At 66.4% G+C, this 56,242-nt stretch carries 56 protein-coding genes and 2 tRNA genes (2 of these 58 running past the window's edge); 21 read left to right on the top strand and 37 right to left on the bottom strand.

What is annotated here, in order from left to right; genetic code table 11:
* From QSK35_RS21235 to QSK35_RS21220, 4 genes are all read left to right on the top strand, one after another.
* On the top strand, positions 1-47 hold the 3' portion of the coding sequence (locus tag QSK35_RS21235; RefSeq protein WP_285748810.1) for a hypothetical protein. It extends 85 nt beyond the left edge of the window; only the last 47 of its 132 coding nucleotides appear in the window; its start codon lies beyond the left edge, outside the window; it ends in the stop codon at positions 45-47.
* Between the two features lie 65 nt (positions 48-112).
* A complete protein-coding gene (locus tag QSK35_RS21230) occupies positions 113-595 on the top strand; it encodes a PH domain-containing protein (RefSeq protein WP_285748942.1) in 483 nt (160 codons plus the stop codon).
* Positions 592-2,076, top strand: a complete 1,485-nt coding sequence (locus QSK35_RS21225) for a PH domain-containing protein (protein ID WP_352244131.1) — start codon at positions 592-594, stop codon at positions 2,074-2,076. Before QSK35_RS21230 ends, QSK35_RS21225 begins: the two co-directional genes overlap by 4 nt.
* A 25-nt stretch (positions 2,077-2,101) precedes the next feature.
* Positions 2,102-4,411: an ATP-binding protein gene (locus QSK35_RS21220; RefSeq protein WP_285748808.1), complete on the top strand. Its 2,310-nt coding sequence runs from the start codon at positions 2,102-2,104 to the stop codon at positions 4,409-4,411.
* 48 nt (positions 4,412-4,459) lie between these two features.
* Here the strand turns inward: QSK35_RS21220 and QSK35_RS21215 are convergent, their stop codons facing one another.
* Positions 4,460-5,398, bottom strand: a complete 939-nt coding sequence (locus QSK35_RS21215; RefSeq protein ID WP_285748806.1) for a GlxA family transcriptional regulator — start codon at positions 5,396-5,398, stop codon at positions 4,460-4,462.
* Positions 5,399-5,469: 71 nt separating this feature from the next.
* Between QSK35_RS21215 and QSK35_RS21210 the strand changes: the two genes are divergently transcribed.
* The gene (locus QSK35_RS21210) at positions 5,470-6,744 is read left to right on the top strand and encodes an MFS transporter (protein WP_502881693.1); all 1,275 of its coding nucleotides are present in this window, start codon (positions 5,470-5,472) and stop codon (positions 6,742-6,744) included.
* Here QSK35_RS21210 and QSK35_RS21205 read toward each other — a convergent pair.
* Entirely contained in the window at positions 6,670-8,181 is a 1,512-nt protein-coding gene (locus QSK35_RS21205) for a helicase HerA-like domain-containing protein (RefSeq protein WP_285748804.1), read from the bottom strand. The two genes, QSK35_RS21210 and QSK35_RS21205, sit on opposite strands and share 75 nt — an antisense overlap.
* A gap of 72 nt (positions 8,182-8,253) precedes the next feature.
* On the opposite strand from QSK35_RS21205, the gene orn reads away from it, so the two are divergent.
* From orn to QSK35_RS21190, 3 genes are all read left to right on the top strand, one after another.
* The gene (gene orn, locus QSK35_RS21200; protein ID WP_285748802.1) at positions 8,254-8,859 is read left to right on the top strand and encodes an oligoribonuclease; all 606 of its coding nucleotides are present in this window, start codon (positions 8,254-8,256) and stop codon (positions 8,857-8,859) included.
* Between the two features lie 67 nt (positions 8,860-8,926).
* Positions 8,927-8,999 (top strand) — tRNA-His (locus QSK35_RS21195).
* 56 nt (positions 9,000-9,055) lie between these two features.
* Positions 9,056-10,675 carry an ABC-F family ATP-binding cassette domain-containing protein gene (locus tag QSK35_RS21190; RefSeq protein ID WP_285748800.1) on the top strand — a complete coding sequence of 540 codons (1,620 nt, stop codon included), beginning with the start codon at positions 9,056-9,058 and terminating at the stop codon, positions 10,673-10,675.
* Here QSK35_RS21190 and QSK35_RS21185 read toward each other — a convergent pair.
* Together QSK35_RS21185 and QSK35_RS21180 are read right to left on the bottom strand one after the other, a co-directional pair.
* A complete protein-coding gene (locus QSK35_RS21185) occupies positions 10,672-12,666 on the bottom strand; it encodes a PQQ-dependent sugar dehydrogenase (protein ID WP_285748798.1) in 1,995 nt (664 codons plus the stop codon). The two genes, QSK35_RS21190 and QSK35_RS21185, sit on opposite strands and share 4 nt — an antisense overlap.
* Positions 12,667-12,769: 103 nt before the next feature.
* Positions 12,770-13,891, bottom strand: coding sequence for a L,D-transpeptidase (locus QSK35_RS21180; RefSeq protein ID WP_285748796.1), 1,122 nt, complete (start codon positions 13,889-13,891; stop codon positions 12,770-12,772).
* 293 nt (positions 13,892-14,184) lie between these two features.
* Between QSK35_RS21180 and QSK35_RS21175 the strand changes: the two genes are divergently transcribed.
* Positions 14,185-14,258, top strand: a tRNA-Lys gene (locus QSK35_RS21175).
* Here QSK35_RS21175 and QSK35_RS42760 read toward each other — a convergent pair.
* From QSK35_RS42760 to QSK35_RS21145, 6 genes are all read right to left on the bottom strand, one after another.
* Positions 14,220-15,890 (bottom strand): tyrosine-type recombinase/integrase, encoded by a 1,671-nt coding sequence (locus QSK35_RS42760; RefSeq protein ID WP_352244134.1) that lies wholly within the window; start codon positions 15,888-15,890, stop codon positions 14,220-14,222. The genes QSK35_RS21175 and QSK35_RS42760 overlap by 39 nt on opposite strands.
* Positions 15,891-15,989: 99 nt before the next feature.
* Entirely contained in the window at positions 15,990-16,244 is a 255-nt protein-coding gene (locus QSK35_RS42880; RefSeq protein ID WP_285748936.1) for a helix-turn-helix domain-containing protein, read from the bottom strand.
* Between the two features lie 29 nt (positions 16,245-16,273).
* Positions 16,274-17,110: a DNA-methyltransferase gene (locus QSK35_RS21160; RefSeq protein ID WP_285748791.1), complete on the bottom strand. Its 837-nt coding sequence runs from the start codon at positions 17,108-17,110 to the stop codon at positions 16,274-16,276.
* Positions 17,107-17,610, bottom strand: coding sequence for a DNA methyltransferase (locus tag QSK35_RS21155; RefSeq protein WP_285748789.1), 504 nt, complete (start codon positions 17,608-17,610; stop codon positions 17,107-17,109). Before QSK35_RS21155 ends, QSK35_RS21160 begins: the two co-directional genes overlap by 4 nt.
* 56 nt (positions 17,611-17,666) lie before the next feature.
* Positions 17,667-18,476: a DNA methyltransferase gene (locus QSK35_RS21150; RefSeq protein WP_285748763.1), complete on the bottom strand. Its 810-nt coding sequence runs from the start codon at positions 18,474-18,476 to the stop codon at positions 17,667-17,669.
* Positions 18,473-19,090: a hypothetical protein gene (locus QSK35_RS21145; protein ID WP_285748761.1), complete on the bottom strand. Its 618-nt coding sequence runs from the start codon at positions 19,088-19,090 to the stop codon at positions 18,473-18,475. Before QSK35_RS21145 ends, QSK35_RS21150 begins: the two co-directional genes overlap by 4 nt.
* Positions 19,091-19,602: 512 nt before the next feature.
* Here QSK35_RS21145 and QSK35_RS21140 point away from each other — a divergent pair.
* Genes QSK35_RS21140 through QSK35_RS21100 form a run of 9 tightly spaced genes read left to right on the top strand, consistent with a single transcriptional unit; the run spans position 19,603 to position 30,627 of the window.
* The gene (locus tag QSK35_RS21140) at positions 19,603-20,463 is read left to right on the top strand and encodes a hypothetical protein (RefSeq protein ID WP_285748759.1); all 861 of its coding nucleotides are present in this window, start codon (positions 19,603-19,605) and stop codon (positions 20,461-20,463) included.
* Positions 20,454-20,822, top strand: coding sequence for a pilin (locus QSK35_RS21135; protein ID WP_285748758.1), 369 nt, complete (start codon positions 20,454-20,456; stop codon positions 20,820-20,822). Before QSK35_RS21140 ends, QSK35_RS21135 begins: the two co-directional genes overlap by 10 nt.
* Positions 20,823-20,825: 3 nt before the next feature.
* On the top strand, positions 20,826-22,556 hold the full coding sequence (locus QSK35_RS21130) for a TrbL/VirB6 family protein (protein ID WP_285748756.1): 1,731 nt from the start codon (positions 20,826-20,828) through the stop codon (positions 22,554-22,556).
* On the top strand, positions 22,553-23,536 hold the full coding sequence (locus QSK35_RS21125; RefSeq protein ID WP_285748754.1) for a PrgI family protein: 984 nt from the start codon (positions 22,553-22,555) through the stop codon (positions 23,534-23,536). The genes QSK35_RS21130 and QSK35_RS21125 overlap by 4 nt, the downstream gene beginning before the upstream one ends.
* On the top strand, positions 23,536-25,347 hold the full coding sequence (locus QSK35_RS21120; RefSeq protein ID WP_285748753.1) for a VirB4 family type IV secretion system protein: 1,812 nt from the start codon (positions 23,536-23,538) through the stop codon (positions 25,345-25,347). Before QSK35_RS21125 ends, QSK35_RS21120 begins: the two co-directional genes overlap by 1 nt.
* A gap of 10 nt (positions 25,348-25,357) precedes the next feature.
* Positions 25,358-26,116 (top strand): GP88 family protein, encoded by a 759-nt coding sequence (locus QSK35_RS21115; protein ID WP_502881692.1) that lies wholly within the window; start codon positions 25,358-25,360, stop codon positions 26,114-26,116.
* Positions 26,117-26,125: 9 nt separating this feature from the next.
* Positions 26,126-28,609 (top strand): helicase HerA domain-containing protein, encoded by a 2,484-nt coding sequence (locus tag QSK35_RS21110; protein ID WP_285748749.1) that lies wholly within the window; start codon positions 26,126-26,128, stop codon positions 28,607-28,609.
* A gap of 14 nt (positions 28,610-28,623) precedes the next feature.
* Positions 28,624-29,655 carry a replication-relaxation family protein gene (locus QSK35_RS21105; protein ID WP_502881691.1) on the top strand — a complete coding sequence of 344 codons (1,032 nt, stop codon included), beginning with the start codon at positions 28,624-28,626 and terminating at the stop codon, positions 29,653-29,655.
* A gap of 3 nt (positions 29,656-29,658) precedes the next feature.
* Positions 29,659-30,627 (top strand): C40 family peptidase, encoded by a 969-nt coding sequence (locus tag QSK35_RS21100; RefSeq protein WP_285748745.1) that lies wholly within the window; start codon positions 29,659-29,661, stop codon positions 30,625-30,627.
* 90 nt (positions 30,628-30,717) lie between these two features.
* Here the strand turns inward: QSK35_RS21100 and QSK35_RS21095 are convergent, their stop codons facing one another.
* From QSK35_RS21095 to QSK35_RS20980, 25 genes are all read right to left on the bottom strand, one after another.
* The gene (locus QSK35_RS21095; RefSeq protein ID WP_285748743.1) at positions 30,718-32,592 is read right to left on the bottom strand and encodes a hypothetical protein; all 1,875 of its coding nucleotides are present in this window, start codon (positions 32,590-32,592) and stop codon (positions 30,718-30,720) included.
* Between the two features lie 231 nt (positions 32,593-32,823).
* Positions 32,824-33,636 carry a hypothetical protein gene (locus QSK35_RS21090; RefSeq protein ID WP_285748741.1) on the bottom strand — a complete coding sequence of 271 codons (813 nt, stop codon included), beginning with the start codon at positions 33,634-33,636 and terminating at the stop codon, positions 32,824-32,826.
* Between the two features lie 82 nt (positions 33,637-33,718).
* Entirely contained in the window at positions 33,719-34,633 is a 915-nt protein-coding gene (locus tag QSK35_RS21085) for an N-6 DNA methylase (RefSeq protein ID WP_285748739.1), read from the bottom strand.
* A gap of 249 nt (positions 34,634-34,882) precedes the next feature.
* The gene (locus tag QSK35_RS21080) at positions 34,883-35,332 is read right to left on the bottom strand and encodes a hypothetical protein (RefSeq protein WP_285748737.1); all 450 of its coding nucleotides are present in this window, start codon (positions 35,330-35,332) and stop codon (positions 34,883-34,885) included.
* A gap of 56 nt (positions 35,333-35,388) precedes the next feature.
* Entirely contained in the window at positions 35,389-35,979 is a 591-nt protein-coding gene (locus tag QSK35_RS21075) for a hypothetical protein (RefSeq protein WP_285748735.1), read from the bottom strand.
* Positions 35,980-36,654: 675 nt separating this feature from the next.
* Positions 36,655-36,981, bottom strand: coding sequence for a DUF6355 family natural product biosynthesis protein (locus QSK35_RS42755; RefSeq protein WP_352244133.1), 327 nt, complete (start codon positions 36,979-36,981; stop codon positions 36,655-36,657).
* A 99-nt stretch (positions 36,982-37,080) separates the two neighbouring features.
* On the bottom strand, positions 37,081-39,657 hold the full coding sequence (locus QSK35_RS21070) for an AfsR/SARP family transcriptional regulator (RefSeq protein WP_285748733.1): 2,577 nt from the start codon (positions 39,655-39,657) through the stop codon (positions 37,081-37,083).
* A 41-nt stretch (positions 39,658-39,698) separates the two neighbouring features.
* On the bottom strand, positions 39,699-40,103 hold the full coding sequence (locus QSK35_RS21065) for a hypothetical protein (protein WP_285748731.1): 405 nt from the start codon (positions 40,101-40,103) through the stop codon (positions 39,699-39,701).
* Positions 40,104-40,121: 18 nt separating this feature from the next.
* A complete protein-coding gene (locus tag QSK35_RS21060) occupies positions 40,122-40,541 on the bottom strand; it encodes a hypothetical protein (RefSeq protein WP_285748729.1) in 420 nt (139 codons plus the stop codon).
* Positions 40,538-40,966 (bottom strand): TadE/TadG family type IV pilus assembly protein, encoded by a 429-nt coding sequence (locus QSK35_RS21055; protein WP_285748727.1) that lies wholly within the window; start codon positions 40,964-40,966, stop codon positions 40,538-40,540. Before QSK35_RS21055 ends, QSK35_RS21060 begins: the two co-directional genes overlap by 4 nt.
* Positions 40,963-41,367: a TadE/TadG family type IV pilus assembly protein gene (locus QSK35_RS21050; protein ID WP_285748725.1), complete on the bottom strand. Its 405-nt coding sequence runs from the start codon at positions 41,365-41,367 to the stop codon at positions 40,963-40,965. Before QSK35_RS21050 ends, QSK35_RS21055 begins: the two co-directional genes overlap by 4 nt.
* A 5-nt stretch (positions 41,368-41,372) precedes the next feature.
* Positions 41,373-41,561, bottom strand: a complete 189-nt coding sequence (locus QSK35_RS21045; protein ID WP_285748724.1) for a hypothetical protein — start codon at positions 41,559-41,561, stop codon at positions 41,373-41,375.
* Between the two features lie 39 nt (positions 41,562-41,600).
* Positions 41,601-42,485, bottom strand: coding sequence for a type II secretion system F family protein (locus QSK35_RS21040; RefSeq protein ID WP_285748934.1), 885 nt, complete (start codon positions 42,483-42,485; stop codon positions 41,601-41,603).
* A gap of 5 nt (positions 42,486-42,490) precedes the next feature.
* Positions 42,491-43,360 (bottom strand): type II secretion system F family protein, encoded by an 870-nt coding sequence (locus QSK35_RS21035; RefSeq protein ID WP_285748722.1) that lies wholly within the window; start codon positions 43,358-43,360, stop codon positions 42,491-42,493.
* The gene (locus QSK35_RS21030) at positions 43,357-44,586 is read right to left on the bottom strand and encodes a TadA family conjugal transfer-associated ATPase (protein WP_352244130.1); all 1,230 of its coding nucleotides are present in this window, start codon (positions 44,584-44,586) and stop codon (positions 43,357-43,359) included. Before QSK35_RS21030 ends, QSK35_RS21035 begins: the two co-directional genes overlap by 4 nt.
* Before the next feature lie 149 nt (positions 44,587-44,735).
* A complete protein-coding gene (locus QSK35_RS21025; RefSeq protein WP_285748719.1) occupies positions 44,736-45,521 on the bottom strand; it encodes a CpaE/TadZ family protein in 786 nt (261 codons plus the stop codon).
* Positions 45,521-45,910, bottom strand: coding sequence for a hypothetical protein (locus tag QSK35_RS21020; protein ID WP_502881690.1), 390 nt, complete (start codon positions 45,908-45,910; stop codon positions 45,521-45,523). Before QSK35_RS21020 ends, QSK35_RS21025 begins: the two co-directional genes overlap by 1 nt.
* Positions 45,911-46,289: 379 nt before the next feature.
* On the bottom strand, positions 46,290-47,132 hold the full coding sequence (locus tag QSK35_RS21015; RefSeq protein ID WP_285748717.1) for a hypothetical protein: 843 nt from the start codon (positions 47,130-47,132) through the stop codon (positions 46,290-46,292).
* A gap of 3 nt (positions 47,133-47,135) precedes the next feature.
* Entirely contained in the window at positions 47,136-47,510 is a 375-nt protein-coding gene (locus QSK35_RS21010; protein WP_285748715.1) for a hypothetical protein, read from the bottom strand.
* Between the two features lie 387 nt (positions 47,511-47,897).
* Positions 47,898-48,539 (bottom strand): A24 family peptidase, encoded by a 642-nt coding sequence (locus QSK35_RS21005; protein ID WP_285748713.1) that lies wholly within the window; start codon positions 48,537-48,539, stop codon positions 47,898-47,900.
* Between the two features lie 248 nt (positions 48,540-48,787).
* Positions 48,788-49,621: an SDR family NAD(P)-dependent oxidoreductase gene (locus QSK35_RS21000; RefSeq protein ID WP_285748711.1), complete on the bottom strand. Its 834-nt coding sequence runs from the start codon at positions 49,619-49,621 to the stop codon at positions 48,788-48,790.
* Positions 49,622-49,670: 49 nt separating this feature from the next.
* The gene (locus QSK35_RS20995; protein ID WP_285748709.1) at positions 49,671-50,684 is read right to left on the bottom strand and encodes a GAF domain-containing protein; all 1,014 of its coding nucleotides are present in this window, start codon (positions 50,682-50,684) and stop codon (positions 49,671-49,673) included.
* A gap of 145 nt (positions 50,685-50,829) precedes the next feature.
* Complete coding sequence (locus QSK35_RS20990; protein ID WP_285748707.1) at positions 50,830-51,477, bottom strand: hypothetical protein; 648 nt, start codon at positions 51,475-51,477, stop codon at positions 50,830-50,832.
* A 137-nt stretch (positions 51,478-51,614) separates the two neighbouring features.
* A complete protein-coding gene (locus QSK35_RS20985; protein WP_285748705.1) occupies positions 51,615-52,346 on the bottom strand; it encodes a 5-formyltetrahydrofolate cyclo-ligase in 732 nt (243 codons plus the stop codon).
* A gap of 11 nt (positions 52,347-52,357) precedes the next feature.
* On the bottom strand, positions 52,358-53,527 hold the full coding sequence (locus QSK35_RS20980; RefSeq protein WP_285748702.1) for a helix-turn-helix transcriptional regulator: 1,170 nt from the start codon (positions 53,525-53,527) through the stop codon (positions 52,358-52,360).
* 263 nt (positions 53,528-53,790) lie between these two features.
* Between QSK35_RS20980 and QSK35_RS20975 the strand changes: the two genes are divergently transcribed.
* From QSK35_RS20975 to QSK35_RS20965, 3 genes are read left to right on the top strand one after another with little or no spacing between them, the layout of a single operon-like run.
* Positions 53,791-54,162 carry an HC3 family zinc finger protein gene (locus QSK35_RS20975; protein WP_285748701.1) on the top strand — a complete coding sequence of 124 codons (372 nt, stop codon included), beginning with the start codon at positions 53,791-53,793 and terminating at the stop codon, positions 54,160-54,162.
* A gap of 45 nt (positions 54,163-54,207) precedes the next feature.
* Positions 54,208-54,618 carry a hypothetical protein gene (locus tag QSK35_RS20970; protein ID WP_285748699.1) on the top strand — a complete coding sequence of 137 codons (411 nt, stop codon included), beginning with the start codon at positions 54,208-54,210 and terminating at the stop codon, positions 54,616-54,618.
* On the top strand, positions 54,599-55,561 hold the full coding sequence (locus QSK35_RS20965; RefSeq protein WP_285748697.1) for a Scr1 family TA system antitoxin-like transcriptional regulator: 963 nt from the start codon (positions 54,599-54,601) through the stop codon (positions 55,559-55,561). The genes QSK35_RS20970 and QSK35_RS20965 overlap by 20 nt, the downstream gene beginning before the upstream one ends.
* On the opposite strand, the gene QSK35_RS20960 is transcribed toward QSK35_RS20965, so the two are convergent.
* Together QSK35_RS20960 and QSK35_RS20955 are read right to left on the bottom strand one after the other, a co-directional pair.
* A complete protein-coding gene (locus QSK35_RS20960) occupies positions 55,536-56,027 on the bottom strand; it encodes an NUDIX hydrolase (RefSeq protein WP_285748695.1) in 492 nt (163 codons plus the stop codon). The two genes, QSK35_RS20965 and QSK35_RS20960, sit on opposite strands and share 26 nt — an antisense overlap.
* Before the next feature lie 61 nt (positions 56,028-56,088).
* On the bottom strand, positions 56,089-56,242 hold the end of the coding sequence (locus QSK35_RS20955; RefSeq protein ID WP_285748693.1) for an endonuclease/exonuclease/phosphatase family protein. The gene runs 689 nt beyond the window's last position; only the last 154 of its 843 coding nucleotides appear in the window; its start codon lies beyond the right edge, outside the window; it ends in the stop codon at positions 56,089-56,091.

The raw sequence follows: 56,242 nt of genomic DNA, 5'->3' as shown, positions 1-56,242 counted from the left end.
CCGACCCCCAAGAGGTCTTCACCCCGCCCTACGTCGTCGCCCCCTGACCCGACACTCCTGTGCCCCACGTACGCACTGACGGGCGTACGTGGGGCACAGTGGTGTGGTGACACTGCAACTGCGCGCGCCCCGCCACCAGGTGAGCCGCAAGTCGATCGTCCTGTGGACGCTGAACGCAGCCATCGGCTGGGCGGTCGTCCTGGTCCCGCAGCTGATCGTGCTGCTCTTCACCGCCGACGCGCCCGGCTGGCAGCTCGCGCTGGCGCTCACGACCGCCGTGCTGGCCATCGCACACACCGTGGTGATGCCGTCGTGGCGCTACCGCGTGCACCGCTGGGAGAGCACGCCGGACGCGGTCTACACGCTCAGCGGCTGGTTCAACCAGGAATGGCGGATCGCGCCGGTGTCACGGATCCAGACCGTGGACACCAAGCGCGGGCCGTTGCAGCAGATGCTCGGCCTGGCGACGGTGACCGTGACGACCGCGTCCGCCGCGGGTCCGGTCGAGATCGAGGGCCTCGACCTCGACACCGCCGCACGGCTCGTCGACGAGCTGACCACGACCACCCAGGCAACGCCCGGTGATGCGACATGATGCCGTCCCTACCGCAGGCTCCCGAGGTCGTGGACGCGCCCCAGGAGTGGCACCGGCTGCACATCAAGATGCTCATCGTCCGTCCGCTCAACGAGACCCTGGCGTTGCTGCCGGTGATCCTGATCTGGGTGATCGTCGGCAACGGCGACCCGTGGCGCATCGGCAGCGGCGCGTTCGCGGTGCTGGTGATCGTCGGCCTGGGATTCCTGCACTGGCGCACGACGAAGTACCGGATCACGCCGGAACAGGTCGAGCTGCACACGGGTTTGGTCGTGCGCAAGCGTTTGGCGGTGCCCCGCGAGCGCATCCGGACGGTCGACCTGACCGCGAAGCTCGGCCACCGGATCTTCGGGCTGTCCGCCGTGCGGGTCGGGACGGGCCAGCGGTCGACCGACGCCAACGACGGCGGGCTGACGCTCGACGCGGTCACGTCCGAGGAAGCCGAGCGGCTGCGCCAGGTGCTGCTCGAGAAGCCGGTCTCCGAACCTGTTCACCCCACTGAACAACCGAAGGGGCAACTGCTCGCCGAGCTGGACCAGAAGTGGCTGCGGTTCGCGCCGCTGTCGCTGTCCGGTCTGGTCGCGGTGGGCGCCGTGTTCGGCTTCGTCATGAACTACGCCGACGACCTCAACCTGCACGTCGTCGACACCGCGACGAACTGGGTGATGGAGTCGCACAGCGTGCTGACGGTCGCGAAGATCGCCGGCGTCGTGATCGTGCTGACGTTCCTCGCGTCGCTCGTCGTGTACGTGTTGCAGTACTGGAACTACCGCCTCACCCGCGAACCGGACCAGACCGTGCGCGTGCAGCGCGGTTTACTCACCACGCGGTCCGTGTCGGTGTCCGAGCAGCGGTTGCGCGGCGTCGAGGTGCAGCAACCGTTGCTGCTGCGCCTGGGGCGTGGCGCGAAGGCCGCCGCGGTGACGACCGGGCTCGGCGCGAAGGGCGAGAGCAGCCTGCTGCTGCCGCCCGCGCCGACGGCCGAGGCGCACCGCGTCGGCGCCGAGGTACTACGCGTGCCGGTCGCGCCGACACTCACCCCGTTGGCACGGCACCCGATCGCGGCGCTGCGGCGGCGGTTGGTGCGTTCGGTCGTACCCGTTGTGGTGCTTGCGGTGGGACTAGCGGTGTACGCGCCATCGTGGGCCTGGCCGATCGCGGTCGCACTGCTGCCGTTCGCGGTCTTCGTGGGCTGGGACCGGTATCGGGCGCTGGGACACGCCCTGGACGACCGCTATCTGGTTACGCGCAGCGGGTCGCTCGCCAGGGAAACCGTTGCGCTGCAACGAACCGGCATCATCGGCTGGCGCGTGCACCAGTCGTTCTTCCAGCGGCGCGCGGGACTCGTCACGGTCTCCGCGACCACCGCCGCCGGTGATGGGGTCTACCACGTGCTGGACGTCGGAACGCCGGAGGGACTGGCGCTGGCGGACGAGGCGGTGCCAGGGTTGCTGAGCCCTTTTTTATGGGCCCATTCCTGACGTCTGACTGAAGGTGGTGCCGCGGATGGCGGCAGAGTCCGGTTCGTTCGGTGCGGCGCTGCGTGAGCATCGGGCGCGGCGCGGACTGACCCAGCAGGCGGTCGCGGAGCTGGCCGACGTGAGCGTGCGGACGGTGCGCGCGCTCGAACAGGGCCACACGCGTGAGCCGGAACCCCAGACGGCCGTCCGGCTCGCGGGCGCGGTGCGCATGCTGTGGCCACCGTTCGAGCTGCCGAAGCTGGTTCGTCCACCGGCGCAGCTGCCGATGGACGCGCGCGGATTCGTTGGCCGGCAAGGACAACTGTCCGCGTTGGACGATGCATCGGGCGGCCCGGTGGTCATCACCGGAACGGCAGGCGTCGGCAAGACCTCGCTGGCGGTGCGCTGGGCGCATCGCGTGCGGTCGCGGTTCCCGGACGGCCAGCTGTACGCGGACCTGCGCGGCTACACCTGGGGCCGGCCGTTGCGGGCGACCGAGGTCGCGGCCCGGTTCCTGCGCGCGTTCGGCCTGCCGCCCGAGCAGGTTCCGCCGTCACCCGAACAGGCCGTCGTGCTGTACCAGGCGTTGCTGGCGGACCGGAAGATGCTGGTGCTGCTGGACAACGTCGCCGACGTCGAACAGGTGCGCGACCTGGTTCCGGACCACCCGACCTCGCTTGCGGTGATCACCAGCCGCGACCAGCTGCACGACCTCAGCGCGGCCCGGCTCGACCTGGACGTGATGAGCTCCGGCGAGGCCGGGGAGCTGCTGAGCAGCACGCTCGGCGAGTCCCGCGTCGATGCGGAACCCGTTGCGGCGCAGGAACTCGTGTCGCTGTGCGGATCGCTGCCGCTGGCGTTGCGGGTGGCCGCCGCGCACCTGGCCGACCAGCCGGGCCAGCCGCTGTCGGCACACGTGGAGTCGTTGCGCTCGGGCAACCTGCTGACCCACCTCGCCGTGGACGACGACCCGCACGCGGCGGTGCGCGCTGCGTTCGACCTCTCCTATCACCGGCTGTCCACTGCGGACAAACATCTGTTCCGCATGCTCGGACTCGTGCCCGGCGAGGACTTCACCGCCGACCTGGCGTCGTTCCTCACGGGGTCCTCCGCTGCCGACGGGTTGCACCGGCTGGTGTCCGCCCATCTGGTGCAGGAACGCGCGCCGGGCCGGTACGGCTTCCACGACCTGTTGCGGCTCTACGCGGCCGAGCTCGCGGAGAGCGAGGACCCGTCCGCGCTGTACGACTGGTATCTCGCGCACGCCGACGCGGTCGTGCGGACGCACTCGCCGGAGGCGCTCCGCCTGCCGGTGCCGCCGTTGCCTCCGGTGCAGGCCGGTCCGGACTGGCTGGATCCCGAGCTGGGCAACCTGACGTCGGCGGTGACGGACTGCCGATCTTCGGACATGCACGAACGGGCCTGGCTGATCGCGGACACGCTGCGCACGCACTACTGGATGTCCGGCAACGGACTCATGTGGACGGCCGCGGCGTCGGCGGCCCTGCGGTTCGCCGCGGAGGCGGGTGATCTGAGAGCGCAGGCCGCCGCACACTTCAGCCTGTCCGGCGCGTACACGCGGCTGAACTCCTACGCGCTGGCGCTCGAGCACGGCTCTGCGGCCGTCGGGCTGGGACAACGCACCGGCTGGCAGGAACTGGAAGCGGCGTCACTGGGGATGATGACCGCGTTGTGGTACGAGGTCGGGCAGCTCTCCTCCGCGGAGGAGTGCGGACGCCGGGCCGTCGCCCTCGGCGAATCGGTCGGTGCGCGCAACATCGTCGCCAACAGCCTGGTGAACCTGGGCAACGTCTTCCTCGACAGTGGTGACCCCGAACAGGCTCTGGTGCACTACCGCCGAGCCCACGAACTGGCGTCGTCGATGGGCGTCGCCTACGTGGCGGCGCTGGCGCTGGCCGCTGTCGGCACCGCCCACCGCGAGGCGGGGCGCCCTGCGGAGGCCCACCGCTGCCTCACGTCCGCGATGGACACGATGCGCGAGCTGGGCGACACCGCGTACGGCGGCCGCGGGCTGTTCCACTTCGCCGAGGTCCAGCTCGACCTGGGCGACCTGGACGGTGCGTTGGCGTCGGCCCGGCAGGCCGTCGAGCTGGCACCGCTCGGTGGCGACCACACCGCGGAGGCCGACGCGCACCGCGTGCTCGGGACCGTGCTGGCCGCGCTCGGCGACGATGCGGGTTCCGCCGAGCACTTCAAGCGGGCGCTGGTGCTGGCTGGCGGATCGCGGTCGCGGTTCTGCGAGGCGAAGGCGTTGATCGGCCTGGGCAGGTACGCAGAGGCCTTGGAAATCGCCCAAGCCCACGGCTTCCACGGCCTCATCGCTCAGTGCCGTTAAGGCCACCTTTACGGCACTGAGCGCTGTAAAGGTGGCCTTAACGGCACTTCAGGCTGAGCGGAAGGTTTGGCGGTAGGTGGTGGGTGAGACGCCCAGCGAGGCCGCTAGCTGTTGGCGTAGAGCCGCGCCCGTCCCGAAGCCGGAGTGCTGCGCCACCTGGTCGACCGGCAGGTCCGTGGTCTCCAGCAGGTGCCGCGCCCGCTCCACCCGTTGCAACGTGATCCACTTGCCCGGCGACATTCCGGTCTCCTCCCGGAACCGCCGCGTGAACGTCCGCACGGACATCCGCGCCTGCTCGGCCAGCGCCGAGAGCTCCAGCGGCGAGTCCAGCCGGTTCAACGCCCATGCGCGCGCCGGCGCGGTGGACGAGTCGCCGATCGACGGCACCGGACGTGAGATGAACTGCGACTGGCCGCCCTGCCGGTGCGGCGGCACGACGCAGTACCGGGCCACGCGGGACGCCACCTCGCTGCCGTGGTCCGACCGGATCACGTGCAGGCAGAGGTCGATCCCGGCGGCGACACCGGCCGAGGTGAGCACGTCGCCGTCGTCGACGAACAGCACGTCCGGGTTCAGCCGGACCCGCGGATACAGCGCTCGGAACTGCTCGGTGGCGCTCCAGTGCGTGGTCGCGGGACGGCCGTCGAGCAGACCGGCCGCGGCCAGCACGAAGGCGCCCGTACAGATCGACATGATCCGCGGCGCCCGCGTCCCCAGCAGCGCCTCCCGTACGGCCGGTTCCAACGAGCCGCGGCGCGCGGGTTCGTAGCGCGTGCCGGGCACGAGGACCGTGTCGGCGTCGCGCAGCACGTCCAGGTCGTACGACGGCGTGATGTCGTAGCCGCCGGACGTGGCGATCGGGCGGCGGCCCGGCGAGCAGACCAGCACCTCGTAGCGGTCCGGGAGCTGGGCGAACATGTGCGTCGAGCTGCCGATGTCGAAGGCGATCGACACCTCCAGCGCGAGCACTGCGATCCGATGCGGCATGGCCGGATTCTTTCACATGTTGGCTGTCAGGCCACTGGTTGTCACGTCCTCTATCGCTGAGGCTGATCGGCGTGAGAGTTCACTGGGCCTGGGTGGTCGCTGGGGTGTCGTTCGTCGCGCTGGTCGGCGCGGCGTCTTTTCGCGCGGCGCCGGGGGCGTTGATCGCGCCGTTGCAGCACGAGTTCGGGTGGACGACCGGCACGATCTCGCTCGCCGTGTCGATCAACCTGTTGCTGTACGGGCTGACCGCGCCGTTCGCGGCGGCGTTGATGGATCGCTTCGGGGTACGGCGGGTGGTCGCGAGTGCGTTGACGCTCGTCGCGATCGGCAGCGGGCTGACCGTCTTCATGACGCAGAGCTGGCAGCTGGTGCTGCTGTGGGGTGTCGTCGTCGGGCTTGGCACGGGGTCGATGGCGCTGGCGTTCGTCGCGACGATCACCGGGCGCTGGTTCGTGAAGCACCGCGGCCTCGTCACGGGTGTGCTGACGGCCGGCGGTGCGGCGGGACAGCTGGTGTTCCTGCCGACCGTGGCGTGGCTCGCGGACGACTACGGCTGGCGGCCCGCGTCGCTGGTGATCTGCGTGGCGGCGCTGGCCGTCGTGCCGCTGGCGGTGTTCTTCCTGCGCGAGTACCCGATCGACATCGGCCTGCGGCCGTACGGCGGCGCCGAGGACGTGCCGCGGCCCGAACACACCGGTGGCGCGGCGCAACGTGCGATCGGCGCACTGAGGACCGCGTCGAGGACGCGGGCGTTCTGGTTGCTGGCGGGCGGTTTCGCGATCTGCGGCGCGACGACGAACGGGCTCGTCGGCACGCATTTCATCCCCGCCGCGCACGACCACGGCATGCCGTCGACGACCGCGGCCGGGCTGCTGGCGCTCGTCGGGATCTTCGACATCGCGGGCACGATCGTGTCCGGCTGGCTGACCGACCGCGTCGACTCCCGGCTGCTGCTCGCGATGTACTACGCGCTGCGCGGACTGTCGTTGCTGGTGCTGCCCCAGCTGTTCGCCGAGTCGGCCCACCCGTCGATGCTCGTGTTCATCATCTTCTACGGCCTCGACTGGGTCGCGACCGTGCCGCCCACGGTCGCGTTGTGCCGCCAGTACTTCGGCATGTCCGGGCCGGTCGTGTTCGGCTGGGTGTTCGCGTCGCACCAGTTCGGCGCGGCGTTCGCGGCCACCGCGGCCGGGCTCACCCGCGACCACTTCGGCGCGTACGACCTCGCCTGGTACGTCGCGGGCGCCCTGTCGATCGGCGCCGCCCTGCTGTCAGCGTCGCTTGCGAGAAGTACCGAAGATGCCGCGGGTGATCTCCCTCGCGAGAGCGCTACCAGCCGAGCGTAGGAACGACTTCACCGCCGAGTTGCCGAGCACCTTCTCCACGAGCCCCGGTTCCTCCTTCGCCGGAGGGGCCGGGGCTTCCTGTTGCTGCTGTTCGGGTGCCGCGACTTTGGCCATCAGCTGCTCGTAGGCCGACTCGCGGTCCACGGTCTCGCCGTACTTGCCGTGCAGCTCGGACGACGACGCGGCCTGCTTGATCGCGTCCGTCCCGATGGTGTCCATCAACGAACGCGGCGCCCGCAGCCGCGTCCACGCGACCGGCGTCGGCGCACCCTTCTCGCTCAGCACGGTCACGATCGCCTCGCCGGTGCCGAGCGACGTGAGCGCCTTCTCCAGGTCGTAGTGCGGTGTCGTCGGGTACGTCTTCACCGTGCGCGCCAACGCTTTCTGGTCGTCCGGCGTGAACGCCCGCAGCGCGTGCTGGATGCGGGCGCCGAGCTGCGACAGCACCTCGTTCGGCACGTCGGTCGGCAGCTGCGTGCAGAAGAAGACGCCGACGCCCTTGGACCGGATCAGCTTCACGGTCTGCGTGATCTTCTCCAGGAACGCCTTCGACGCCTCCGCGAACAGCAGGTGCGCCTCGTCGAAGAAGAACACGAGCTTCGGCTTGTCGAGGTCGCCCTCCTCGGGCAGGTCCTCGAACAGTTCGGCCAGCAGCCACATCAGGAAGGTGGAGAACAGCACCGGGTTCGACTGCAGGTCACCGACCTCCAGGAGGCTGACGACCCCCTTGCCGTCGTTGACCCGCATGAGGTCGTTCGGGTCGAGCTCGGGCTCGCCGAAGAACCGGTCGCCGCCCTGCGCCTCCAGGTTCACCAGCGCGCGCAGGATCACGCCCGCGGTCGCGGACGAGACACCGCCGATGCCCTTGAGGTCCTCCTTGCCCTCGTCGCTGGTCAGGTGGGTGATGACCGCGCGCAGGTCCTTGGTGTCCAGCAACGGCAGGCCGCGGCTGTCGGCCCAGTGGAAGATCAGCCCGAGCGTCGACTCCTGGGTGTCGTTGAGGCCCAGCACCTTCGACAGCAGGATCGGGCCGAAGCTCGTGACCGTCGCCCGCAACGGGACGCCGAGCCCGCCGGTGCCGATCGACAGGAACTGCACGGGATGGCTCTGCGGCTGCCAGTCGTCGCCGGTGTCGGCGGAGCGGGCCGTGATCCGGTCGCTGCTGGAACCCTGCTGGGACAGCCCGGAGAGGTCGCCCTTGACGTCCGCCATTACCACCGGAACGCCGTTCGCGGACAGCTGTTCCGCGACGAGCTGCAGGGTCTTCGTCTTGCCGGTGCCGGTCGCGCCGGCCACCAGACCGTGCCGGTTCACCATCGACAGCGGGATGCGCACGTGTGCGGAGGGGTCGACCTTGTCGTCGACGAGCACGGCACCGAGTTCGATGGCCGCACCTTCAAGGGCATAACCAGCAGCGATCTCAGACTGAGCCGTCATATGCGACGAGCGTAATCAGGTTGGCTCCATGCGCCACTCGAAGTTGAAGTGTTGACCACTAGGCTTCATGGGGTGATGGAACGTCTGGTGTGGATCGACTGTGAGATGACCGGACTCGATTTGGGCAAGGACGCCCTGATCGAGATCGCGGCCCTGGTCACCGACGCGGAGCTGAACGTGCTCGGCGAAGGCGTGGACGTGGTGATCCACGCCGACGACGAGGTGCTCGACTCGATGCCGGAAGTCGTCATGCAGATGCACGCCAAGTCCGGCCTCACCGAAGAGGTCCGCGAGTCGAAGGTGACCCTCGAAGAGGCCGAGGCGATGGTCCTCGCCTACATCAAGGAATGGGTGCCGGACCCGCGCACGGCGCCGCTCGCCGGCAACTCGATCGCGACCGACCGCGGGTTCATCGCCCGCGACATGCAGACCCTGGACGCGCACCTGCACTACCGCATGGTCGACGTGTCGTCGATCAAGGAGCTGTGCCGGCGCTGGTACCCGCGCATCTACTACGCGCAGCCGGGCAAGGGCCTCGCGCACCGGGCGCTGGCGGACATCAAGGAGTCGATCCGCGAGCTGGCCTACTACCGGCGCACCGCGTTCGTGCCGCAGCCGGGGCCGACGTCCGAACAGGCCCAGGCGGTGGCCGCTGAGCTGCTGAAGAACGCCGACTGACCCCCGATTTCAATATCGGTAGGTACGCACGCTATGCTTTCTGCGCCGGTCGAGAGACCGGCCAATGGTGGGTGTAGCTCAGCCGGTAGAGCACTGGGTTGTGATCCCAGGTGTCGCGGGTTCAAGTCCCGTCACTCACCCTTTGTCGAAAGGCCCTCGCGAATAGCGGGGGCCTTTCTTCACGTCTGGGAGTGTCATGAGCGCCACGCTGGTCGCAAAGGATCTCGCCGCGGGCCACGGCGACCGGGTCCTGTTCTCCGGCCTCGACCTCGTCGTCGCACCCGATGACGTCGTCGGTCTCGTCGGGGTGAACGGCGCGGGCAAGTCGACGTTGCTCCGGACCCTGGCCGGCCTCCTGCCGTGCGAGGAAGGCCGTGTCTCGCTGAGCCCGCCTTCGGCGAACATCGGCTACCTGCCACAGGAACCGGATCGCATCCCCGGCGAGACCGTGCGGGCGTTCCTGCACCGGCGCACGGGTGTCGCGGCGGCCCAGGCTGTTCTGGACGCGGAGACCGAGGCGCTGGCGACCGGTGGTGGCGAGGGCTATGCCGACGCGCTGGACCGCTGGCTCGCGCTCGGCGGCGCCGACCTGGACGAACGGGCCGACGCGCTGGACCTGCCGTTCAGCCTCGACCTGGCGATGACGTCGTTGTCCGGCGGCCAGGCGGCGCGCGCGGGCCTGGCGTCGTTGCTGCTCAGCCGCTACGACGTCTTCCTGCTCGACGAGCCGACCAACGACCTCGACCTGGACGGCCTGGAGAAGCTGGAGAAGTTCGTCTCCCAGCTGCGCGCGGGCACCGTGCTCGTGTCGCACGACCGTGAGTTCCTCGCTCGCACGGTGACGAAGGTGCTGGAGCTCGACCTGCACCAGCAACAGGTGAACCTGTACGGCGGCGGCTACGAGGCGTACCTGGAGGAACGCGACGTGGCGCGCCGGCACGCCCGCGAGGACTACGAGGAGTACGCGGACAAGCGCTCCGACCTGGAGGCCCGCGCGCGGATGCAGCGTTCGTGGATGGAGAAGGGCGTCAAGAACGCCCGGCGCAAGGCGTCCGCCGACAACGACAAGGTGGGCCGCAAGTTCCGGTCCGAGTCGACCGAGAAGCAGGCCGCGAAGGCCCGGCAGACCCAGCGCATGATCGAACGCCTGGACGTCGTCGAGGAGCCGCGCAAGGAGTGGGAACTGCGGATGGAGATCGCCGCCGCGCCTCGCTCGGGCGCGGTGGTGGCGTCGCTGCGCGGTGCCGTGGTGACGCGCGGGTCGTTCACGCTCGGGCCGGTCGACCTGCAGATCGACTGGGCGGACCGGGTGGCGATCACCGGCGCCAACGGCGCGGGCAAGTCGACGCTGCTGGCGGCCTTGCTGGGGCGGGTTCCGCTGTCGTCCGGGTATGCGTCTCTGGGGTCCGGGGTGGTCGTCGGCGAGGTCGACCAGGCGCGCGGGTTGTTCCTCGGGGACTCCCCGCTGGTGGACGCGTTCGAGGCGACCGTTCCGGAGCTGACGCCCGCGGACGTGCGCACGCTGCTGGCCAAGTTCGGGCTGAAGGCCGCGCACGTGCTGCGGCCCGCCGGTTCGCTGTCGCCGGGTGAGCGCACCCGTGCGGCGCTGGCGTTGCTACAGGCACGCGGGGTGAACCTGCTCGTGCTGGACGAGCCGACCAACCACCTGGACCTGGCCGCGATCGAACAGCTCGAGTCGGCGCTCGACTCCTACGACGGCACGCTGCTGCTGGTGACGCACGACCGCCGCATGCTCGACGCGGTGCACGTGAACCGTCGCCTGGCCGTCGCGGACGGCCAGGCGACCGAGCTCTAACGCAGGTTCACGTGCATCAGCTGCGTGGTGCTGTTGTGTGGGATGGAGTCCTTGTCACCGTTGGACGTCGTGAGCCACAACCCGCCGTCGGGTGACCGCTCGACCGTGCGCAACCGTCCGAAGTGGCCTTCGAAGTAGGACGTCGCCTCGCCGAGCTGACGGCCGCGGATCGGGATCCGGTACAGCTTCTGGCCGCGCAGTGCCGCGAGGTACACCACGTCGTCGACGATCGTGAGACCGCTGGGCGAGGCCGCGGACACGGGCGAGGTCCACATCGGTTTGTGGAACGTCGGCTCGTCGCACAGGTTCGCGGTGCCCTCGCACGCGGGCCAGCCGTAGTTGCCGCCCGGCCTGATCAGGTTGATCTCGTCCATGATCGAGTTGCCGAACTCGGCCTCCCACAGGCGTCCGCGCGAGTCGAACGCGAGGCCCTGCACGTTGCGGTGCCCGTAGCTGTACACGTACTTGCCGGGGAACGGGTTGTCCCTGGGCACGCTGCCGTCGGGGTTCACCCGCAACACCTTGCCGCCCAACGAGTTCAGGTCCTGCGCGTTCTGCGGCACCTGGCCGTCGCCGGTCGCGATGTACAGCTTGCCGTCCGGGCCGAACCGCAGCCGCCCGCCGTTGTGGAACTTGTTGCGCGGCGCGCCGGTGAGCAGGACCTCGTGGTTCGTGAGCTTGCCGTCCACCAGCTTCATCCGCACAAGCCGGTTGTCGGTCGGGCTGGTGTGGTAGAGGTAGATCCAGTCGCCCTGGCGTTCGACGCCGAGCAGGCCGCCCTCGCCGTCGGTGCTGACGACGTTGGGCACGTGTCCTGCAACGGTTTTCTCGCCCTTGGGCGTGATCCGGACGACGTCGGCGGCGTCGCGTTCCGCGTAGAGCGCCGAGCCGTCGGGCAGGAACTCCAGGCCCCACGGGACATCCGTGTCGTCCGCGATCTTCGTGACCTGGCCGACGGCGTCGCGGCCGCGCTGAGTCGTGGCTTGCAGCGGTGCCGTGAACGCCGAGCGCTTGCCCGCGGTGTCGATCGCCTGGACGGTGAACTGATAGGCGGTTTCCGGTGCCAGACCGGAGATCGTGGCGTTGGGCGTGGTGCTCGTGCCCGCCTGCTTGCCGTCGCGGAACACGGCGTAGCTCGCGACCGCCACATTGTCGGTCGACGCGGTCCAGGTCAGCTTCACGCTGTTGGCCGTGGGCGTGGCCTGGACGTTGGTCGGCACGGTCGGCGGCTCGTTGTCGATGACCGCGGCCGGGGTGGTGACGTTGACCGAGTTCGACGCCTGCGACACGTTGCCGGCGGCGTCGCGTGCGTTGACGTAGAAGGAATACGCGGTGTTCGGGGTGAGCTTCGTGACGTTGTTGTTCAGCGTCGTGCCGTCGACGGACTTCACGAACTGCCCGGACTGGTAGATGTCGTAGGCGGTCACGGCGACGTTGTCCGTCGCGGCGCCCCACTCCAGCCGTACGGAGGTCGCGGTGACGGTCGTGGACTTGAGCGCGCCCGGCACACCGGGCGGGGTCGTGTCGATCACGCCGGGCGTGCCATGAACCTCGAACTCGTTCATCTCATAGCCGAAGAAGCATGGCCGCGACATGTACACGCGCACGAATCGCCCGAACGCGGTCAGGTTGATGTTGTCATCACCGCCGTGCCCACGCGTGACGGTGTGGACGTCGCGCCAGTACACGCCTTCCGGTGACGTCTGGACCTTGTACTCGCGGGCACACCGGTTTCCCCAGCGCAGCACGACGCGGTTGATCGTGGACATGGCACCGAGGTCGACCGACAACCACTGCAGCCGGTCGTGGCCGCTGCGCCAGCGGGTGGTCCGGTCGAGGTCGACGGCCTTCGTCGCGACATGGTCCGCGTCCGCCTCGCTGGAGGCCGTCGCGGGTCTGTCGAACGACAACAGGACGTCGTCGGCGTGGGCGGGCGGGGCGAGCCCCAGCGTGATCGCGAACGTGCTCGCGAGGACCAGCAGTCTGCGCACCACAAAGCCTCCCCATTGAGAGCGGACGGCGGTGGCCGGGACAGCCTCGCACAAACGTTTTCAGGGAGCTAGGGCCGGGCGAACACACCCGGCCCTTTCCACGTCAGCGGTTGCCCTTCACCCACTGGTCCCACGGGACCTGCCAGTCGCCGAACCCGTCCCACGACTCGAGCGGCGGGCCGCCGGAGTTGCTGACGATGACGACGTCACCGGGCTTGGCCTCGTCGAAGAACTGCTTGGCGTTGGCCGGCGACATGTTGAGGCAACCGTGACTCACGTTGCGGTGCCCCTGGTCGCCCACCGACCACGGCGCGGAGTGCACGAAGATGCCGCTGTTCGACATGCGCGTGGCCCAGTCGACCGGCGTCTTGTAGCCGCCGTTCTCCAGCGCCAGCCCGTAGGTCGTCGAGTCCATGATCATGTGGTCGTGCTTCTCGCTGACCACGTAGATCCCGGTCGGCGTGGTGTTCGCGGCGTTGCCCATCGACGTCGGCACCGTGCGGACGACCGCACCGTTGACCTTCGTGACGACCTGGTGCGTGCCGCCGTCGGCCTCGTGGATCCGGGAGTCACCGATGGTCGTGTTGATGACCCGGTCCTCCTGCCCGTAGATCCCGTTGCCCATGTTCCGGCCGTACACCTTGATGTTCATCGTGATCTTGGTGCCGGGCTTCCAGAACTCCCTGGGCCGCCAGTGCACTTCCTTGTCGTTGAACCAGTAGAAGGCACCCTCGACCGGCGGCGTGGTGACGATCTGGATGGCCGACTCGGCGGCGATCTTGTCGGTCACCTTCTCGTCGAAGTAGAACGCGAGCGGCTGCCCGACGCCCACCGTCGTGCCGTCCATCGGGTTCGTCGACACGAACGTCTGCGTCCGCGGCTGAACGGTCGTGAACGACGCGGTCTTCGTCTGCGGCTTGCCGTCCTCGCCGACCCCGGTGGCACTCAGCTTGTAAGTCTTGCCATATCCCAGCATCTCGCCGTTGGTCCACTGAGTGCTCTCGGCGTTCATGTGCCCCTGAACGACCTTGCCCTCAGGGCTGGTCAGCGTGACCTCGGTGAGCTTCCCGTCCGCGGCGGTAGCGATCACCGGCAGTCCCGGCGACACGTCCGCGGCCCCCTCGTTCAACGCCAGCGTCAGCGTCACCGACTTGGGCGGCGGCGGAGCAGCGGACGACGACGGCGCGGTCCCCTGCGCACCATCATCACTGCACCCTGTGATCAATGTCGCAGCGAGCCCCACCGCGACAAGACCAGTACCGCGTCTGCCCCACATCCCCATCGACAGCCATCCGATCTACTTGTTCCCCAGACACCCGAGACTGCCCTCTACGCACCCGTTTTGGTGTCCCCCGTCAAGGTGACGCCAGTTCGGTTCCGAGGGTTGCCGGAGATGCTCGATCGTTACCAGGCCGAAGTAGTGCCGCACCCCGGCTGACCAGCCGATTGGGAAGCGCGCGAACCCCTGTGCTAATGTTCTCCACGTCGGAACGAGCAAGACCTTCCGACACCCGCCAAGCGCCGCTAGCTCAGTTGGTTAGAGCAGCTGACTCTTAATCAGCGGGTCCGGGGTTCGAGTCCCTGGCGGCGTACTCCAGAGAAGCAGGTCGACTTTCGAGTTGACCTGCTTCTTTGTATTTCGCGGGTTCATTCTCTTTCTCCGTTTCGTCGTTGTGGATCATGGTTTGTGAGCCCGAGGTGAGCCCGAGACGCGGATGATCTTCGATCGCCGGACGTTCCGGCAGCACCCGGACCGAGGCGACCTTGCGCGGCACGAGACGGGCGATTCCCTCAGCGGTCTCGCGCGCGACCTGCGGCAGCACGCCGGTGTAGGTGTCCGCGGTGATGGTGATCGAGGAGTGCCGCAGCATGCTGGACACGACCTTCATGTCCGCTCCTGACGCCAGCGCGAAGGTCGCGGCTCCGTGCCGAAGGTCGTGCAGCCGGATCGGCGGCGAGCCAGCTTCCTCAACGAGCTTGTTGAACAGGTCGGTGACAGCAGCAGGGTGCAACGGTGAGCCGTCCAGCTCGGTGAACATGAGGCCGAGGTCGACCCACGCGTCCCCCGCAGCTTCCCGTTCCCGTTGCTGCCGGGACCGGTGAGCGCACAGCTCCAGAAGGGTCCCCCGGTCGAGCGTGATGATCGCCACGCTGCTGTCGGTCTTCGGCGTTCCGAACTCGGTCTCCCAGCCCACCTGCAACAGCTGGAACCGGATCGCGAGTGAGGCTGCTTCCTCATCGAGGTCAGCCCAGTACTGCCCAAGTCCCTCGCCACGACGCAGCCCAGCGTGGGCGAGCAGGTGGAAGAACGCGTACAGCCGGTGGTGCGCGATGAAGTCGAGGAACGCGCCTGTCTGCTCCGGCGTCCAGACCATGACCTTGCCGGGGATCTCCCCCGTCTCCAGCCAGCGCGCCACACGGGCTTCGGTCCAGATGAGCGGCTTCGGCCGCACCTCGGGCGGCAGCTCGACCCGCACGGCGGGGTTGAGGGTGATCAGTCCGTCGCCGTGCATCGCGTCGTTGAGTCCCTTGCGCGCCGTGGCGACGATCCGGTGCATCGAGGCGATACCGACCGGGCGCCGGTACCTCACCAACGCGCGGTGGTCCGGGTCCGAGCTGTTGCGCAGCTCCTCAATCCGGTCGTTGAACTCCTCGATGCGCTCGAACATGAGCGTGAAGTCGGCGCTCTCCAGCTCGTCGAGCCAGATGTCGCCGAGGTACGGCACGAGGTACAGCCGGATGTGGGACTCGTAGCTGCGGTAGGTGTTTCTCGAGAGGACCTTCCGCCGCTGTGGCAACCAGCTCAGGAAGTAGGGGCCGACCTGGACGCGGTCACGCAGACCGCCCTTCGGCCGTACGCGGCGACGCACGGTGTCCTCGTCGGGGATCGGCGCCGAGTTGCTGATGGCTTCGGCGATGAGGTCGCCGACCTGGGTGAGGGCTTTGGTGTCACCGGGCCTCGGGATGGCAAGAAGACGACGAATGAGGTCGAGTTCATCCTGTGCCGCAGTCGCGGTGTCGAAAGTCGTGCGGCGACGTGGCCGCCGTTCACCATCCGCAGCTGCGGGGAGCTCGATGCGGTAGCCCCACGTGCCGTGCTCGCTCCTGCTGAGTTTCGGGCAGGACTTGCCGAACGGCCTGCCCGTCGCCGGGTTGCGACACGAGCAGCGCTTGAAGGTGGACCCGAGCGCGACGCCCTTCGCGTCAGCCGTCTTGGATTGCATGACCATCATGCTCGCGCTGCGGTGTGAGCCCGAGCGAGCCCGAGAAATGGGTGAACTTGGCCCGAGACATAGGAATCCGTTCGTGTCGAGTGTGGACTGTCAGTCACGAGTCCGACGCTTGCGGACCACCTTCGTCACGAGCGGCTGAGGTCGCGCCGACGGAACCGGTTGTGACGGCGCTGCTTCGAGGCCGAGTTCTCGACGCAACTCAGCGGTCGGCACTCGGTAAGCAGAACCAACTCTGACAACACGGCAAGGGAACTGGCCGCTGCGTGCCAGCGCGTAGGCGGTCGTGCGTCCGAGTCCGAACGCACGACCGGCAACGACGATGTCGACGACCGCAGGAAGGGCCATGACCTCCGCGACGGTCAACGGTTTCGCTGTCACAGCGCCACCTCTTCCTGCTCAGCGAAGCGGGCGATCGCGAGATCGTGGAACGCAGGATTGAGGTCGACACCGATGTACGAGCAGCCGAGCTGGCGTGCGGCAAGTCCGGTGGTTGCCGTGCCGCTGAACGGGTCGAGCACCACGCCACCCGGTGGACATCCAAGCCTGATCGCGCGCCGCGCGATCTCGACCGGACCCACCGCAGTGTGTCCGCGGAACGGCTGCGCCGGCACCTTCCACACGTCTCCGAGCGGCTCGCTGGGACCGGCAAAGTAGTGGTTGTTCGACATCGCGAAGAAGAAGACGGACTCGTAGCGCGTGCCGAGCCGGTCACGCACGGATTCGGGTCGTGCATTCGGTTTGTGCCACACGACTGAGTTCCGCAGCAGCCAGCCGTCTTCCTGCAACGCGAACGCCACTCGCCAAGGAACACCGATCAGGCTCTTCCTCAAGGCACGAGACTGAGGTGGTCGGTGCGTGCCGTGGCGACGCCGCCGAACTTCATCGCTGGCGGTGGGCGCCGTCGAGCCGGCGGCGACGTAGTTCCCCCAGGATCCGCCGTACGAGTCGCCCAGGTTCAGCCAGCACGTCCCCAAAGGTTTGAGCATGCGGCGCACCTCAGCGAACAGGCTGCGCATGACTTCGACGAAGTCCTCGACGCGTTCCTCGTGCCCGTACTGCCCTGCGATCCCGTAGTCGCGATGTCCCCAATAAGGCGGCGACGTCACCACGCAATCAACAGAACATGGGGCGAGGCCGCGGAGCGCCTGCAGCGCGTCCCCCAGGTAGAGCTTGACCCCTGAGCCTTGGTGATAGATCGAGGCTTCGTTCATGCCGCCCACCTCGTCTCGCCCGTGGTGATGCCGACGAACCGGCGACCGAGCCGCCGTGCCGCGTCCGCCGTAGCTGACGTCCGGCAGAACGGGTCGAGCACGGTGCCGCCAGGCGGACAAGCCGCCTCGATGCATCGCGAGACGGAGGCACTTGTCCACACATCTCCGGGCCCCTTCGAGTCTTCGCGAAGCGAATCGCGGTCGAAGTAGTAGGTCCTCGACTTCGCGAGCAGGAAGACAAGATCGTGTGCTTGTTCAAGGCGCCGTCGTTCAGACACAGGTGGCACCCGGTGCTGCAACACGACGGCATTGCGCACGATCCACCCAGCTGCCTGCAGGGCAAGGACCACCCGCCAAGGCACTCCAGCCCAACCGCCACCCTGCTCGACGTCTGCCAACCGCAACCAGACAGTGCCGGTCTGCACGAGCACGCGCCGAAGTTCGACGAAGGCTCGCTGAAGTTCGACGCCGTCTCGTCCTTCCACGATCGCGGGCCACATGACCGCGCAGTCCGCAGACCCAGCGGCCATGTTTTGGAGGCCCTCCAAGACCGCCGTCATGCCGCTCGCCGCCCACAGCTGTGTTCGCCCACATGCACAAAACTCGTCCTCAGAGGTGCAGGAGTAGCTGCCTCCGCCGCGAGCTCAACCTCATGTACAAGCTGGAAGACGAGCACCTCGTGATGTGCAACTCGGTGGTACTTACGAGAACCGCGAACAACCAGCCGGCTTCCGCGCACTTCCGCGGACAGCGCGACGCAACGCTCGACCAGCACCAGTCCGGCGGTGGTAGCGGCGGCGATAACCAGGCTCGCGAAATCGACGAGCGACCCGTCTGCACGCCTGTGCGGGCGCGTCACGATGACGACGTGTCCGCCAGGCCGCAACAGCGGCTCGCAGTACTGCAGCGTCTTGGCGAGTTCGCCGATGGCGGACTCGACACGGTCCGTTTCCGGTCCGGTCCGGAGCGCTGTCAGAACGAGTCCGACTCGTCCGACCAACCCGGCAGCTCGGACGGTCGCAAGCATCTTCGGTCGGTCTTCGAGGACAGAGCCGTCGCACCATGCGCCGGCTGTCTTCGCGGCGGTGACATTGGCCCGGGCGAGGGCCCACCAATGCTTGCGGACGGTGAGTCCGAGCGCGTGACGGCCTGCGCGCAGCGACTCGGTCAGGACGGTGCCAGCGCCGCAGTCGGGGTCGAGCACGAGGTCGCCGGTGCGCGTCCACGCCGCGATCGCGTGAGCGGCGACGGCAGGAGGAATCCGCTCCCGGTCGAACTCGGTACCAGGGATACAGCCCGCTTCGCGCAGCTGTGCACGGGCGCTGCGCTGCCCGGTCGGCCATACGGAGGTTGCACCATCGTTCATCGGCTGGCACCTCCCGACTCCGCGATGCAGGCCGGGCTGACGGACCGTCCAAACACCAGAAGGTCGTCGTGCACCTGACGGTGCCGTGCTGACGCCGGAGGAGTGTGGAGCACCTCGCGAAGAGGTACGTGCAGCAGCGCGATCCGGTCGAGGTAGCGCAGTCCTGCCTCGTGTGCGGCGTGCACCAATCGCTCCGCGGGGTCGATGAAGCGACCACCGGAGCGAACGCCGCGAGTGATGACGGCCAGGGTTCCGGCAGGCGTGAGCATGTCGGCCCAGCCGGACGGACGGAACCAGTCGAGCGCGGTCGGATCGGCCGCGGCGAGTACGAGCTCGTAGCGGTCAGGTCCGGATTCAGACTCGACCAGTCCGACATCGCGTTGCTCAGCGCTGGGCGCGATAGGCGTGTGCGTCTGAACGCCGCGGCCGAGTCGGACGACGGTCCAGCCCGCCTCGTGGAGTCCGGCGCAAAGACTGAGCTGCGGCTGGCTACGGGCCGATGTCACCGACGATGTGAGGTACGGCGCTGGGTGGAGCAGGAGTACGCGTTGGCCCGGTTGCGTGTAGGTCGTCACGGTCTTGGCGACCGCGGTCAGCAACCAGTCCGCAAGCAAGCCGGTGCCTTCGCAGAGGTCATCCTGGCCGCATGGCCAGATGGTGTTCGGCTGCGCCGGTCGAGCTGGACGTCCACCGCGACGTAGCGATGGTTTGCGCACTTGGGAGTTGCGAGCCGAAATCATCGCCTATCTCCTTAGCCGAGCGATTCCAGGTTCTGACACGCCTTAACTCCGCAATCCATGGCAATTTTGGACATCCGAACCTGACGAGATTCCCGCGAGACGAGGACGGCGCCCAGATCTGCCACGCGCCGAAGGCTCATCGCTACTAGAGCCGAACTAGCAGCGAACCAAAGAACCTGTTCAAGGCATGATTGACGACGAGAGCCAGCGCTGACCGCAGGTGCCGACCGAACCTTCGTCGCGAGGCTTCGAAGCGGCCTAGTAGAAGATTAGTAGCGTTCCGCGACTTTCTAGTCAGCAATTAGCAGCGCCTTGGTATTTACGTGGTATCGACCGTGGTGTCATGGCGTCGTTGCTTTCCGCATCGACACCACAGGAGCCACGTCATGGCACCGAAACCCGTAATTCGCAGCAGCGATGACTACACGACGAACTCGTTGGACATCGCCCGCGACACCTTCACCTGGCTGGTCACTGGACCGCATCCGGTGTCGCTCGACGGTCGCGACTTCGAGGGACTTCCGAACCGGCAACTTCCGCTGGACGAGGTCCGCGACCACCTGCTCGCGCGCAGCTGTGCACAGTCGACGAAGGACGCGGTGTGGGCACATCTGGTGCTGCGATCGCGTGCGGAAGGAGCCACCTGGACGGTTGCCGCGGTCGGGGTCGCGTTGCCCGCTCTGACCTCCGTCGCAGCCACGCTGTCCGCCCGGTTCGCCGGCGATCCGGCTGACGTGCACGCCGAAGTTCTGCGCGGCTTCCTCGCCGCGTTGGCGACCATCGACCTGCATCCGCCACGAATCATGCTCCGACTCCGCTGGGCGGCGTACCGGTCCGGGTACGACGCGCTCGTCGAAGCGCTCGCGAGTCCGATTCCGGTCGCGCAGGGGTTCCGTTCCGCTCCACCTCACGCACCGTGGGGACACCCGGACCTCGTCCTCGCCCGCGCCGTTCGCGACGGAGTCCTGACTCAGACCGAAGCCACGCTCATCGGTGCGACCCGGCTGGAAGAGGTGTCCGTTCGCGACTGGGCTGCGACGCACGAGGTGAGCGAGTGGGCGGTCTACAAGGCTCGCAAGCGCGCCGAGGTCCGGCTCGTCGCGTACCTGCGTGATGACGGCACCGAGGCCGAAGTGGACGAGAAGTCCGTGACGCGCGTGTCCAAACCGGACGCGAAATCCGGAGTTCAGGGCTGCGGGACAGACCCGCGTTCAGCCCCGTCTTCGGAGGTGCCCCGATGCGCCTGATCGAACGATCCACCGCGCCAACACGCTCGCATCGACGGGCGCGCGTACTGCTCGTGCAACTCGTCGCCATCGCGCTGCTCGCGTCAGCCTCGGCGGCTCACGCCGACACCTCGGCCATCGCCCTGGCCGGGTCCGTCGGCGACGTCCTCAACAACATCCGGAACTGGATCATGGGCATTCTCGCGGGCCTCGCGACCGTGTTCCTGACCATCGGCGGCGTCCGACGCGTCGTCGGTGGCGGCGATCCCAGCGAACAGGAGAAGGCCAAGGAGTGCTTCAAGTCCGCGGCTTGGGGCTACGGCTTGGCTGCGCTCGCACCGCTCGTCGTGGAGATCCTCAAAGGGATCGTGGGGGCCTGAGCGATGGCCGCCAGCACCCCGCCCACGTTCCGGCCGCGGCGCTGGCGTGTGGCCTTGTTGCTCAGCATCGTCGCCGTGTTGCTCGGCCTCGCGACGGCCACCGCCGCTGCGCAGCCGAGCGCTCCCCCACCGCCGCCTCCATCACCACCGTCCACGACGTCTGCACCGCCGACCGTTAACCCGCCGCAAACGGCAAAGGCCGACTCCGAGTGTGGCATCACCGACCTGACCGCGTGCGTGCGCGATGGCTTTAGCTCGTTCGTGAACGTGTTGGTCGGCGAGTCGCTGAACTGGTTGCTGCGGCTGCTCGGCGACACCTTGCTGTCCACGCCGACGCTCGACCAGTTGCCCCGCATCGGCGAGATCTGGGAGCAGTCGCGGCTGTTCGTGGTCGCCGTGTACTCGCTGTTGGTGTTGGTCGCCGGGATCCTGGTGATGAGTCACCAGAGCGTCCAGACGCGACACTCGATCCGCGAGATCGCGCCACGAGTCGTGGTCGGCTTTCTCGCGGCGAACCTCAGCCTGTTGCTCGCCGATCAAGCCATCAGGTTCGCCAACGCCGCCTCGTTGGCGGTGCTCGGGGACGGGTTGGATCCGGAGAGCGCCGGGCGAGCGCTGTCCGAATTGCTCGTGGCGCTGGTGGCCACGTCGTTGGTCGATGGTGGGCTCTTCGCCGGACTGCTGTCGCTCGCTCTGGCGATCCTGTTGATCGGCCTGCTGATCGGCTATGTCGTCCGGGTCGGGCTCACGGTCCTTCTGATTGCAGGCGCACCTCTGGCCCTGATGTGTCACGGACTGCCTCAGACCGAAGGCGTGGCCCACTGGTTCTGGCGCGCTGGAGCAGGCGTGCTCGGCATACAGGTCGGGCAAAGTCTCACGCTCATCTGCGCGCTGAAGGTCTTCTTGCAACCAGGCGGCTTCAACTTCTTCGGCAGGCCGAGCTCCGACGGCATCGTCAACCTGATCGTCCTCATCGCACTGGTGTGGATCCTGGTGAAGATCCCCACCTGGGTGATGCAGCAAGTCAAAGTCGGTAGTGGCGGCCGTTCGTTCCTCAGCGGACTGGCGCGTGCGTTCGTCTTCGGCAAAGCCATGGCGCTGATCGGTGGTGGACGTTTCGCCGGCGTTGCTGCTCACGCTGCGAAGCGCTCGACTGGAACCGCACGTGCTTCGGCGGCAGATCCTCCGTGGCCACCTCAGCCACGCTTTCCTTCCACACCTGAGGCGGTCACCACACGCCTCAAGGAGGCATACGACGCAGAGCGCCTACGCGGCGCCCGACGGACACGCGTACCGTCCCAGCAACCGACGTTCCTGCAGCCGCAGCCTCAGCAAACCGTTCACGAACCCGCCGTAGTGCCCGCAACTGCAGGGCCGACAAAGCCAGAGTTCAGCTCGGCGCCTGAGCGCGTAGCAACTGGGCCGCGACGAGGCCCGCAGCCTGGATCGCAACCGCTGTTCCAGGCCGCTGGAGGTCCCCGCCGAGGCGGTGCCGTTCCGCCGCCGGCACGTCCGATCCGAGTGGCGTCGGTGCCGTCCCAGCTTCGGTTCCAGCCAGCGGTCAAGCCCGCACCGCAGACGCCGCCACGCCCGCAAAGGACTGCTCCCGCCCCGCCCGTGTTCCAGCAGGCACAGCCGGAACCTCGGATCGGCGACGCCCGTCAGCGCGTCCACTCCGTTCCGCCTCCGCTGTTCCGTGCGCCGAAACCAGCACCTGGAGGTGAGAAGAAATGAGCCATCCCGTGAGGATTCCCGCCGACGTCGACCGCGAGGACCGGGTGATCGGCCCGCTGACCGCACGCCAGCTGCTCATCCTGGTTGTCACCGGGATGGTGTTGTACGGGACGTACACGTTGACCCGCGGACTCGTTCCTCTCGCGGTCTTCCTGGCCGTCGCGGTTCCGATCGGAATCGCATCGGCGTTCCTCGCGCTGGGACAACGCGACGGCATCTCGCTGGACCGGTTGGTGCTGGCGGCATTGCGGCAACGGCTGAGCCCACGGCATCAGGTGTCAGCTCCCGAAGGCGTTCTGCAGGTGCCCGAGTGGCTAGATCACGATCAGTCAGCTGCTCAGCCCGCCGAACTTCGGCTGCCTGCCGAGGCGGTCACCGACACCGGCGTCATCGACCTCGGCAAGGACGGTGTTGCCGTCGTCGCGGTCTGCTCGACCGTCAACTTCAGCCTCCGCACACCGGCCGAACAGGAGTCGCTCGTCGCTTCGTTCGGGCGGTACCTGCATTCGCTGACCGCTCCGGTTCAGGTGCTGGTGCGTGCGGAGCGGCTGGACCTGTCCGGGCAGATCGCCGAACTCCGCGACCAGGCCGGCGGCTTGCCGCACCCCGCTCTGGAACAGGCTGCCCGCGAACACGCCGAGTACCTCGACCAACTCGGCCGCGCGACCGAGCTGCTGCGCCGCCAGGTCCTTCTGGTCCTGCGCGAACCGCTGGCCACAGCCAATCAGGCCGACGACGGCGCCCGTCGAGCTGGTGAAGCGAGGCTGGTGCGCAGGCTCGGCGAAGCGGTCGAGCTGCTCTCGCCGTCGGGGATCGTGGTCACTCCGCTGGACGCCGGACAAGCCACCGCGGTGCTCGCCACGGCGTGCAATCCCGACAGCTTCCTCCCGCCGAACTCCGGTCTCGCAGGTTCGGACGAAGTCATCACGAGCGTTCCGGACGAGGGCTGGAACGACGAGCTTGAGCCGAGGTGGACCTGATGAAGAGCAAAGCCAAACACCGCAACAGCTCCAGCTCGTTCACACCGGACGCCCTGTCAGTTCATCCCCGAGCGCTGGAAGTCGGCAACGAGTGGGTCGCGTCGTTCGCCGTCGTCGGCTACCCGCGAGAGGTTCACCCAGGTTGGCTCCAGCCGCTGCTCACCTATCCCGGTCGGGTCGACGTCTCGCTGCACATCGAGCCTGTCGACCCCGTCACCGCCGCCGCCAGGCTCAAGAAGCAGCTGTCAAAACTGGAGTCCGGACGTCGACACACCAGCGAGAAAGGGCGGTTGCTCGATCCTCAGGTCGAGGCGGCGACTGAGGACGCCTACGACATGGCAGCACGAGTTGCTCGCGGCGAGGGCAAGCTCTACCGGTTCGGTCTGTACCTGACTGTGCACGCGGCGACCGAAGACGCTCTCGCCGACGAGGTGGCCGCGGTCCGGTCGCTCGCAGCGTCGTTGCTCCTGGACTGCAAGCCGACGACCTACCGCAGCTTGCAAGGTTGGGTCACGAGCCTGCCAATGGGGCTGGACCTGGTCGGCATGCGCCGAACCTTCGACACCAGCGCTCTGTCCTCGGCGTTCCCGTTCACCTCACCGGACCTGCCACTGCCGGACCCGACTTCTGTCGGGGCGCCGAGCGGCGTGCTGTACGGCTTCAACATCGGAAGCCAGGGACTCGTGCACCACGATCGGTTCGCACTGGACAACCACAACTCAGTGATCCTCGGACGGTCTGGCGCAGGCAAGTCGTACTTGGTGAAGCTGGAGCTGCTGCGGTCGCTGTACCGCGGCATCGAGGTCCACGTCATCGACCCCGAGGACGAGTACGCCCGGCTCGCGGGTGCGGTCGGCGGCACGTACGTACAACTTGGTGCCGAGCACGTCCGACTCAACCCGATGGACCTGCCGGTTCACACCCGTCCGGACGGCCGCCGCACCGCACCTCGAGACGCGCTCATCCGCCGGAGCCTGTTCCTGCACACCGTCATCTCGGTGCTCCTCGACAGCGAGCTCACCGCGTCCGAGCGCGCCGTGCTGGACAAGGCCATCGCGTCGACCTACCAGCGCGCTGGCATCACTTCTGATTCACGCACCTGGACCCGGCCAGCACCACTGCTCGCCGACCTTGCCGAGACCTTGGCGAACGGCGGCGATCCCGTCGGAGTCGACCTCGCCGCACGGCTGCACCCGTACCTCACAGGTGCGTTCTCCGGGTTGTTCTCCGGCCCCACGTCGACGCGGCCTGAGGGACACCTCGTGGTCTTCTCGCTGCGGGATCTCGCCGACGAGCTCAAGCCGATCGGCACCCTGCTGACGCTGGACGCGGTCTGGCGGCAGGTCTCCAACCCGGCGATCCGCAAACCGCGGCTGGTCGTGGTCGACGAGGCCTGGCTGCTGATGAAGCAACCTGCCGGCGCCGAGTTCCTGGTCCGCATGGCCAAGGCTTCGCGCAAGCAGTGGGCCGGCCTCACCGTGGCAACTCAGGACACCGCCGATGTGCTGGGCACCGACCTCGGCAAGGCGGTCGTCGCCAACGCGGCAACGCAGATCCTGCTGCGCCAGGCTTCCCAGGCGATCGACGAGATCACCCGCACGTTCGACCTCTCGATGGGCGAACGCCAGTTCCTGCTCTCCGCCGACCGCGGTCAAGGGCTGCTGAGCACCGGCACGCAACGGGTGGCATTCCAGTCCATCGCCTCACCGGTGGAGCACCACCTCGTCACGTCGGACCCGGCGGAGCTCGCCGAGTATGCCGAGGCCTCGCCCGACCTCGAGAACTCCTTCGTCGACCTCGACGCCGCCTAGCTACCTGGGGATGCTCATGTCCACTCGACTGCTCACCCAGAACCGCGAGATGCGCCAGATCGGCGTGTGGAACTGGTCCCTCCCAGCGTGGGCAGGTCGGCTGCCCGACGGCCGCACCTACAACACGTGCCCGAGCGCAGGGATCTGCGCGCAGGTCTGCTACGCCCGCCACGGCACCTACACCTGGCCCATCGTGCGCGCCAAGCACGAGGCCAACCTAACGTACGTCCTGGACGACCTGCCCGGCTGGAAGTCAGCGATGCTCACGGAGCTCGGCGCACTCAAGTTCCGTGGCGGCTGGATCCGGATCCACGACTCCGGCGACTTCTTCTCCGACCTCTACTTGCAGGCGTGGCTGGACATCTGCCGTGCGCGCCCGGACACGAACTTCTATGCCTACACCAAAGAGATCGCGCGATTCCGCGCGCTCGTCGAATCGGACCCGCCGCCGAACTTCCTGTGGGTGTACTCGTACGGCGGCACTCAGGACGGCGCACTCGACCCGGCTGTTGACCGCGTCGCCGACGTCTTTCCCGATGAGGAAGCCATTGCGGCGGCCGGGTGGACGTCGCAGGAGGCAAGCGACCTGCTCGCAGTGCTCGGTCCACGGCTGGTGGGTGTGCCTGCGAACCGCATTCCCTTCTACCTCAGGCGGTTGGCAGGCCGCCGGTTCTCCGAGTGGCAGGCCGAAGTTGATGCCGAGCGGACGTCTCGCCGTCGCCTGAGGCTCGTCGCCGACAACACCCGTCCGCCAGCGCAGGCAGCCTGAGGAGGCTCCATGTACCCCGTCCTGCTAGTCGCTTCACCGGCTGGCGACTACCTGCGCGATCCGCTCGGCGCGATCCACAAGCTGTTGGACAGCCTCCGCGACGCCGCCCTCACATGGGGCCCGATCGTCGGGCCAGGGCTCGCAGGCCTGCTCTGTGCTGTCGTGGTGGCACGGCGCTGGTGGCTCCGACGGCACCACGAGCGCTTGATGGCCAACGCACGGCTGATCACCGTGCTCGCTCCTCCAACCGTCGACCCTGCAGGAGCTATCACGGTCTGGTCGAACCTGGTCGGACTGCTGCGACCAGGTTGGCTGCGCCGCTTCTCCGGGCAACCGCACGTCACGTTCGAGTTGACCTTCACCGACGACGGCGTCCAGATCGCCCTTTGGGTTCCCGGCCTGGTGCCACCCGGCATGGTCGAGCGCGCGATCGAAGCCGCCTGGCCCGGCGCGCACACGCGCACCACGCTGGCGAGGCCTCCGATTCCGATCACCGCGCCGACGGGCCAGCGTATCGAAGCGGTTGGTGGCGAGCTGCGGCTCGCCAGGTCGGAGGCGCTGCCGATTCGCACAGAGCATCCAGCCGATCCGATCCGCGCGATGCTGGGTGCTCCGGTCGGGCTCGGCCCGCACGAACGGGCTTGTGTGCAGATCCTCGCTCGTCCGGTTGCTGGGCACCGGGTCGCGAAAGCCCGCAGGGCAGCAAGGCGCGTACACGTCGGCGGATCCGTCCACCTCGTTGGCCGCTTGCTCGACCTCGTAACACCGGGCCGGACCTCGAAGCCGTCGGGCTTCGGGCACCAACGAGGCCTGGATCGGCAGTCCACGCTGGAACATGCGGCCCAGGACCGCGCTGCCGTGCAGAAGCTGCGGGCGAACCCGTTCGAGACCTGCATCCGGTACGTCGTGGCCACCACCGTCGCCGAGAACTCCAGTGTCAGCGAGGTTCGAGCGGTGCGCGAAGTCCTCCGCGGGCGCGGTCACGCCATCGCCTCAGCGTTCGCCGCCTACTCCGAGCACAACTACTACCGCCGGGTCCGACTCGGCCGTGATCCCGTCGCCCTGCTGGCCGAACGCAGGCTCGGCAGGGGCGACCTGCTGTCGGTCCCAGAGCTGGCCGCGATCGCGCATCTGCCGATCGACGACGCCACGCCGGGACTCCAGCGAGCAGGCGCGAAAGCAGTCCCGCCTCCGCCAGGCATCTCAACGGCCGGCGACCAGATCAAACCACTGGGACGGTCCGACTCGGGCCACTCGCGCCCAGTCGGCCTGCACGTCGCCGACGCCCGGCATCACCTGCACATCCTCGGGGCCACCGGCTCAGGCAAGTCCGAGCTGATGGCCCGCCTGATCCTGGCGGACGCCGAAGCCGGCCGTGGCGTGGTTGTCATCGATCCCAAGGGCGACCTCATCACAGACATCCTGATGCGCCTGCCCGAAGAGCTCGGTGAGAAGGTCGTTCTGTTCGACGCCGACTCGCACTCCCGGCCACCGGTGCTGAATCCGTTGGAAGGCGAGGACAAGGCTCGCGCGGTCGACAACCTGGTCAGCATCTTCTCCCGTATCTACGCCGCCTCATGGGGCCCGCGCACCGACGACATCCTCCGCGCCGGTCTGCTCACCTTGACCGCGATGCGGGGCACGCAAACCCTGGCCGATCTACCGAAGCTGCTGACCGTGCCCTCCTTCCGCCGGATGGCCTGCGATCAGATCGGCGACGAAGTTCTGAAGGGGTTCTGGACCTGGTACGACGACCTGTCCGAAGCCAGCCGCGCACAGGTGATCGCACCGCTGATGAACAAGGTTCGCGGCTTCCTGTTGCGTCCGTTCGTCCGCGCCGCCATCGCAGGCGGCGAATCCACAGTGGACATCGGCGAGGTGCTCAACACCGGCGGCATCTGTCTGGTGCGCATCGCTCGCGACGCCCTCGGCATGGAGACCGCGAGGCTCGTCGGCTCGATCGTCGTGGCACGCACCTGGCAGGCGGCCACCCGCCGAGCTCGTGTGCCGCAGCGTCAACGCCGCGACTGCAGCTTGTACATCGACGAGTGCCACAACTTCCTCAACCTCGCCTACCCGCTCGAAGACATGCTGGCCGAGGCACGCGGCTACCGGCTGTCCATGACGCTGGCGCACCAGTACCTCGGCCAGCTTCCGAAAGAACTGGAAGAAGGCATCAGCACGAACGCCAGGTCGAAGATCTTCTTCAATGCCTCGCCGGAGGACGCCAGGCGCTTGGCCCGGCACACCATGCCTCGGCTGAGCGACCATGACCTGTCCAACCTCGGTGTCTTCCACGTCGCCGCCCGGCTCGTCCTCGGCGGCGAGGAAGCGCCTCCCTTCACGGCGATCACCGAGAAGTTGCCGCCCGCGATACCTGGCCGCGCAAAGGCGATCCGCAAAGCGGCCAAGGTCAACACCCGTCCACGTTCATCTGACAACGCCGCTGACCATTCCTCGCCGCCTGTCACCGATCCCCGTCGCGCCGCCTAGGGAAAGGCGTACCTGTGATCACCAATCCGACTCCTCAGCGAGCGTTGCGCGGCCACATGCCGAAACGCCCCACGCCGCGAGCGGCAACTACAGGGGAGCATCACGCACGGCTCGCCAACCGGCTCACTCTCCGGGACCGGTGGTTGGCCCGCATGCTCTACGAGCACAAGGTCTTCACGACCCACCAGATCGTCGAGCTCGGCTATCCGAGCGTGCGCGCGGCCAACCACCGGTTGCTCGACCTGTTCAAGTGGCGGGTCGTCGACCGGTTCCAGCCGTTCGTCGACCTCGGTACCGCGCCTATGCACTACGTGCTCGACATCGCCGGTGCCGTCGCCCTGGCGTACGAGGACGGCATCGACCCGAAGGCACTCGGCTACCGTCACGAGGACGCCATCGGCATCGCCCACTCACTGCGGCTAGCCCACACCGTCGGGACGAACGGCATCTTCACGAGCTTGGTCGCGCTCAGCCGGCAACCGGGCGCTCACGGCCGCCTGACGGCGTGGTGGTCAGAAGTGCGCTGCAAGCGCCTGTTCGGCGACATGGTCCGCCCTGACGCTTACGGTCGGTGGCGCGAAAACGGGCACCAGATCGAGTTCTTCCTCGAGTTCGACTTCGGCACCGAAGACCTCGCCACGCTCGCGAGCAAGCTCTACGGCTACGAAAAGTTGGCTCTGGCAACGGGGATCACAACGCCCGTCCTGGTGTGGCTGCCCACGAACCGACGAGAGGCTAGCGCCCGGAAAGCACTCGCGAAGATCCTGTCAGGGTTGGATCGGCCAACGCTGGTACCGATCGCGACCAGCACCGCCCAGACGACAAGCGTGGTCGGCGAGAGCACACCGGCGGCTGCGCGGTGGTTGCCGGTCGCCGAATCGGCGACGACGCGACGCTCCGGCCGGCTTCGTCTCGCCGAGCTCGCTCAGCTGTGGCCGTATGCAGAGCCACCTGGCGCCGCAACGCCGACGGTCCTCGCCCGGCAAGAACTCGCCCTGCCCGATCCCCTTCCACCTGCACCAACCGCCAGCCAATTCCGGAGGTGACAGGTGAAGATCGCCCTCGCCGCAGCAGCTGCCGTTCTCGCACTTCCATTGATCCTCGGCGGCATTGGGCAAGCCGTCGTGAAGGCCTTTTTCGGCGCCAGCAGCACCCAACCAAGCACAGAAGCGCTCGCCGACATCCCTCCCGACTACCTCGCCCTCTACCGAGCGGCGGCCCCTGCATGTCCAGGCCTCGACTGGTCGATCCTCGCAGCCATCGGCAAGATCGAGAGCAACCACGGCCGCAGCACCCTGGCCGGCGTCGCCGACGGAACCGAGAACTTCGCGGGTGCCCGCGGACCGATGCAATTTCTTCAGTCCACGTTCGACGCGGTCGTCAAGCGGCACCCGCTTCCGCCCGGAGGCAACAAACCGCCCTCGCCCTGGAACAAGCACGACGCTATCTACGCTACTGCCCACTACCTGTGCGACTCCGGAGCGCCGAAGGACCTCCGCAAGGCGATCTTCGCCTACAACCACGCGGACTGGTACGTGAACGACGTGCTCGAACAGGCGAGGAAGTACAGCGATGCGCTGGTTGGCACCGGCGACTGCAACAACGTTCAGGCGCCAAACCGCGCCGCCATCATCGCGATCAAGTTCGCCTGCGAGCAGCTCGGCGAGCCGTACGTGTGGGGAGGCAACGGCGAGACGGGCTGGGATTGCTCGGGTCTCACCACGGCCGCCTACGCCGCAGCAGGGATCCATCTGCCCCGCCACACCCAGGCTCAGTACAACGCTGGGCCACTCGTTCCAGTTGGCCAGCCGCTCATCCCCGGCGACCTGGTGCTCTACGGCAAGCCCGACAAAGTCCACCACGTCGGCCTCTACATTGGTGCGGGCAAAATGGTACACGCGCCAACGTTCAGCCAACCCGTCCAGATCAGCCCCTACCGGTGGACCGGAGACGACTACCTCGCGGCTTCCCGTCCGACCGACACCACTGATGCCGTAGCTCCGCGCACATTTGACTAGTTCCGCTTACAGATGATCACAAGATGATCATCTGTTCAGACATCAAGCACAGGACTATTCGCCGCATAGACCGGCGTTAACTTGTGGCGACTAAAACTCGAATATATCATTGATTTCCTTTAGGTTATTCATCGAATTTCTCCAGCTATCAGACCGCGATTTGATGTCGTCGTGCGCTTGCACAACTGTCTTGCCATCCAGGTAGCAGTCCACGCATTCCCAAAGCATCCACACAGAAAGCTTTCGGCTAAACGGTTGCGTGAGCGCCACGGCCCGTTCAGTGAATGGGCCACCGTGTGAAATCGAATTACGGACACGCTCCAATCGGTGAACCCAACCCTGCCACTGCTTCTCAAGCGCCTTGCACCATGATTTCATAGAAGAGCTACTAGTCGACCTTCTTCTGACCGTTCGAAGGTCGCGACTCAAGGGAAGGTTCTCTGGTACGAACCCGATAATCTCATCGAGGTGTCCAGCAGCCTTCCGGATGTCGAAATACTGCTCGCCTTCCTCATATTTCATCGTTTCAAGGAATATCTCGCGCTGCCTAGGGTTGCGCACTGCCGCGCGGTAATGCAAAGCCTCATAGAGCGGTCGCGAAAACGCATCTATGACGGCGCTGCGAATCCACAAGTTCTTTGTGTACTTCTCCAGATATGTCGTCCATGCGGCTTCGCCGGCACGGCTGGCGATCAGTTCGATAACACGAACGTCGAGAACAACAGAGGCTGCGGAAGCCTGGTCAGAACCGACACGCCACCAGTGCAAGGAATCGATAATGTCTCTCATGGCAGGATCTTGAACTGGAACGAACGGCGCTACTCGTGGAACCATCCTGCTGATCTGTGCGCCAGCGTTCATCGACGACTCTGGCGAGATGGACGGTGACTGCGAATACTCAAAGACTCGATCTGACACGCCCGATTCGCCTTGAAAGTGGATGAATCCGGGAATTCGTTCCCAAGGCGCGGCTCGGCCGATGGAAGACATACCTAGCAGTTCGTCAAGCCGTTCACCTGCTATTCGAACAGCGTCCGAGAATGCTCCGCTGCCGAGATCGACCCGAGCCAAAACGACATCGGGTTTGTCCGGAATAGAACTAGCACTGCCGTGCTCCCGAAGCTCGGCTGGAATTTGGTCTCTGTGCGGCGCGTCGTCGTGCTCCAGGTTTCCTCGAACCCATCGCGCCTCAAAGAACTGGAACGATGGCAGCTCCAGCATCGCTACGGTATTCATGTAAGCATTTCGAAATGCGAACCACACAACGTGCGACCTAATCCGCGGAGCAGCGGTAAGCATCGCATCTACCATCTGGAGACGCTCTACCGGAGCGATTAGTTGGGCATCGCGAATTTCAGAGGCAGTTATCTGCCGCCCGTTCGCAGGGTCAACGTGAAGCATTGCGGAATACGCCCCCAGAGGGGAGCCAGACAATATGGACGTCAAGTTCCGCGACAGTTCATCAACGTTACGATCTGCAGCACGCGCCATTGCCCAGAAAGTGTCTCTTCGTATGGCTATTGTGTCGAATGAAGATTCTTTTCGACCGCACGCCTTGAGGAGGTCTTGCCAGGCGGCGCTTAGTGATTTCGCATCCGCTAGTACCAGCCGTAGGGCAGAAGCGGCAGTCATCAGATCAGAGCGCAAGTTGGCATCTCCACCCACGTCACTGCGAACGAGAGCTCGTAGCGCATCGATGTTGAACCTGACAGATGCTGAGAGCACCGGCCCAAGCGCTTCAGCCGCGCCAAGAAAATCGGCAATTGCAGATGACCAACCGGATTTATGAACCCGTTCGTCATATATTCTACTATCGTGCGCCCATGCACTTAGTTCGTCTAGAGCCAGAAGTATGTCCGGTCGTTCTGGATGCGCCCACTGCTCTTCTGGGTGAGTGAGAGCGTGCATGAGCTCGATGAACCGGTCATCGCCGCCGAACCAAATCGTGCCGTTGCGCCGTACCATACGTCAGATTATGGCATGCTGCACACTTAGGGGGCTAACCATTACATTATCCCTGCAACGGGTGCTGGATAAACGGCCGTGTTATGCGAACTTAGAAAGGCCAGTTTTTAATACGGATGGCTCAGAGCATACGCCCAGCGCGCTGAGCCATCCGCATGCGTGTCTCGTTGTCTCGCTGTTCTTGAACTGGCCGCTCTACGGTTGCGTGCTCGACCGCGTGCGCACAACTTGTTACCACTTGCTGTGCTCGCGCAACCACCTTGCCTCGACCTTGGGCGCCAACTCCTCCCGTAGATCGTCCTCGGTTCGACCATGCTTCGCGGCGAGTGCAACCAGGATGAGCCTTGCGTCCTCCTGGTGTTCAGCGATCGTGTCGCGGTGGTACGCCACGTTCCGCTTGGCCAAGTACCTCGCATAGCTGAGGAGCTCTGTGTAGGAACGGCGAGCAGAGAACTCGGTCGCGATCGCTCCACCATGCTTGGTGCGCAAGGGGGTTCCATCAGGCGCCGTGATGGACTTAGCGGCCTTGGCCTTCGCGCGCTCGGCCTTCTCCGCGATCCGCGCGAGCTGCTCGGGGGTCTTGATCTGGCTGGGCCGGTTGCGCACTTCCACAGGCGCACTCGGGTAGCACTCCGTGCACGCGGTTTTGCCTGCCAGCTCGACGATCTCCGTTTCATCGTGCCCAGACAGGTGTGTCAGCCAAGCGAACTTCGTGGTGTCGAAACAGGTCCTGCACTCCATGGTGCGGTGCACATGGCCACTGGCGTTGAGGACGAGCCATGCGCGAGTCCATCCGCCCCGGCGGTCGAACTCGTCCTCTAGCGGCCCGGCAGCCACCTTGCACTCCATGACGGTCTGAGAAGCGCTCTCGATCCGGGGTTCCAGATCAGCCGCGAGATCGGCCGCGTGGGCTTCGAGCCAGTCCTGGCGACGCTTCGTCAGGATGCGGACCGCGTGCTCCGCCTTTGCGCGCTCAGTGTTCAGCCGGTCGAGTTCGGCGTCGATCTCGGTTGGGTTCGCAGTGGTCAGATCTTCAATGGCCATGATTGGTCACCTCAACTTGGTTGTGTCGCGCGCATGCCGCGCGGACAAGGACAAATGGGAGGTTGATGAAGTACGTGCGCGGTCATCCGCCAGCGGGCCGTTCGGTGATCCGAATCAGGTCAGCCATGCAACGAATTGCGCTCGCGAGTTCCATAGGTTCGCGGCGTTCGGCGAGAGCACGCGGCATCCACTCGTCGGTCAGGCCGTTGCCGACGCCGAGCACGACCTTGTTCCCGAGACCCCACAACACCGCGTTGACTGCGAGGCACGCCACCGCGAGCTCGTCCACGTCGACCGCCCACCACTCCACAGTGGAGGGATCGTGGTCCAGCTCACGCATGGCTTCAGCCGCAGCACGAAGGAGGGCGCCCGTACCTGCCGTCGGTTCAAGTACACGCTCGCCCTCACCTGGCACACCGACCATGCGTGCCATCGCGTCCGCGACACACGCCGGTGTGTAGAACTGCCCGCGCGCACTCTTCGCGGTGCGCGAGCGGAGCACTTCGAGCAGGGCGCCGAACAAGTCCGTCTCACGTCGCCGGTCAGTTCCGGTGAGGTGGAGTTGCTCCGCACGTAGCGCGGCATCCGCAACGCTCTTGGCTGCCGAGACCGCCTGATCGTCAAGACGCGATTCGCCGTGCCACAACGAGATCAGCGGCCATGCTCGGTTGACGAGATCTGGTCTCGCCTTGACGAAGATCGCCCACTGCATACGAGCGAAGTCGGAGAAGTCGCCAGCTGACAACGAAAGGAGGCAACTCACCACGTCGTCGCGCTCGTCGTCCGGCGGAGCCAGGAACGCCAACGCGCCGACGACTGACACAGGGATTTCGAGTTGTCCTGAGCCGTGGACACGGTGCCAGGTCTCGTCAACGGATTCCGCGATCTTCACCGCGTGTTGGTGCGGATCTGTGGGCACACGCCCAGCCTGCGATTGCTTTTGTGAACACATGACAGCGCTCCGGGCCGAAACGGGCCGAAAAGTCGAGTTGCGCATCTAGGAGCGGCACGCCGGAGAAGGCCAGTGCGGGCCGACGGGGCACCTCACGGTGGAGGTGTCGCACCCCCGCCGGCCACCACACAAACCCGCCTGCGAACAGGAGGGCATCCGTAGCGTAGCCCCGTTCTGAACTCCGCGTTCGTGCCGCATACAGCGGTGACGTGCCGTCCGTCGGCACTTCCGCCTAGAGGGGGCGAACGACGCTCCGAAGACTGCGAGGCCTTGCGGACCGCCGTTCAGCCGAGGTCAGCCGACGACGAACGCGCCAGGATGCAGCATCGTCAGCTTCCTGTGCGGGCTGGACTCGCCGGGGTGCGGGACGTGCAACACCAGGCGGCCCGCAAGATCACCGCCCGCGTCGTCCGGCACTCGTCGCACGGTGAAACAGAACGCTCCACGCGGGTCACCGACGCTGATCGACACGGTGACGGAGTCGTCGACCTCGTCCGCGTCGATCGTCGCGGAGTTCACCCACGACAACGGAGCTCGTTCCGGTACGTGCGCGGTTGGCTCGTCGCCGTCCGGGGAGCACGTCGCCTCTCCGGACTCGGTTTCGTAGCCGCCGGCCGTCTCCACGATGTCCTCACCGCACCGAGTGCAGTGGTAGCCGGAGTCCGTTTCCCACGGGAATTCAAGGGAGACAGTCACCGAGTCGTCCTCGACGAACCGCAGTTGGTCCTGATCGACAGAGAGCATGGCAGACATGGCACACCTCACGCTGAGGGAAGAACGAGGGTTGGGAAGTCGGCTACTCAGGCCGTGAAGCGGAGCGACTTACGACACTGCGGGCACGCGATGTAGGCGCGCTCGCGATCACCAAAGGGCACACGCGCTTGGCCGCTGATCGTCGGGGCGCCGTCGAAGAGGCCACCGTTGACGCAGTGCAACCGGTAGCCGTCGCAGGTCTCCCACTGATGGCCGTTCGCGCAGCAACCGACCGCGTGCGCGTGGTCCGCCCAGTAGGCCGTGTCGGTGGTGGTGTCGCGGTAGACCTCAGGTTGGCCGTAGAGACCCCCGTCACCGCTCATCGTCACCATCAGGTCGCCCAGCTCACCGCCGGCCGAGAACACCAGGAAGCCGAGATCATCCGAGAGGATGTTCTCCACGTTGCAGGTGTTGTGTGCCCAGAACAGCCCGTCACCGTAGAGGCCGACCGGGTCTTCTCCAGTGCGCTCCTTCACCCAGAGCACCAGCACACGTGCTGTCGGATCCCGGTGCCCTCTCTCATCCATCCACTCGCGCAGCTCGTTCGTGAGCTCTTCGCAGAGTTCCGCGCGCTCGGCGATCCACTCAGCGGTATCAACGCTGAGCCAACCATCGCCGTTGCTCCACGCGGTGACCATGACATCAGCCATGACGACCACTCCTGGCGGTTATTGGGTTTGTGTGGTTGCGAGATATGCGGGGTGCGAACCCATCTCGCGATACATCAAACATAGCATCGAACCGATCGGGACACAATAGATTCCCGCGCGAATTTCCATGATTCTTTAGCGCTTCACGAGTGATCGCAATGCACAAAAATTCAGGAATTCAAAGCCGGACGCGAGACGACCAGAATACCAATAAAGTACGCCAGCCTAGGGCGTATTGAGCTAAATGAAGTTGAATAGGGAGTGCGTCAATTCAGGGCTTTCTAGCACGAAGGGCGGCCGCTAGCTAGTTGGGCGGAGGCGGGGACCACCGTCGCGCCGGTCGACTGCTCAACTGCCTGCCGGCTACCGAGTCAGGCGTCACACGGGTAGCCACCACACTACTTCTGACCAGCGGATTCGTCCGATCAAGGGGCTTCTGCCCTAGAAGGCACCTGGCCAGGAACGTGACACGGACCCTTCAGGGGCCGATCCAAGGATGCGATGCTTCCGCAGCCAAACCACGAAAGCACCGCATCCAATAAAAATCAAGAAAAAACGAGTACATCGCCCCGCGGTCAGACCAGAGTCTTCCACGAAAGATATAAGTGCCCAAAACTTCCACAGTGTCGCATGGCACGTCTTTGCCCACACGCAGTATATCTATCAGACCCTAGGTTGCGACAACGAGCACCATTCCCCACCGGGCGGCCCACTGAGATTCGGCGGAGTGGAGACGTAGTAGGCGTTGACGATCACGTGCGCGCCATCACGGAAAAAGGGAACCTGATACCAAGGTGGCACACACGATGTTCCAGTACTTCCTGTATCCCAGTGGAATTTGATGAGGATGAAGTTGGCGCCGCAGTGGAAGTAGCGGGCGGTGAGCTCTCCTACGGGCTGAGGCAAGGGAACGAAGCCGCAGCCCGGTGGCGGCCAGATTCTCGTGGCCGCGGCCGCGTTCGGAGTGCCGGCAGCAGCGGCGACCAGCATGGCCGCGGCGCTGAGCACGCTAGCGAGTCGTCGGTTCATGAGATGGCTCCAATCTCGGAGTTGGTTGATACAGCGGGAAACCCGGAGGCCGACGGCAGCTCACGACGCTGCAGCGCGGCCGTAGGAAGTGACCTGCGGCCCGATGCGGTGCTGCAGGAACTCAGCGAGGTCGCACGTGGCGGGGCTCGGCTCTTCGTCGATTTCGCCGAGCGTGGCGGTCAGCAGGGCGAGCGTACGAGGAACGGCGGCGAGCTGTCCGAGCTCAGCCTGGGTGCTCATGATCTGGCGGTAGACGCCCTCGTTGTACGGATCGAGTTGGCGTGCGCGCTCGAGCAGGACGAGAACCCTCTGCGGGTCCGCATCGCCGTGCTCGTTGATCAGCGCGCTGAGTGCATCCAGCACGTCGCGCCGCGCGGCCTCGCGGACCGGCTCAATCCACGGCGAGAGAACGTCTTCAGCAAGATCTCCCACGTAGAGGTCAACAGCGCGCTGCAGACATGACGTCCGGTCGGCACCTGCAGACCCCGCGTTCGCAAGCGACTGTTCAAGCTTCCAGAAGTCCACCTCGACGAGTTCGCGGTTCAGTTGGTAGCGGCCATCGCTGTTCACGACGAAGTTCGCCATGGAACCGCTGGTGGCTTCGGTGACCACGCGCCGAAGCACCGACAACGTGTTGTGGAACGAGTTGTACGGCCTTGGAGGCCTGCTTCCTGGCCACACCGCCTCGTTCAGGACCTCACGCCGGACACCCTGCGGATGGAGCGCTAGGTGCACCAACACCTCGCGTTGCTTCGGGGTGAGCAAGTCGCTGAGATCAACACTGGCGGACCCAGCAGGCTCGAACACGAGGTGAAACCGACCGAAGACCTCCACGGTCAGGCGAGATGCCACCGCGGCGTGTGTCGAGCCCACGGCTGCAGCGTCGGGAACGGTGCTCGATCGCGGCTCGGGAAGCCTTGCGTCCGGTATCGAACGGACGTCCTCGTCGACATCGTCAGGCCCTCTTTGGACTTCAGCCTCGCGGAGGACGGCGAGAAGGTCCGCGGCGTCGGCGGCAGGCAGGTTGAACAGCCTCGCCCCGGAGAGTTCGTCCCCAAGGCCCGGGCTGGTCGCACTTACCGTTCCGTCGACCCGAACGATGACCGTCGCGCCTGGACGCCACTGACCCAGAAGAACGCCAGCAAGGCCGAGAGCAGATCCGTTGTCGAGGACAGCTTGCAGCCGACGTTCGGTGTGCCCGACAGAGCGAGCGACGAGGACCACAGCGCCCGACGCCCTCAAATGCCCGTCGAGGGCTTGCCGGGCACGGGTGAGTAGGAGCGTCTCCATCTCGTCGAGGGCGGCGTCCAGCGAGGCAACGACCTCGACGGTGTGCGGCAGGTCCTGGGCCTCCACCTCACCGAAGATCAGGTGGACATCGTCAGCAGGCACGAGAATGCGACAGGTTGCGTCCGCGCCTTGCGCGGTGAGCAGGTGCAGGAGGAGCGCTCGTGCCGCTGCAGTGGCGCCAGGCCCGGACAGGCCGAGGCCGCGCGTGCTGGCGAGGTCCACAGCGAACTCTCGCCCACGTCTCGTGCCCGCCGACGCGGGGAGCCGTGGCGGTTCGCTGCTCGGCTCCGGCGCGCCCTCCGCGCTCAACCGAGCATTCGGCCGGGGCGGACCGAAGTGGACGAACTCGGTGTCATCGCTCTGCCGATCTCGCATAGCCTCGTGCCCAACACGCAACGCCTGGACCACGGGAGCAACCGGGCGACGAAGGTCGGACCGCTTGCCGCTGCCGATCCGGTACCGGCGCCTGCCCCGCATCTGAATAGCCGCAACGGCGGCCGATATCGCTCCCGCAAGACCGAGACTCACGTACACACCGGTCATCAGGTTCAGGCCTGGCTCGCTCAGTTCTCCACGAGGTTCGGCCATTTCCTCCGGCGGGGCAGGATTCGACGGCGTAGCTGGTACTTCAGCCGGTGGTGGTGCTTCAGCCGGTTCCGGAACGTAGGCGGCGATCTTCCAGCCCGGCCGCACGAGGTCGGGATTGGTGAGGGAACGGCCGTCTTCCTGTTCAACTCCACGGTTGAGCTGGTAGAGCTCAGGCCACCGATCACCACCGCCCGGTCCATAGATCCGTTCAGCGATCCGCCACAAGCTGTCGTAGATGCCGTTTTGCGGTAGGCGGACTTCATCAACAACACGCACGAGACCCGGCGGGGCTGGTGCTGCACGGTCCACGACCAAATCCAGGGCCGCAGGGTGCTCCATGGCGCCAGGGCTCAAAGGCGCAACCACAACGGCGGCAGTCGGCTCGTGCGCGCGGCCACCAGCTGCAGGTGTGGCGAACGCTCGATTGCTCAGCAAGGTCAGCACCACGGCGCCGATGAGAGCGGCCGTGAGCGCCTGGAACGGTCCGCGCGCTCGACGTGGCGTCCAAGCGATTCCGGTCGCGATGTCGACGACCGAGCGCAGCACGGACAAGACGAAGAAGAACCAAGCGATCCAACAGATGATCGCCAGCGCGTCGATGAAGAACTGGCCGCTCATCGGACTGAACAGCGCTATCTGAACCTCGTCCCAGGTCGGCACGTGGTCAGGAAGCGGCCAGCCAACAAAATGCACCAGACCCCAGGGGAGACCCGCCGTCAGCGCCGAGAGCACACCGAAAGCCAGCAGACCTCGCGCCACTCCAACGCTGCCTGACAGCACCGACCAGCGACCCGCCCCTGTCATGACGTGCCTATTTCCTTCTCAGCAACGGACTCTTCCGCTGAGGAAGCCACCTGCGCTTGCGGTTCGGAGGTGTCCGCGGTCCGGCCGCGTCCGCTGCGGCCAGGTCCTGAACGGGCGGCGCTCTTCCTGCGCCTTCCGCGTGAGTGCTTGCGCGAGTCGAGGATCTGCGCCAGATCACCCGCAGACACGCCGGTGAACTTGGCCAGCTCGTCCACCGTGATCACATCGCCGTTCTCGACGATGGCATCGCCGATCTGCTGATCGATGTCTGCAAGTCGTTGAACCACTGCGACGCGTTCATACACAAGTTCACCAACGAGCTGGGCAGCTTTGGTCCGTCGTGCACTGCGAGCCGAGTCAGCGTCCTCCACGCGCCGCGCGATGTCGTCGATCGTCGTCATCTCCGGATTTCCTTCCTACTAAGAGATTCCGCGTTGCGGCTGCGCTTCACCGCGTCCCGTCACCGTGATCGTGTCGACCGCGACCAATCCCAGGAGCTGCGTTCGTTGGTTGATCGTCACGCTGACGTTGACGGTGTTGTTGCTGACGGAGACTGAGCCGATGTAGTGCGCGGCGGCGAGGTAGTTGTGCGCGGCGGCGACGGCCCGATCCGGCTGCAGCCTCAAGGTGCCGTTAGTTCGGTAGGCAGTCAGGTCGATCTCCTGCGCGCCGGCCCGAGCTGCTTCCTGCGCCTGCCCCATCGCGCGAACTTTGGCGGCCAGCGCGAGTCCACCGTCGAGTACGAGCCCCCCGAACGCCAGCGCCGCGGTCGCCGTGATCACCACGTACGCGCTGACACGGCCGTGCTGATCGCCACGCAGACGCTCTGACAGGTTCATGGCCGAACTCCTCGCCATAGATCGACGACCGAGGAGAAACTGCTGCTGAGGGTGCGACTTCCGGGAACGCCGAGCGCTGTTAGGTCCTGGAGGCCGACAACGCACGAGACGGTCACGGTCACCGTGACGCCAGGCCGGAGATCGCCGGCGTCGACGTGCACCGACAGCGACTGGCAGGTGATGCCCGCGGCGGCGAGCGAAGCCTCGGCGGTGGCGTGAGCCGCGGCGCTGGCTTGCACCGGAGTCCGAGCTGAAGTCGCCGCGCGAACGGCCTGATGCGCGACGTCGCTGATCCGCACTTGCGTCGTCGCCAGACGCCCGCAGAGGACCACGAATAGCAGAAGGAGAACCATCAACGGTGCGACCAACGCCAGCTCGGCCGCAGCTGAGCCTCGGTCATCGCGCAGTACTTGGATCAACTTCATGGCGACACCGCCGGTGAGAACTTCTCGACGGGACCGACGGCTTCGGCACGAACCGCGAGGGTGACGAACGGAATCACGCTGACCGCCTTTCCTCGAACCTGCACGGACGCTTGATCAGCGCCGCGTTGTGCTCGTACGGATGGCTCGCGAAGCGGTCCCCTGCCGAGCTGTGCGAGCATCTGCTGCCCTGCCGTAGTGCCGGCTCCAGCACTTCCACCGGAAACACGGGCCGCGGACAGCGCTTGTGCCGCAGCGGCTTGAGCGATGTGCGCCGCGTGCATGTACAGCGCGAACTGCACGATCGACAGGAACAGCAAGAACAGCACCGGCATGACGATCACGAGCTCGGCTGTGCCGCTCCCCTTCTGGTCGCGGCAAACGCGTCGAATGAGCCGAAGCATCGCCATCACTCGATCGGAATGCTCTGTGCCTTCTGGATGATCTTGGCGACGATGAAGGCGACCGCCGCGATCGTCGCGGACACCAGCAACGCGGTGCCGACGACGAACTCGGTCGAGTAGCCGCGGTCGTCACGGCGGATCTTCTCCAGACCGGCCTGAACGTAGACGACGAGAAACTGAACCTCGATGAACATCGACCTCTCCTAACTGCCTTAACTGGGTACGCGGGTCGTTCAGAGCCCTCCGAGCACGTTTGCCACTGCAGGGAAACCGATGAAGATCAGGAAGCCGGCGCAAAGCACCACCACGGGGACGCTCATCCGTTCCGTGGCGGCCTGTGCCGCGCTTTCGGCGAGAGTCAGCTCCCGCGTTCGGAGTGCGGTGGCTTTCGCGGCGAGGCTGGCGCGAACGCGAGCGCCCTCGGTACCGGCGAGGCTCACCGAGGCGGCGAGCTCGGTCAGCGGCTGCACGCCCAGCTCCACACCGAGCTGACGCAGGGCGGACCACGGTGTGCTTCGGGTGAGCCTCGAGGTGACGAGGGCGTGGCGAAGCTGGTCGAAAGCCCATCCCTTGCCGACGTTGCCCGCGTACTTCAGTGCGCCGTCGACACCAGCCCCGCCTGCCAATAGGACACGAATCAGGTTGAGGTAGGCGGACAAGGCGTGCCGGAACGTCGAGCGACGCCGTTCAGCCTCTCGGTGGACGTTGATGTCTGGACAGAAGAAGCCACTGACGCCGAACAGAACGCTGGCCGCGAGCAGGATCTCCCAGCCGAGACCAGCATCGGCAACGACAAGCACGAGTTGTACGAGCGGAGGCAACAGCATGCCGGTCAAAGCAAGGACTGCCTTCTCCGCCAGATGGTGGTCGACGCCCTTGCCGATGACCGCGAGGTCATCCCGGAGCGGCTTGCTCGGCACGCCAACAGAACTCAGGGTGCCGACGAACGGCTTGCCCACGCTCAGAGCCCAGCCCGCAGAGTTCGCGGTGAGTATCGGAGCCGACGGAGGATCGGCCTGCAGCTGGTTCACCAGGGCGCGTAGCGACGGTCGTGGCGGGAAGACGTACACCGCGAGCATCCACAGCCCAATGCCCAGGCCGATTCCCCAGAACGCCATGGTGATCACCGTGTCGCTCCCATGTCCGTACTCAGGCCAGTGAGGAACCGCTCGGGCTCGCGGAACCGCGCGATCCTGGTCAACCACGCGAACGCCGTCACGAACAGCGCTCCGACGAGCAGCAGCACGAACTGGCCGAACGCCGAGTCGAACGGACTGAGGTAGTCGCGGTTGAAGACCACCAGGCCAGCGGCGAACAGCAGGGTGGTGATCACGATGACTCGCACGCTGGTCCGCGAACGAGCTCGCCCGGCGTCAACCCGCATCCGCATCGTCGCTTGTTCGCGTGCTTCGACGGCGAGCTCGCCGAGCAGGTCTGCGAGTTGTCGTGCCTGATGCTCGGAGGCCAGCACCAGCGCCGAGACGACCAGGTCCGCAATGGGGTCTTGAAGCTGGTCGGCGAGGTCGCGAAGTACTGGCCCGAGGCGCTCGCCGCGTTCCAGCTTCACCGCAAGCTCGGCGACCTCGTCGCGGATCGGTTCCGGGCAGGTTGAAGCGGTGGCGAGGATCGCTTGTTCCAGACCAGCCGCGGCGACGAGCGTGTCGCGCAGCATCTCCGTCCAGCTGGCGATCGCCTCGATGCGTTCGAGCTGACGCTGATGGCCGACGTTCGATCCCAGTATCCGCGGGAGCCCGAGCACTGCGAGCAGGCTCAGGACGCCGCCCACCACCCAGCCGGTGAACATGCCGACGCCGAGCCCCACGAGCACCGCAAGTGCAGCATGACCGAAGTTCCTCTGATCGAGTCTCAGGGCGGGCACTTCGCGCCGACGTGGCTTCGTCTCGGTGACGGGTCGTCCACGCCAACCAGCGATGACAAGCAGAACACCGGCAGCCAAACCAGCCCCGAGCAGCCCGAAGAGCAAGGTGGTCATGGCCTCCACCACCCGTCACTCCGGTCGCAGAGACCGGGGTCGTAGCCCGCTTCGACGAGCAGGTCGACAGTGTCGGTCCGAAGGGGTGCGGCTGGAACAGCGCGCCGATCCGGGCCAGGGCGCCAGCACTCGTTGCTGATGACCTGTGCGCCTTCGGCCCCGACCACCTCTCTCACCGACGACACGACGCGCTTGCTGGCGTCGTCCCGCGGCTTGTCCAGGTGGACGACGAAGTGCAGCGCCGAGGCGACCAGGAGGTTGGTCGCCTCGATCGGCAACCGTTCAGGTCCCTGCACGGCGTAGGCGGCGAGCTTGGTGAACGCGCCCTGGCTGGAGCTGGAGTGCAAGGTGCCCATCGAGCCGTCGTTGCCCATGGACATCGCGTTGGTCAGCGGGATGACCTCCGGGCCGCGAACCTCTCCGACGATCACCCTGTCAGGGCTCATCCGCAACGACTGCCAGACGAGATCAGACATCGAGATTCCGCCTTGGCCCTCGATGTTCGGCTCTCGGGCCTGCAAGGGCACGACGTCTGGATGAAGATCGGCATCCTCGCCCAGGCCGAGCTCGAAGACGTCCTCGATGGTGACGAGCCGCTCCCAGCACGGAATGGCCGAGGCAAGGCCGCGGAGCATCGTGGTCTTGCCGATCGAGGTGCCGCCGGTGACCAGCACGTTGCGCTTGGCTCGTACGACGGCTGCCAGGAAGCTCTCCAGAGCCAGATCGATGCTGCCGAGTTCGCGAAGCTGCGCCAGGTTCACCCTGGAGAAGCGGTGACGACGAATCGACACAGACGGCCGCGTTGTCACGGCCATGACCGCGGACACGCGCTCGCCGCCGGGCAGCTGGAAGTTCACGATCGGCGAGCCGCGGTCGAACCGACGTTCCTCTACACCTGATCGGGCCGCGAGGTCGCGGATCAGCTCGACGAGCTCGGTGTCCGAGCCGACGACGGGTGGCAGGCGCCTGCGGCTTCCATCGGCGCGCCGGACGAACACGCGGTCACCGTTTATGTTGATGTTCTCGATGTCGTGATCAGCCAGCAGCGGTTCGAGGCCGGCCAAGCCGAAGACCTCGTCGAGGACCTGCTTGATCATTCGCTGCTCGACGTCCGGAGTGACCAGCATCCCGCCGTCCGCCGTGTTGTGGAGCTCGGCACGAGCGTGTGCTTCCGCGGCGTCGGTGAGTATCGCTTCGGCCAGACGCTGTCGCTGCTGCGCGTTCATCGGCGGTCGTTCAGCGGCCTCATCGCTCCGAATGCGCTGACCGAGCTGTTCTGACAGCGAGTTGCGCAAGTGTTGGCGCAACCGGTCAACCGCAGCTGCCTCTCCAGCCGCCTTGTACGGTAGCTCTGCTGGGCCTGCCAAGGCGCGAGTCATGACCCCGCTCCGTTCTGGCGGGGCTGCCCGACCGAAGCGAGTAGGGGCTGCGAGCTCGCCTCTGGCGCAGACGCGATCAGACTCCCGCGAAGGCTGAGCGCGAGCTTGGCCGCTGCCCTACCCAGCGCCGACCTGTTCGGCCCGCTCCGGCTGCCTCCTTGACCGCACAGGGCTTCCGCGCCCTTCACGTCGTAGGGGATGTGCGCCATGACCGGAATGCGCAGCTCATTCGACACGTAGCCGACGCGGTGGCCGTGGCCCGCCAAGACAAAACAGGGGCGTTGGGACCATCGCTGTGCAGCTTCGAGCTTGAGGGCAACGTGGGCGAGCTCGTCGTCGCGCGGACGCGCAACGAGCAACATCGCGTCCGCGCTCCGGATGATCGACAACGCCGGAGAGTCCGGGTCCACCCGGCCGCAGTCGGCGATCACGGCGGTGTCCGCCCGATCGCCGGCGCGGCGCAAGGGTGACGACGCGCCGGTAGCCAACAAACCCAGTGCTGCACGGGCTTGCTCCGCTTGGACGGGTCCAGGCAGCACCCGCAACCCGTCTGGAAGGAACTGAGCGTGGTGCGCCAGCTGGTCCGCGCGGAAACGGGTTGAAGCAGCCAGCCGAACCAACGTCAGCTCGGAGCTCAACCGGAATCGGGTCATCAGGTCGCCCCCAGCGGGGTCGGCCTCCACTACCACCGGAACCTCCGGCCCCGGCCACCGCGCACCCAGCGCCACCGCAAGAGTGGTGACACCTGGAGAACTCTTCAACGAGCAGACGGCGATGAGCATCAGCGGTTCCCTCCCGCGATCGCGAGCAGGCTCAGCTGGCCTGCTGGTGCCGACGACAACGCGCGACCGTCCGATTCGGACATGTGCAACGAGACGACCGTGGTCTGCTCGTTCGCGCGCCCGGTGACGCCGAGTACCACCGCGGTCCAGGACTTGGGTGTCGACTCCGCCGACGTTCCTTGTCCAGGAGTGAGCAGGACGGCGACGGTCGTGCCCGGCGAGAGGTCCGGTGGGAACTGCCCCGGCTTGAGACCAACGGCCGCGATCGCTTTGCCCTGCTGAGGAACCTGAGGAGCGCCGAGCACCGAACGTGTTACGAGCGAACCTTGGGGCAGGCTGAACGCGAGAGGCTGCCCGACGACCGTTGAGGCGGCCGACGCGACGATCACGTCCAGCTCCGAGCCCGCTGCCAGCGCGACCTGGCGAAGGTCTTGGGCCGCAAGGACTTGGCCAGCCGCAACTGGACGGGCGAGCGCGAGGACGCTGTCTCTGTCTTCCAGTTCAGTCGCGAGAACCGCGCCCCCGACGCCGCAAGCGGGGACCAGCATGAGCCCCAGCAGCAGATGCGGAACGCGCCGACGACGGTTGCTCCACCGCCTTGGTGGCTTGCCGTCGCGCGACGTCCATCGCAGAGACGAGCTGGCCGGTGGTTTCGTGTTGATCAGATCGCTGCTCGCGGTCATCACGGGCCCCCTTAAGGCATGACTTCATCGCGACACGTCGGTTCAGCTGTTCGACGTGCCTGGATCTAACGGATGTGTTGAGCAATCAGCCGGTGGTGATTCCTTGGCTCTCGGCGACCCGGAACGCGGCTGAAGCGTTGGTCGACAGGTTCGGGAACGTCCCGCTCTGCCCCGCACCGGACCAAGTCACCGTCCACTGCACAGTGGCGGTCACGGGGAAGGCCTCTGCTGGACGCCCTGCCGACGACGACTTGTACGTGTGCCCGCAGTCGGGCGATGTGCCCTTCGGGTCGCCGTCAGCCGGGAACGAGGTGCCCGCGCCGATGCAGGTGACCGAACTGCCGTCCCCCATGGACCAGATCACCGAGGTGGGCGTTGCTTTAGCGGTCACGGATACTCCGGGCACGGACGCCGTGGCCGAGACGTCAGTCCAGCTGCTGCGATCCAGCCACATCCAGGTGGGCAGGTTGACCAGCTGGTCTCCAGCCGGGCTCGCCATGATCCTCGGCGTGGGCAGGCGCAGCTGCCTGCGGGCGATCTGTGCTACCTGCTCAGGTGTGAGAGGTGGTGCGGCGGCGGCCCCAGCGGGAACCCAGATCGGGCCGCGGGAGTCCGGATCCTTTCCGTCGGGCGAGCACAGCAACATGAACCAGCCGCCGGGTTCCTTCGGCGTTTCCTGGCCGGGCCCTGGCCCAGCAGGCACGTACCGACAACCGAAGCGGCCGTCGTCGTTCTGCTCTGTCCCGTTGACCGGGCGCTGACCGCTGGTCGTCGAACCGTCCGGGCGCGTCCCCGCCGAAACCTCGCACAACGGGGAAGGCTCCTGACCACAGGTCGTGACGCCCCACGCGTCATCCGCCACAGCCGCCGGCGAGGCTGCGAAGAAGCCCGTTGTCATCAGCGCCACAACAACACTTGTTCGTCTCATCGCTCAACAACTCCCGACCTCGTGAACCCCGTAGTCGGAGACCTTCCACGTGCCGTCCGGCTGCTTCTCGACCGCGGCCTTGATGAGTCGCCGACCACCGGGCACATCGTCCGCGAGCATGCCGTTGTCCTTGCGGTACTTGAGCCAGTTCGTCGAGTCGCCGCAGTCGGTGATCGTGATCTTCCGCGGATCACCGGCAGGATCTGCGGCCGACACCTTCGGATCGAGGACAGGCGTTCCCTTGCTGACCAATCCTTTCTCCCGGTCCGACTGCAGGCTCCGTTTCAGCTTCTCCAGCGCGGCACCGGCCGCATGCTGCCCAAGCAGCGGAGAAGCCGCGTCCGCGGTGGTCCCCGCAACGGAGAAGGCATCCCACATCCCTCGATACGCATCGATCGCGTCGGTGCGGGCTGAGTCGGCAGGCCGCACAGCGGAAGTCGTCTCAGGCGAAGATGTGCCAGGCGCAGGCGCCTGAGCGCACGCACCCACCAGGAGCGCGCTTCCGACAAGCAGCAGCGTCTTCTTCATCGAGGCCTCCAAACTGGGAAGGTGAACGGTGGTGCCGAGGTGGCCCCGCTTGGGGGCGTAGGGGCCACCTCGACCGGCGCGCCCGGAGTAAAACTGACGTCCGGGCGAAGTTCGTCGGCGAGCGCGAGCTGCACGATCAAGACGAAGAGCGCGACGGCGCGATGCAGTGCCCGCGGTGCCTCGTAAGCGATGACAGGATCGGTTTCCCTGAGCGGAAGGCACATCAGGCAACCTCCTTCAGCTTTGCAACATCACGTAGACAGTTCCGGCAAGGAGCGCCGGCCCGAGTGCGACTGGATCGCGACGACTGATTCGCCTCAGGACGAGCAATGCCGGCGCGACCAGCCCAGCGACCGTGAGACCTGCGATTAGTCCTAAGGCGACGTTCGTCCATCCGCGCGAGCCCAGAAAGAGGGCCAATGTCGTGGCAAGCGTGACGTCGCCGAACCCCAAGTCGGCGCCAAGCCTCAGGTAGAGGATCAATCCGACCACGAACACCACAGCCGCGGCGAGCCCGGCGCGTACCAGCAACTCGACATCGCGCAGGGCAAACGCCATGAAGCTGAGCTGGATCAGGCCGCCGGCGAACAGCGTGCCCACGACGTGGTGCGGCAGCTTGTGGCACGTCCAGTCGACCAGCGCAAGCACGAGGCCGATGATCACCAACCACGCAACGAGCGCGGCCGACCGAGGAGCCATCAACGCTGCGTACGCCAGCGCAGAACCCAGAAACGCGCTCCCTGCAAGGGAAACAGTCCAGCCAACAGAAGCGAGGAGGCACCACGACAGCGGCTCGCGCCGCGCGATCGAGAAGCTGTAGAGCACCACCAGCGGTCCCGTAACCAGGCCCAGCACCGAGTAGGACAGCAACATGAACATCGCGCCCTCCAGCAAGCGAATGTCCGACCGGCCGGATCCGCACACGTGAGCGCGACAGAGCGCTGTGAAACGTCAGAAGGTGGTTGTTGGTAGCTGATGGTCGCCGAGACATGTCGATCCCCGATCGCGTTCGAGGCCAGCCCACGGCTGCCTCACCACTGCGGTTTCAGGGATCAGCTCGATAGCGACAAAGCCAACCCAATCGGAATACTCCGATTGGCCCAGAGTAGACAGTGACGCCGATCACGTCAACCGGATCGCCTCTGCCGACGCCCGAGCAGCTGCCCGACAGCCGGAACCAGACCCTGGTAGTGCCCGCCGACAAGACGCTCGAGGACGGCCACGAGACGCGCGTCCGCACCGACGAAGACCCGTGCACGACGGCGCTCAACTCCACTTAGGATGGTCGTCGCCGCCTCTTCAGGTTCAGTGCGTGCGACGCGCTTCTCGAAGCCTCGGACGACGGTGTCTCGGTTCTCGCCGCTCGCGAAGCTTCCGTTGCGGACGATCGAAGTCCGGACTCCCCCAGGGAAAACACACGTCACCGAGACGCCGGTGCCAGCGAGCTCCTGCCGCAGTGACTCGCTGAAGCCGCGGACAGCGAACTTCGACGAGTTGTACGCGCTGTACTTCGGAGTCGCCACCAGACCGTATGCGCTGGAGAACGTCACGATGCGGCCGTCCTTCGAGTGGGTGACAGCCGCAAGGTGCGCCTTGACGGTGTACATCAGTCCTCGCCAGTTCACCGCCATCACGCGCTCGATGTCCGCGACGTCCGAGTCGAGCAGGCTGCCGCGATGAATGGTCCCGGCGGCCGCGAACACGGAGTCGACGCCGCCCAGCTCGGCCTTGGCCGCGGCCGCAGCGGCCTGAATGCCGTCCCAGTCAGTCACATCGACGACTTGGGCAAGCACCTGCGCTCCGATCGCCTCACAGCGGCGGGTCGCTTCCTCAAGACCGTCGGCATCGTGATCAAGCAGTGAAAGCCGAGCGCCACGGCGCGCGAGCTCCACCGCCAACGCCCGCCCGATGCCCGCACCAGCACCGGTGATGACCGCAACCTTGCCCTCGAAGCAGCTCAAGACCCAGCACCTTCCCCGCGGCCGGCCAACTGAGTCGACCTTCCCACGTTCACGGCATGGTGAGGGTGACGAGCGCTGCGGTGGTGTGTTGATCCAACGCCATGAGCGCCGCGGAGACGGCCACCTTCATCCAGCTTCCGTCCTCGGCGCGAAGCCTCAGAACACCACCTGTCCGCCCGCTCGACATCAGTTCCTTCGACAACCCGACCGCGCTGCGCAGATCCTCGCGGTGGATGGCTGGACGGTGCGGTGCGCCGAGCGTCCAGGCGACTCCGGGCATGGGGTTGTCGAGCCACTTCAGCAGCCTCATCGTGCGCAGGTCGACGATCGCGCGCCAGCGTCCCGGCGTGGCCTCAGCCGCGAGGACCTGCTGCGCGAGCAGGACCGGCATGGGCGGCGGAGCAGCCGGAACGCTCTCGGCAGGCCCTATGTCGTGGGTGATTCCGCGGACGATGAGCTCGACGCGGCCGTTGGGCGTCTTCACCTCGACGCACCGGCATGCGAAATGCACACCACGCCGCTCGCCATCGTCCCGGTTCACGGTCCACGTGGCCAGGTGCTCCGCGCCCTCCTTCGCGTTGACGATGAGCGCCAGCGCCTTCGCCTCGTCCGCGTTCGTCGTCAGCCGCTGGTAGGCGAAGAGCTCAGCGAGGTCGTGCTCGTTCCGCCACTTGTCGGCTCTGGTCCCATAGAGCCTCAGCAGATCGTCAGACCTGCTGCTGACGTGCCGGGTGAGGTTGATGTGCCACGCGCCCGCGGGGTCTCGCGGCGGCGGATCCTCGTCCAGCGGTCCGACCCACAGGTAGACGCCGTGGACCAGACCGCCATACGCGAGCAACGGGTGCCCGATCACTCGGCGTCGGCCTGTGCTCGTTCGAGCTTCGACCGACTGCCGACCTTCCACCACGCGCGCGGTCACGGCCAATGCGTCAGCGAGGAAGGGGCCCCGTTGGAGAACCGAGCGAAGTGGAACCATGTTTTTCGGGTTGCTTCCAACAGCCAGCACCGTCGGCTCGCACCGACTGCCGCCAAAGGTTTCGACCAACAACCAGTCAGCCGCCATCGCTCCGTCCCCCCGGTCGAAGATTGGCCTGCTCAGGCAGGCTAACTCCACCAAGGGCGTAGCGCTTGGAGCTTCTCCAAGACGCTGATGGCGAGGTTCTCAAATCATTCAGTCGAGTGAATTCTTTAGTCGACTTCCGGAGGCTTCACAGAGCAGAAGTGGCCTCGGCGACGAGGTCCTCAAGCGATACCAGCGCGCACCCCTTCAACTCGCGGATCAACGCCGAAGCGACCGTCCAGCGGATCTCCGGGGCGTCGTAGGTGACATTGGCTGCCATGACGGCGGTCGGCCCGAACATGCCTCGCTGATAGACCGCACCGCGCACACCTGCGATCGGGCACTCACGAACGCGGACGGCAACAGCGCCGCGGTGAAGCGCCGGACAGCGCTTCAGCGAGATCGCGACGCACGACACGCATACAGGCGGCTCGGTCGACGCCATGCCTTCCGGCCAGCGCGGCCAGTCGCCGCGGTAGTCGCGCAACAACCAGAGAACACCCTCGTCCGTGCGGTCTGCCGGGCCGGCGCACACCTGGCACAACAGCTTGCGCATAGCGCGCCGCTGCCTCAGCGGATGCACCTTCCCGAACTCCGGACGGCCTGTCCCCACACGGACACCGATGCGGCTCCACAGCACTCCGTGGGCATCGCGATCCCCCAACCCCTCGTCTGCGTAGCCGATGCCACCGAGGGGGTGTTCCACCAGCCGCGACGGTAGATCTTGCTCAGCGGACCACGTGGTGATGTACGGCGCGATGATGCGGCCGGATTCGACAGGCGCCTGCGTGCTCACGGAGCCACCTCGGCTTTCTGCGCTGGCTGGGACGCCATAGCCAAGCCCGTGGTGCCACGCGGCGGAACGCCTCTATCGTCCCCAGAAGGTCCCCGATGCGTCCCCTCGACCTGCCCTGAGCTGCAGGAACGCCGTGATCACTCGATCGGGGGTCTTTGTGCCGCCCGCAAGGCAAGGGCTGGGATGGCAGCCACCTTCGCCGGGTCGATCTCCGACCACAGGATGCCTTCCGGTCGCCGCGAGGGGCCGCACTCGATGACCTGAGTCGGCGTGATGATGAAGTCGACCGAGAAGTCGTGACTTGTCTCCGGCAGCTCGTCCTCGACCACCTGGAGGTCGTGCACGGTCGTGACGATGGGCGTCGCTTCGTGGATGAGTCCGGCCTCCTGAAGCAGGGCGACCTCGATGTCCGCGTAGCCGGCGCCTTTGCCGAGTCGTGTGCCCCGGCGGTCGACCGCGACCGAGCCGCACACGACGAGATCCACCTGCGGCATCTCGTCGGTGTCGACGGTCCTCGCGAACGTCGCCGCGACCTTGGGCATGGCGGCCTCGGCCGGCGGAACGGGCAGATGCGCCGGATCGAGCTCGTAGAACGGCTTCGCCCCTGCGAGCTTCGGCACCGCGAGGTAGATCAGCTTGCCCTGAGACAGACCCAGCACCCGAACCGGGATCTGCGGCTTGTCCGGGACAGCCTTGACCACGCGCGCGGACTGCCAGATGGCGAGCTCGGCGAGCTTGCCCGCAGCCGCTTCGGCACCCACGAAGTTGGGGATCGACCCGTGCACGTCCGGCGGAGCAGCTCCGTGTTCGGCCATCAGATCCCAGACGCGGTGACGAACTTCGTTCTTGCCCTCGCCGGGACCGCCCACGAACTAGCCTCCTAGGTCGCCGCCATCACGGTCAGCAGGCGGTCGTACACCTGATCTACCACAGGTTCCGCACGCCAGGGACGAAGCTCTCTCGCCGCACCGAAAATGACCTTGAGGCCGCCACCGCCCCACGTCCCCTCGACCGAGTCGATTGCCAGGTGCAAGCTCGCGGCCGCCTGTTCGAGGTCGCGCTGCAGGATGTGGGTCAGGCTGAGGTTCGCCAGCACGATGCTGCGGGACTTCGACCGGGATCGTGCCTTGACCGCGACCCGTTCCAAGGTGGGCTGGGCCTTGGTCGCGTCCTCCAACCGGAGATAGCAGGCACCTGCCAACCGGTCGTGCTGCGTCTCAGAGAACATCTCCGGCACGGGGTCGTCCTCGGTCTTCTGCCCGAAGTGGTCCTGAGCCAGATCCAACGCCCGTTCGCAGGATCGGCGTTCGCCGAGCATCGCGTGGGCCTCGGCGGTGTGCAGCACCGCAAGTCCTTCCAGGACTTCGCTGTTTCCACGCGCGGCCACGGCGGCTTGTTCGGTCAGCCGGAGACCGTCACGCGCGTCGTCTTCGCCGTAGAGCGCGACGTACGAAGTCCGGAGAAGCGCGATGCTCTCCAGCACCGGGTCGTTGATCTCGCGTGCGGCTTCCGCAGCACGATCGAAGTGCTTCCTCGCCTCGAGGTGATCCCGGCGTTGGGAGGCGTCCCAGGCGAACTGGCCCATGAGGGTCGCTGCCTCAGCCTCCGCCGCAAGCAGATCTCGCTTCACCCCGTATCGCTGGGCATGCTGCCGAAGGAATCGAACCTGCCCCAGCAGCTGGCCCGCCTCGGCGAGCAAAGCGGTCGACCGCTCGCGGTCGTAGCGCCCACTCAGCTCGACAACGTGGTTGCGGAGCCGGGCAACTGCTTCGAAGTCGGCTTGAGACGGGTTCGCGAGCGCCCATTCGACGCGATCGAGGCCCTCTTGCACCTGAGGCTCTGCGTCTGCGTTGAGAAGGTCGATCAGCTTCTGGGTGGTGAGCCGGAGCGCCTTGGCGAGACGCGGTTGGTTCAGCGGCTCAGGAGTCGCCTCGTTGCGCTCCCACTTGCCGACCGTCTTCTCGGCGACTCCGACCGCGAGCGCCAGCGATTCCCGCGAGAATCCCTCCGCCTTGCGGCGTTCAGTCAGTGCCTTCCGCGGCGGTGCCATCGCGGTCTCCCCTAACACGGATTCGCCTAACCAGCAGCGTAGCCCGAGAACGCTTCTCCACCAGCAGACCTATTGGGATCGCTCCAATATCACCCAATTGGGCGAGAGCTTTGTTACCGCAGGTAGAAGCTCTACAGGGGACGTTCAGGGGACATTTGAGGCAAGTTCGCGGGCTGGCGCGGATATCCGCAAGCAGGTTTCAGTAGGTCACCGCCGACACCACGAGCGCTCGACGCGCACAGGTTCACGGGAAGTGATCGGTCATGGCCCGTCCTTACAAGTGGCAGCCCCACGAGGGGTCGCGCCACGCGATATCTCAAGAGCTAGCCGCGAACGAGGTGGGCAACACCCTTTGCGACCTCGAAGTGACCGCGTCGACCGACAAGTGGGCTGACTCTGAGCGGTGCTGGCCCACCTGCAAGAAGTGCGACGCGGTGTGGCGAGAGCACGAACACCTCCTGCCATGGCCGAGGCCGGAGAAGTCGAAGAGATCTCCGGCCGTTGAAGGTGACAACGAACTGGACGGCCAAGCCTCGCCGTGCGCGGACAAGGCCGCGCAGTTCAGAGAGCTCGTCACCACGTTGGCACTGCTCGCCGTCGAGCTGGACCAGCAGGTCGACATCAGCGCCGCCTGATGAAGACCTCCCGATGCCTCACGAGTGTTGAAAGTGGACGAACTGATGGACAAGATCGACGCCTGCACGATCCAGCACGCTGCTGTGGACGTTGTCGCGCAACGACAGCGCGAAGCGATCGAGGCCGGCAAGAACCAGGACCTCTGCGTACGAAGGGAGATCCAGCGGCACGTCGACAAGATTTTTCCCTTCGGACGCGCCCTGATCTCAAGGCCTGCGGGTCGCGTCCTGCTCGCCGCGACGTTGACGTGCGGAGGTTTCACTGCATTCACGGCGCAGGACCTGCCCACTCTCGTCGTGGCCATCCTCCATACCGCCGTGACTCTTCTCCTGTTCGACGTCGTCGTGCAGATGCAGCGACGTGACAGCCAGCTCAAGACGGGCCTCTACGTCGCTGCAGTCGTCGACCGCGCTACAGCCACGCTGACCGAGACCGATGGCCGCCAAGCTGGTTGACGGGAAGGCGAGCCTGGAGGTTCGCGCGCTCAGCCGGAGAGTCCTCGGCTGGCGCAAGAGGCGGAACTGGACTCTGGAGGACCTGAAGGAGATCGTCGGTTTCTCCACGGCGAAGCTGTCTCAGCTGAGCAGTGCGGTGATCCGGTGTTCTCCGATGGATGTCGTGAAGATCGCCAGTGCTTGCGGCGTACCGGACGACGAAGTCGAACTCTGCGTTCAAGCGTCGCACCGACTCGGAGATCCGCAGACGTGGGACTACGTCACTCGCGGCACGTGGCCACGGCTCACCTGGACCTACTGGGACGTCGCGACCGAGGCGTCCGAGCTGGTGATCGTGGCGGCCGACGCCATCCCCGAACTCGTCCGCACCGCCGCCCACCATGCCGCAATGCTGCAAGCGGGTGCGACTGCCCACGAACTCGACTCCGAACTTCGCGAAGAGGTTCTCGGCCGATTGGCCATGGAGCCGCGAGACGCCGGGCAGCACGGAAGTGCCGGCCTGCTCCGTGTTCGGCTGATCGTGTCCGAATCCGCGCTGACCAACAGCGTGGGCGGAGCACGGGTCGTGGCAGATCAGCTCCTGCATCTCGATGAGCTTCAGGCCTCGCTGCCCAATCTTGTGATCGAGATCGTGGACGGCGCGGCTGGCCCGTACTTCGGCATGGGGAGGTCGTTCACCGTGATGCGGTTCGTCGAAAGGCGCTTCGACGACGTTGTGCACGTCCGGACCCTTCACGGCGACAGCTGGCTGGAGCCGGAACATGAGCGGCAGCCCTACGAGCACGCACTCGAATCTCTCGAAGCGGTTCTGCTGCCACGGGAGGAGACATCACTGTGGCTGTGCCGAACCGCGATGCAACTCCAGGATCCGTTGCACGGCAACGGATTCGAACGGAGCCAGATGCGTCGGAGCGCGATCAATCGTTCAAGCTCAAGGGCGTAGCACTGAAGGTGCCTGCCAGGAGGTCGTCAAGTAGTGCCGGGAGCCGGGCAGGGAGCAGCTTGTCTGTGCACTGACGCAGTTCGGCTGCTGACCACCATCGTCGTTCGATCAGCCCGGCCTTCTCGTTCTCCGTGGGCTTGAGCGCGACCGTCGGCGCGGTATCGGTGATGCGGCCGAGGAACACGTGGTCCTCACGGTGGTGGTCGCGTCCCTTGTAGTGAAAGCGGGACTCGCGGATCCACAGCTTGCGTCCGAGGGACGGAATGATGATTCCGGTCTCTTCCGCCACCTCGCGCAGGGCTGCGTCTTCTGGCTTCTCGCCCTCGTCGAGGCCACCGCCGGGCAGCTCCCACCAGTGATGGCCGCGGTCGTGCGGATCGCAGGCGTGAACGAGCAGCACTCGGTCATCGGCGTCGAGAAGCAGCACCCGTGCGCCGATGCGCGGGGTGGTGGCGGTGGTGGACATCCGGCGGGCGTTCCTCGCGGTCGGCTGACTGGGTGGCAGCCTGCGCGGGTGGTACCGGAGTTCAGAACAGAGTTGGCTCCGGCTCGTTGAGCGCGTCGACCGCCGTGGCGGGGTCAGACGTTAGCAGCGTCTGCTTAGCGGTCAGCGCCAGCGTGACGGCGAGTCCCGAATGATCTGTGAGGCGGGATCCGTCGGGGGCGTTTTCCCTGGTCTCG

Origin of the sequence: Lentzea sp. NBRC 105346, from assembly GCF_030269605.1 — a bacterium.
Lineage (GTDB): Bacteria > Actinomycetota > Actinomycetes > Mycobacteriales > Pseudonocardiaceae > Lentzea.
The sequence above is the reverse complement of the archived record's forward strand: the minus strand, read 5'-3'. Positions and strand labels throughout refer to the sequence as shown.

Bases quoted from the DNA above. Each gene is read 5' to 3' on its own strand.
- QSK35_RS21225 (WP_352244131.1), top strand. From the start codon at position 592: ATGATGCCGTCCCTACCGCAGGCTCCCGAGGTCGTGGACGCGCCCCAG.
- QSK35_RS21220 (WP_285748808.1), top strand. From the start codon at position 2,102: ATGGCGGCAGAGTCCGGTTCGTTCGGTGCGGCGCTGCGTGAGCATCGG.
- QSK35_RS21215 (WP_285748806.1), bottom strand. From the start codon at position 5,398: ATGCCGCATCGGATCGCAGTGCTCGCGCTGGAGGTGTCGATCGCCTTC.
- QSK35_RS21205 (WP_285748804.1), bottom strand. From the start codon at position 8,181: ATGACGGCTCAGTCTGAGATCGCTGCTGGTTATGCCCTTGAAGGTGCG.
- QSK35_RS21190 (WP_285748800.1), top strand. From the start codon at position 9,056: ATGAGCGCCACGCTGGTCGCAAAGGATCTCGCCGCGGGCCACGGCGAC.
- QSK35_RS42760 (WP_352244134.1), bottom strand. From the start codon at position 15,890: ATGCAATCCAAGACGGCTGACGCGAAGGGCGTCGCGCTCGGGTCCACC.
- QSK35_RS42880 (WP_285748936.1), bottom strand. From the start codon at position 16,244: ATGGCCCTTCCTGCGGTCGTCGACATCGTCGTTGCCGGTCGTGCGTTC.
- QSK35_RS21160 (WP_285748791.1), bottom strand. From the start codon at position 17,110: ATGAACGAAGCCTCGATCTATCACCAAGGCTCAGGGGTCAAGCTCTAC.
- QSK35_RS21155 (WP_285748789.1), bottom strand. From the start codon at position 17,610: ATGTGGCCCGCGATCGTGGAAGGACGAGACGGCGTCGAACTTCAGCGA.
- QSK35_RS21150 (WP_285748763.1), bottom strand. From the start codon at position 18,476: ATGAACGATGGTGCAACCTCCGTATGGCCGACCGGGCAGCGCAGCGCC.
- QSK35_RS21140 (WP_285748759.1), top strand. From the start codon at position 19,603: ATGGCACCGAAACCCGTAATTCGCAGCAGCGATGACTACACGACGAAC.
- QSK35_RS21135 (WP_285748758.1), top strand. From the start codon at position 20,454: ATGCGCCTGATCGAACGATCCACCGCGCCAACACGCTCGCATCGACGG.
- QSK35_RS21130 (WP_285748756.1), top strand. From the start codon at position 20,826: ATGGCCGCCAGCACCCCGCCCACGTTCCGGCCGCGGCGCTGGCGTGTG.
- QSK35_RS21125 (WP_285748754.1), top strand. From the start codon at position 22,553: ATGAGCCATCCCGTGAGGATTCCCGCCGACGTCGACCGCGAGGACCGG.
- QSK35_RS21120 (WP_285748753.1), top strand. From the start codon at position 23,536: ATGAAGAGCAAAGCCAAACACCGCAACAGCTCCAGCTCGTTCACACCG.
- QSK35_RS21115 (WP_502881692.1), top strand. From the start codon at position 25,358: ATGCTCATGTCCACTCGACTGCTCACCCAGAACCGCGAGATGCGCCAG.
- QSK35_RS21110 (WP_285748749.1), top strand. From the start codon at position 26,126: ATGTACCCCGTCCTGCTAGTCGCTTCACCGGCTGGCGACTACCTGCGC.
- QSK35_RS21095 (WP_285748743.1), bottom strand. From the start codon at position 32,592: ATGGTACGGCGCAACGGCACGATTTGGTTCGGCGGCGATGACCGGTTC.
- QSK35_RS21090 (WP_285748741.1), bottom strand. From the start codon at position 33,636: ATGGCCATTGAAGATCTGACCACTGCGAACCCAACCGAGATCGACGCC.
- QSK35_RS21085 (WP_285748739.1), bottom strand. From the start codon at position 34,633: ATGCGCAACTCGACTTTTCGGCCCGTTTCGGCCCGGAGCGCTGTCATG.
- QSK35_RS21080 (WP_285748737.1), bottom strand. From the start codon at position 35,332: ATGCTCTCTGTCGATCAGGACCAACTGCGGTTCGTCGAGGACGACTCG.
- QSK35_RS21075 (WP_285748735.1), bottom strand. From the start codon at position 35,979: ATGGTCACCGCGTGGAGCAACGGCGATGGTTGGCTCAGCGTTGATACC.
- QSK35_RS42755 (WP_352244133.1), bottom strand. From the start codon at position 36,981: ATGCTGGTCGCCGCTGCTGCCGGCACTCCGAACGCGGCCGCGGCCACG.
- QSK35_RS21065 (WP_285748731.1), bottom strand. From the start codon at position 40,103: ATGACGACGATCGACGACATCGCGCGGCGCGTGGAGGACGCTGACTCG.
- QSK35_RS21060 (WP_285748729.1), bottom strand. From the start codon at position 40,541: ATGAACCTGTCAGAGCGTCTGCGTGGCGATCAGCACGGCCGTGTCAGC.
- QSK35_RS21055 (WP_285748727.1), bottom strand. From the start codon at position 40,966: ATGAAGTTGATCCAAGTACTGCGCGATGACCGAGGCTCAGCTGCGGCC.
- QSK35_RS21050 (WP_285748725.1), bottom strand. From the start codon at position 41,367: ATGCTTCGGCTCATTCGACGCGTTTGCCGCGACCAGAAGGGGAGCGGC.
- QSK35_RS21045 (WP_285748724.1), bottom strand. From the start codon at position 41,561: ATGTTCATCGAGGTTCAGTTTCTCGTCGTCTACGTTCAGGCCGGTCTG.
- QSK35_RS21040 (WP_285748934.1), bottom strand. From the start codon at position 42,485: ATGGCGTTCTGGGGAATCGGCCTGGGCATTGGGCTGTGGATGCTCGCG.
- QSK35_RS21035 (WP_285748722.1), bottom strand. From the start codon at position 43,360: ATGACCACCTTGCTCTTCGGGCTGCTCGGGGCTGGTTTGGCTGCCGGT.
- QSK35_RS21030 (WP_352244130.1), bottom strand. From the start codon at position 44,586: ATGAACGCGCAGCAGCGACAGCGTCTGGCCGAAGCGATACTCACCGAC.
- QSK35_RS21025 (WP_285748719.1), bottom strand. From the start codon at position 45,521: ATGCTCATCGCCGTCTGCTCGTTGAAGAGTTCTCCAGGTGTCACCACT.
- QSK35_RS21015 (WP_285748717.1), bottom strand. From the start codon at position 47,132: ATGAGACGAACAAGTGTTGTTGTGGCGCTGATGACAACGGGCTTCTTC.
- QSK35_RS21010 (WP_285748715.1), bottom strand. From the start codon at position 47,510: ATGTGGGATGCCTTCTCCGTTGCGGGGACCACCGCGGACGCGGCTTCT.
- QSK35_RS21005 (WP_285748713.1), bottom strand. From the start codon at position 48,539: ATGTTCATGTTGCTGTCCTACTCGGTGCTGGGCCTGGTTACGGGACCG.
- QSK35_RS20995 (WP_285748709.1), bottom strand. From the start codon at position 50,684: ATGGCGGCTGACTGGTTGTTGGTCGAAACCTTTGGCGGCAGTCGGTGC.
- QSK35_RS20980 (WP_285748702.1), bottom strand. From the start codon at position 53,527: ATGGCACCGCCGCGGAAGGCACTGACTGAACGCCGCAAGGCGGAGGGA.
- QSK35_RS20975 (WP_285748701.1), top strand. From the start codon at position 53,791: ATGGCCCGTCCTTACAAGTGGCAGCCCCACGAGGGGTCGCGCCACGCG.
- QSK35_RS20970 (WP_285748699.1), top strand. From the start codon at position 54,208: ATGGACAAGATCGACGCCTGCACGATCCAGCACGCTGCTGTGGACGTT.
- QSK35_RS20965 (WP_285748697.1), top strand. From the start codon at position 54,599: ATGGCCGCCAAGCTGGTTGACGGGAAGGCGAGCCTGGAGGTTCGCGCG.
- QSK35_RS20960 (WP_285748695.1), bottom strand. From the start codon at position 56,027: ATGTCCACCACCGCCACCACCCCGCGCATCGGCGCACGGGTGCTGCTT.